General features: G+C 68.9%; 32 protein-coding genes (1 of these 32 running past the window's edge). 7 read left to right on the top strand and 25 right to left on the bottom strand.

Going from position 1 to position 57,671, the window contains the following annotated elements; translation table 11 throughout:
* The 3 genes from AAHM41_RS05465 to AAHM41_RS05455 all read right to left on the bottom strand — a co-directional run.
* Positions 1-1,119, bottom strand: partial view of a sugar ABC transporter ATP-binding protein gene (locus AAHM41_RS05465; RefSeq protein ID WP_342235507.1) — the 5' portion only. Its footprint begins 414 nt before the window's first position; 1,119 of the gene's 1,533 nt are visible here — the first part of the coding sequence; its start codon is at positions 1,117-1,119; its stop codon lies off the left edge, out of view.
* A gap of 60 nt (positions 1,120-1,179) precedes the next feature.
* Positions 1,180-2,094, bottom strand: a complete 915-nt coding sequence (locus AAHM41_RS05460; protein ID WP_342235506.1) for a sugar ABC transporter substrate-binding protein — start codon at positions 2,092-2,094, stop codon at positions 1,180-1,182.
* Positions 2,095-2,255: 161 nt separating this feature from the next.
* Complete coding sequence (locus AAHM41_RS05455; RefSeq protein ID WP_342235505.1) at positions 2,256-3,092, bottom strand: TIM barrel protein; 837 nt, start codon at positions 3,090-3,092, stop codon at positions 2,256-2,258.
* Positions 3,093-3,276: 184 nt separating this feature from the next.
* Here AAHM41_RS05455 and AAHM41_RS05450 point away from each other — a divergent pair, with 184 nt between their 5' ends.
* Positions 3,277-4,290, top strand: a complete 1,014-nt coding sequence (locus AAHM41_RS05450) for a LacI family DNA-binding transcriptional regulator (RefSeq protein WP_342235504.1) — start codon at positions 3,277-3,279, stop codon at positions 4,288-4,290.
* A gap of 165 nt (positions 4,291-4,455) precedes the next feature.
* On the opposite strand, the gene AAHM41_RS05445 is transcribed toward AAHM41_RS05450, so the two are convergent.
* Positions 4,456-5,487, bottom strand: a complete 1,032-nt coding sequence (locus AAHM41_RS05445) for a LacI family DNA-binding transcriptional regulator (RefSeq protein ID WP_342235503.1) — start codon at positions 5,485-5,487, stop codon at positions 4,456-4,458.
* A gap of 150 nt (positions 5,488-5,637) precedes the next feature.
* Between AAHM41_RS05445 and AAHM41_RS05440 the strand changes: the two genes are divergently transcribed.
* From AAHM41_RS05440 to AAHM41_RS05430, 3 genes are read left to right on the top strand one after another with little or no spacing between them, the layout of a single operon-like run.
* Positions 5,638-6,723, top strand: a complete 1,086-nt coding sequence (locus tag AAHM41_RS05440; RefSeq protein WP_342235502.1) for a fatty acid desaturase family protein — start codon at positions 5,638-5,640, stop codon at positions 6,721-6,723.
* 26 nt (positions 6,724-6,749) lie between these two features.
* Positions 6,750-7,067, top strand: a complete 318-nt coding sequence (locus AAHM41_RS05435) for a MocE family 2Fe-2S type ferredoxin (protein WP_342235501.1) — start codon at positions 6,750-6,752, stop codon at positions 7,065-7,067.
* Between the two features lie 3 nt (positions 7,068-7,070).
* The gene (locus tag AAHM41_RS05430) at positions 7,071-8,285 is read left to right on the top strand and encodes an NAD(P)/FAD-dependent oxidoreductase (protein WP_342235500.1); all 1,215 of its coding nucleotides are present in this window, start codon (positions 7,071-7,073) and stop codon (positions 8,283-8,285) included.
* Between the two features lie 26 nt (positions 8,286-8,311).
* Here the strand turns inward: AAHM41_RS05430 and AAHM41_RS05425 are convergent, their stop codons facing one another.
* Both AAHM41_RS05425 and AAHM41_RS05420 read right to left on the bottom strand, forming a co-directional pair.
* Positions 8,312-14,842: a type I polyketide synthase gene (locus tag AAHM41_RS05425; RefSeq protein WP_342235499.1), complete on the bottom strand. Its 6,531-nt coding sequence runs from the start codon at positions 14,840-14,842 to the stop codon at positions 8,312-8,314.
* Complete coding sequence (locus AAHM41_RS05420) at positions 14,839-17,016, bottom strand: type I polyketide synthase (protein ID WP_342235498.1); 2,178 nt, start codon at positions 17,014-17,016, stop codon at positions 14,839-14,841. The genes AAHM41_RS05425 and AAHM41_RS05420 overlap by 4 nt, the downstream gene beginning before the upstream one ends.
* A gap of 395 nt (positions 17,017-17,411) precedes the next feature.
* Between AAHM41_RS05420 and AAHM41_RS05415 the strand changes: the two genes are divergently transcribed.
* Genes AAHM41_RS05415 through AAHM41_RS05405 form a run of 3 tightly spaced genes read left to right on the top strand, consistent with a single transcriptional unit; the run spans position 17,412 to position 20,283 of the window.
* Positions 17,412-17,717, top strand: a complete 306-nt coding sequence (locus AAHM41_RS05415) for a hypothetical protein (RefSeq protein WP_342235497.1) — start codon at positions 17,412-17,414, stop codon at positions 17,715-17,717.
* Positions 17,708-19,339, top strand: a complete 1,632-nt coding sequence (locus AAHM41_RS05410; protein ID WP_342235496.1) for a cyclic peptide export ABC transporter — start codon at positions 17,708-17,710, stop codon at positions 19,337-19,339. The genes AAHM41_RS05415 and AAHM41_RS05410 overlap by 10 nt, the downstream gene beginning before the upstream one ends.
* Positions 19,336-20,283 (top strand): prohibitin family protein, encoded by a 948-nt coding sequence (locus AAHM41_RS05405; protein WP_342235495.1) that lies wholly within the window; start codon positions 19,336-19,338, stop codon positions 20,281-20,283. Before AAHM41_RS05410 ends, AAHM41_RS05405 begins: the two co-directional genes overlap by 4 nt.
* Positions 20,284-20,298: 15 nt before the next feature.
* On the opposite strand, the gene asnB is transcribed toward AAHM41_RS05405, so the two are convergent.
* The 19 genes from asnB to AAHM41_RS05310 all read right to left on the bottom strand — a co-directional run.
* Entirely contained in the window at positions 20,299-22,182 is a 1,884-nt protein-coding gene (gene asnB / locus AAHM41_RS05400) for an asparagine synthase (glutamine-hydrolyzing) (RefSeq protein WP_342235494.1), read from the bottom strand.
* 70 nt (positions 22,183-22,252) lie between these two features.
* On the bottom strand, positions 22,253-24,007 hold the full coding sequence (locus AAHM41_RS05395; protein ID WP_342235493.1) for a serine hydrolase domain-containing protein: 1,755 nt from the start codon (positions 24,005-24,007) through the stop codon (positions 22,253-22,255).
* 94 nt (positions 24,008-24,101) lie between these two features.
* Positions 24,102-28,469: an amino acid adenylation domain-containing protein gene (locus AAHM41_RS05390; RefSeq protein ID WP_342235492.1), complete on the bottom strand. Its 4,368-nt coding sequence runs from the start codon at positions 28,467-28,469 to the stop codon at positions 24,102-24,104.
* On the bottom strand, positions 28,459-44,148 hold the full coding sequence (locus AAHM41_RS05385; RefSeq protein WP_342235491.1) for a non-ribosomal peptide synthetase/type I polyketide synthase: 15,690 nt from the start codon (positions 44,146-44,148) through the stop codon (positions 28,459-28,461). Before AAHM41_RS05385 ends, AAHM41_RS05390 begins: the two co-directional genes overlap by 11 nt.
* Before the next feature lie 472 nt (positions 44,149-44,620).
* Positions 44,621-44,917 carry a DUF6072 family protein gene (locus tag AAHM41_RS05380; RefSeq protein WP_342235490.1) on the bottom strand — a complete coding sequence of 99 codons (297 nt, stop codon included), beginning with the start codon at positions 44,915-44,917 and terminating at the stop codon, positions 44,621-44,623.
* Between the two features lie 872 nt (positions 44,918-45,789).
* Complete coding sequence (locus tag AAHM41_RS05375; protein ID WP_342235517.1) at positions 45,790-46,176, bottom strand: class I SAM-dependent methyltransferase; 387 nt, start codon at positions 46,174-46,176, stop codon at positions 45,790-45,792.
* A 147-nt stretch (positions 46,177-46,323) separates the two neighbouring features.
* Positions 46,324-46,947 (bottom strand): UbiX family flavin prenyltransferase, encoded by a 624-nt coding sequence (locus AAHM41_RS05370; protein WP_342235489.1) that lies wholly within the window; start codon positions 46,945-46,947, stop codon positions 46,324-46,326.
* Between the two features lie 30 nt (positions 46,948-46,977).
* Entirely contained in the window at positions 46,978-47,550 is a 573-nt protein-coding gene (locus tag AAHM41_RS05365) for an anthrone oxygenase family protein (protein ID WP_342235488.1), read from the bottom strand.
* Positions 47,551-47,590: 40 nt separating this feature from the next.
* Entirely contained in the window at positions 47,591-48,229 is a 639-nt protein-coding gene (locus AAHM41_RS05360) for a hypothetical protein (protein ID WP_342235487.1), read from the bottom strand.
* 69 nt (positions 48,230-48,298) lie between these two features.
* Positions 48,299-48,970, bottom strand: coding sequence for a transglutaminase-like domain-containing protein (locus tag AAHM41_RS05355; RefSeq protein WP_342235486.1), 672 nt, complete (start codon positions 48,968-48,970; stop codon positions 48,299-48,301).
* 8 nt (positions 48,971-48,978) lie between these two features.
* A complete protein-coding gene (locus tag AAHM41_RS05350; RefSeq protein WP_342235485.1) occupies positions 48,979-50,319 on the bottom strand; it encodes a sensor histidine kinase in 1,341 nt (446 codons plus the stop codon).
* Positions 50,316-51,065 carry a response regulator transcription factor gene (locus tag AAHM41_RS05345; RefSeq protein ID WP_342235484.1) on the bottom strand — a complete coding sequence of 250 codons (750 nt, stop codon included), beginning with the start codon at positions 51,063-51,065 and terminating at the stop codon, positions 50,316-50,318. The genes AAHM41_RS05350 and AAHM41_RS05345 overlap by 4 nt, the downstream gene beginning before the upstream one ends.
* A 102-nt stretch (positions 51,066-51,167) precedes the next feature.
* Entirely contained in the window at positions 51,168-52,667 is a 1,500-nt protein-coding gene (locus AAHM41_RS05340) for a hypothetical protein (RefSeq protein ID WP_342235483.1), read from the bottom strand.
* Positions 52,668-52,673: 6 nt separating this feature from the next.
* Complete coding sequence (locus AAHM41_RS05335) at positions 52,674-53,465, bottom strand: outer membrane lipoprotein-sorting protein (RefSeq protein ID WP_342235482.1); 792 nt, start codon at positions 53,463-53,465, stop codon at positions 52,674-52,676.
* A 17-nt stretch (positions 53,466-53,482) separates the two neighbouring features.
* Positions 53,483-54,871, bottom strand: a complete 1,389-nt coding sequence (locus AAHM41_RS05330) for an ABC transporter permease (protein ID WP_342235481.1) — start codon at positions 54,869-54,871, stop codon at positions 53,483-53,485.
* On the bottom strand, positions 54,868-55,668 hold the full coding sequence (locus AAHM41_RS05325) for an ABC transporter ATP-binding protein (RefSeq protein WP_342235480.1): 801 nt from the start codon (positions 55,666-55,668) through the stop codon (positions 54,868-54,870). The genes AAHM41_RS05330 and AAHM41_RS05325 overlap by 4 nt, the downstream gene beginning before the upstream one ends.
* Positions 55,669-55,822: 154 nt before the next feature.
* Complete coding sequence (locus AAHM41_RS05320) at positions 55,823-56,968, bottom strand: acyl-CoA dehydrogenase family protein (protein WP_342235479.1); 1,146 nt, start codon at positions 56,966-56,968, stop codon at positions 55,823-55,825.
* Between the two features lie 130 nt (positions 56,969-57,098).
* Entirely contained in the window at positions 57,099-57,473 is a 375-nt protein-coding gene (locus AAHM41_RS05315) for an ectoine synthase (RefSeq protein ID WP_342235478.1), read from the bottom strand.
* Between the two features lie 18 nt (positions 57,474-57,491).
* Positions 57,492-57,671, bottom strand: a 180-nt coding sequence (locus AAHM41_RS05310; RefSeq protein ID WP_342235477.1) for a hypothetical protein, incomplete at its 5' end; no start/stop codon positions are given.

Raw genomic sequence — 57,671 nt, 5'->3', positions numbered from 1 at the left:
CAGCACCGCCATCTGCATGTTCTCGAGCACCGGCAGGGTCAGGAACAGGCCCGTTTCCTTGCGGTCCTCGGTCAGGAAGGCCATGCCCGCCGCCATCGCCTGCGCCGGCGACCCGATCCGCACCGCCTCGCCCAGGATCCGGATGGTGCCGGCGGTGGCCGGGGTGACGCCGAACAGCGCCTCCGCCACATTGGTGCGGCCGGAGCCGACCAGGCCGGCGACGCCCAGGATCTCGCCGGCGCGCAGCTCGAAGCCGACATCGGCGAAGACGCCGTCCAGGCCGAGGCCTTCGACCGCCAGCACCGGGGCGCCGATCTGGGCCTGCAGCTTCGGGTACATCTGGCCGAGCTCGCGCCCCACCATCATCCGGATGATGGCCTCGCGGTCGAGCTCGGCGGCGGGGCCGGAGCCGATGAAGCGGCCGTCGCGGAACACCGACACCTCGTCCGCCACCGCCGCCAGCTCGCTCATCTTGTGGGTGATGTAGACGATGCCTTTGCCGGCCGCCTTGAGCGTGCGGATGATGGCGAACAGGTGGTCGACCTCGCGCTCGGTCAGGGCCGAGGTCGGCTCGTCCATGATCAGGACGTCGGAGTTGTAGGACACCGCCTTGGCGATCTCGACCATCTGCCGGCTGGCGATGCTGAGGCTGCGCACCTCCGCCTCCGGGTCGATGTCGATGGCGAGGGTGGCGAACAGCTCCGTCGTGCGCCGCCGCATCGCGCCGTGGTCAATCAGGCCGAAGCGGTTGCGCGGCTCGCGCCTTATCCAGATGTTCTCCGCCACGGTCATGAACGGCATCAGGTTCAGCTCCTGATGGATCATGGCGATGCCGGCCTCCAGCGCCGCCAGCGGCGTCGGCAGCGCGACCGGCCGGCCCTTGAGGCGGATCTCGCCGGCATCCGGCGCGTAGATGCCGGCGATGATCTTCATCAGCGTCGACTTGCCGGCGCCGTTCTCGCCCATCAGCGCGTGCACGGTGCCGGGGCGCAGCCGGAACGACACATCGTCGAGGGCGACGACGCCGGGGAAGGCCTTGCGCACATTCGCCACCTCCAGGAGGCAGTCGGCGGCGGGCGAAGGGTCGGGCCGGCGCAAGGTGGCGACGGAGGCGGTCATGGCGGGCGCCTTTCCGCCCGGGGGCGCGGGCGCTCCCGGACCTTGGTCGATGATCGCGGATTACTGCGAGAACTTCTTCATGTTGTCGGGCGTCACCAGCTCGAACGGAATCCACTGCCAGCTGTCGAGCTTCTCGCCGGCCGCCAGCTTCAGCGCCGCCTCGACCGCGCCCCTGCCCTGGCCGCGGGCGTTCTGGAACACGGTGACGTCGAGAGTGCCCTGCTCCATCTCGGCCAGCGCGTCGGGCGTCGCATCGACGCCGCCGATCAGGTACGGCTTCGGGTCCTTGCCGGCCTGCCGCATCGCGAGGATGGCGCCGATCGCCATCTCGTCATTGTTGGCCGCGACGATGGTGAAGTCGGTGCCCGCGGTCAGCCAGTTGGTCATCAGGTCGATGGCCTCGTTGCGCTGGAAGTTCGCGGTCTGCTTCTCGACGATCTTCATGTCGGGATATTTGGCGACGACGTCCTCGACATCCTTGGTGCGCAGCTGCGCCGCATTGGTCGCCAGTTCGCCGACCATGACCACGACATTGCCCTTGTGGCCGGCCAGCCGCGCCAGCTCCTCCATCTCCAGCGTGCCGGACTGGCGCTCGTCCGAGCCGACGAAGACCACGCCGTCCGGCAGGGTGTCGCCGTCCGGCTTGCGGTTGACGAAGACCAGCGGGATCTTGGCCTCCACCGTCAGCTGCGACATCTGCGGCGTGGCCGAGGTGTCGACCGGGTTGACGATTATGGCGTCGACGCCGGAGGCGATGAAGTTCTGGATCTGGCTGGTCTGGTTGCCGATGTCGCCCTTGGCGTCCTCGAACTGGATCTCGGCGCCCTTCGCCTTGGCCTCCTCCGTCATCGCGTTGCGCAGGATGGTCAGGAAGTTGTCGTCGAAATGGGCCATCGAGACGCCGATCTTGGTCGCGGCCTCGGCGGGCAGCGACAGCAGAGCGGCAGCGGCGAAGGCGAGCAGGGTTCTCTTCATCAGGCGTCCTCCCATGGTTCGGCCCGGATGCCCGGGCTGTCCGGTTCGTGCCGGCTCTATGTCCCGCGACGGTAGATCGCGCCGCCGGACGGCTCAATCAACCCATGATGGAATCTCTCAGATTCCCTCACGGGCTCGCGGATCTTTCTGACGGATCTCCATCATTCGGCGGCCATCCGCACCAGCGCTGCGCCCAGATGGTCGATGCTGCCCCGCAGCGCGCCGGCGATGTCGGGATCGGCGTGGACGCTGGCGGCGAAGGGCTCGAAGGAGACGGGGCCGCGATAGCCGCCGGCGTGCAGCGCCCGGATCTGAAGTGCATTGCCGATCATGTCGGCCGGGCCGACCAACACGCGATGCGCGTCGCGCAGTTCGGCCAGCGGCACCGTGCGGTCCTCCACGCCGGACATGTGGACCAGCCCGGTGCGGTCGGGGAACAGATCCGGCTCACCCGCCAGATGATGGTGGAAGGTGTCGTGCACCAGCCGGAACCGGTCGCCGAGGCCGAGCTCGTCGATCACCGCCACGGCCTCGCGCTTGGAGCGGAGCGAGCAGATCTCGAAGCCGAGCGGCTCGACCAGGCCGAGGATGCCGGAATCGGCCAGGATCGGGGCCAGGCCGGACAGGGCCCGGCGCAGCCCGGCGCGCCGCTCCTCCGGCGGTAGCTGCCAGCCGGAATCGTTGACCGGGACCAGCACCAGCGCCCCGGCACCGCAGCGCCCGGCATAATCGGCGAGCGCCCGCGCTTCCTCGGCCCGCGCCTCGGTCCAGTCGTTGAAGCGCTGCAGCGCGTTGATCGACAGGATGGTCACGTCCCACTGCGCCGCCAGCCGCGCCACCGCCTCCGCCGCCAGGCCGCCGGCGACGGCATCGTCGCCGAGATCGTTGCGGATCTCGACGCCGCGGCAGCCGAGGCCGGCGGCGAGGTCGAAGAACCGCGGCACATCCAGGGCCGGCACCACCATGTGGTTCAGCGCCACGACGACATCGGTTTCCATCCCGTCACCGCCTGATTTATTAACAATCAATCTGCTTCATTTCGAGGCCAGTGATGGAAGCCATATGATTGAATAGCTGTCAACAGCAATTGCAAATCCCAGCCGTTCGGCGTCTCTTCGGTTCAGTTTGACCTCGAAGGCGCAAATCCGTATTGATGCTTAAGCCATCAACCGAGAGGATTGGATGCGGCGCGGCAGCTGGCAGGGCCCCACCATCGCCGAGATCGCGGCGGAGGCCGGCGTCTCGACCGCCACGGTCGACCGCGTGGTCAACGGCCGCGGCGGCGTGGCGCCGGACAAGGCGCAGGCGGTGCTGGCGGCGCTGGAGCGGCGGCAAGGCCCGACGGTCCCGGAGGCGGCGCCGTCGATCCGGCTGGGCTTCGCCTGCGATTCGGGCCAGACCTTCACCGCCACCCTGATCCAGGCGCTGGAGCGGGTCGCGGCGGAGGATCCGGGGCTGGGCCTGGAGTTCTTCACCCAGCCGACGGCCGAGGTCGACCCGCCGGACTTCGCCGAGCACATTTCGTCGATGCTGGCGCGCTGCGACGGGCTGCTGCTGGTGGCGCGCGAGCATTTCGCCATCAACCGGGCGGTCCAGGCCGGCGTAGCAACAGGCAAGCCGGTGGTCTGCCTGACCACCGACCTGCCCGGATCGGGCCGCACCGCCTATGTCGGCATGGACCAGGAGCGGGCGGGGTCGACCGCCGCCTGGCTGATGGGCCGGCTGACCGGCGGGCGCCCGGGGCGGATCGTGCTGGTCGCCAGCGCGCCCTATCGCTGCCAGGAGGAGCGCGAGATCGGCTTCCGCCGCGTGCTGCGCACCGAGTTCCCGACCCTGTCGGTGGAGGAGAGCATCCATTCCAGTGACGACCCCGACACCGCTCATGCCACCATGCACCAGATCCTGGCGGCGGGGCCGCCGCCGCTCGGGGTCTACAACACGGCCGGCGGCAATGTCGGCATTGCCCGGGCGATCGCCGAGGCCGGGATGACCGGCGCCGTGGCCTTTATCGGCCATGAGCTGAACGAGAACTCCGCCCGGCTGCTGGAGGAGGGTGGCATGGACGCCGTGCTGAGCCACGACGTGGCGGCGGAGCTGCGCAAGGCGGTCGCGATCATCCGCGGCCGGCTCGCCGGCGAACCGGTGCCGGAGGAAGCGCCGGCCCGGCCGCTGATCGTGACCAAGTACAACCGGTAGGTCGCGAGCTGGTTGCCTGCCACTTCCCTTCTGTCATGTCATCGCCGGGCTTGATCCGGCAATCCAGGGGCCACCCAGAGCGGTATCGACATTCCCTGGATGCCCGGGTCAAGCCCGAGCATGACAATGAGGGAGAGGGCGATCAGCAGCGGGCCCCGCCACCCCTCAAATATTCTCCGACACATACAGCTCGAACGGCACCAGGATCTGGCCCGGCGGTTCGGGGGCGGGCAGCTCGACCGCGCGCACCATCGCCTCAACCGCCCGCGCTGCCAGGAGCGGGGTCGGAGTCGAGATCACTGCGGTCAGGACGCCGTCGATCAGGGCGGCGCGGGTCTTGGCCGTGAGCTCGTTGCACACGATCGCCACCGGCGCATGGGCCGTCTCCTGCCGCGCCGCGTCGATCACGCCCTCGGTGCCGCCGCCGCAGATGTAGAGGCCGACCAGGTCGGGGTTCCGGGCCATCAGGTCGTGCGTCGCCTCGCGCGCGATCCGCGCATCCTCGAGGTTGATCAGCGGCTCCAGCAGCTGGAACTCCGGCGCGTGCTCGCGGAAATAGGAGCGGAAGGAGATCTCCGCCGTCTCCTGGCACAGATAGCGGTGGCTGCCGACGATGATGCCGACCTTGCCGGGCGCCCGCGCCGTCTTCGCCACCATCCAGGCCGCGGTGCGGCCCTCCTTCCGGTTGTCGCGGCCGATATAGCCGGCCCGGTCCTCGGCCATCAGGTCGGTCAGGACGGCGAAGACCGGAACGCCGGCGCGCCGCAGATCGGCGATCGCCTCCGACACGTGCGGATGGTCGACCGAGACCACGGCCAGCGCGTCCACCCGGGCCCCGACCCGGCGCAGGGCCTCGACGATGGTCGCCGGCGACAGCTCCTCCATGAACTCGACCACGGCCCGGCCCCGCACCGCGGCACAGTCGGCGGTGGCGGCCTGAAGGTCGGCGGCGAGCTGCTGGTAGAAGGGAACCTCCCGCTTCTGCAGCAGGAAGCCGAAGGTGCGGACCGGCAGCTCGCCCCGCAGCCGCTGCCGCAGCAGCGTGGTGGCGTGATAGCCGATCGCCTCGGCGGCGCGCAGCACGCGCTCCGCCGTGCCCTCGCGCACCGGATGGCGCTGGTTCAGCACCCGGTCGACCGTGGCGACGCTGACGCCCGCCGCTGTGGCGAGGTCGGCGATGGTGGGGCGCCTGCTCATTCCGTGTCCGCTGTCAGATCCGATCAGGGCAGCCTGCCACGGGATGAGTGAAAATGATAGATTCTATCATACCCGCATTGAGGCAGGCGGAGCCTCGGGTTACGCTCCCTTCACATCTGCGGACAAGCGGAGGCGGTGCAGGAGGATGCGATGCCCGGGGAGATCGGCCGGAGGGACTACAGCCTGGTCGGGGCGGAGAGCCAGCGCGCGGTCGAAGCCGGGCTGGCCGGGGCCACCTGGTACGCCAGCCCGATCCCGCGCAAGGAGATGAAGGAGCTGATGCGCCGGTCGGACGGGCCGGCGATCCGCGACACGCTGATCTGGTTCGCGGCGCTCGCGATCACCGGCGGGCTCGGCGGGTTCTTCTGGGGCAGCTGGTGGGCCGTGCCGTTCTTCGCGGCCTATGGCGTGCTGTACGGCTCGGCCTCGGACAGCCGCTGGCACGAATGCGGCCACGGCACCGCCTTCAAGACCCGCTGGATGAACGACGCCGTCTACCACATCGCCTGCTTCATGATCCTGCGCGAGCCGACGGTCTGGCGCTGGAGCCACACCCGGCACCACACCGACACCATCATCGTCGGCCGCGACCCCGAGATCGCCGCGCCGCGGCCGCCCAGCGTCCTGAAGATCGTCCTGAACCTCTTCATGCTGAAGAGCAGCGAGGTCGCGATCCGCAAGCTGTTCGTGCACGCGGCCGGCCGGCTGACGGCAGAGGAGGAGACCTTCATCCCGGAGATGGAGCGCTGGAAGGTGTTCCTGGTCGCCCGGATCTACCTCGGCATCTTCGCCGCGGTGATCGCCGCCTGCCTGGCGCTGGGCAGCATCCTGCCAGCGATGTATGTCGGGCTGCCGACCCTCTATGGCGGCGGCATGGTCCTGTTCTTCGGCCTGACCCAGCATGCCGGCCTGGCCGAGGATGTGCTGGACCACCGGCTGAACAGCCGCACTGTCTACATGAACCCGGTGTTCCGGTTCCTGTACTGGAACATGAACTACCATGTGGAGCACCACATGTTCCCGATGGTGCCCTACCACGCTCTGCCGAAGCTGCATGCGGCGATGAGGCACGACTGCCCGCCGCCCTATCCGAGCTGCTGGGCCGCCTATCGCGAGATCATCCCGACCCTGCTGCGGCAGCTGCGCGACCCGCGCCACCACGTCGTCCGGCGGCTGCCCCAGGGCGCGTCGCCCGGGCCGGCGATCGGGGCCGCCCAGGCCATGCCGGCCGAATGACGCGCATCGACGAGAGAGGACACGGCATGGACGGCTGGATCGCGGCCTGCGCGGCGGATGAGATCGACGAGGAGGACGTGATCCGCTTCGACCATGGCGGCCGGACCTTCGCCATCTACCGCACCGAGGACGACCGCTACTTCGCCACCGACGGGCTGTGCACGCATGAGCAGGTGCATCTCGCCGACGGGCTGGTGATGGGCACGATCATCGAATGCCCGAAGCACAACGGCCGCTTCGACTTCACCACCGGCGCGGCCAAGGGCGCGCCGGTCTGCGTCGCCCTCAACACCTATGCGGTGAAGATCGAGGGCGGGCAGGTCTTCCTCCGGCTGGGATCCTGACGGATGGCCGGGATGGTGATCGTCGGCGCCGGCGAGGCCGGGGCCCGGGCGGCGACGGCACTGCGCGAGGAGGGCTGGGATGGCCCGGTCACGCTGGTCGGCGGCGAGATCCATCCACCCTATGAACGCCCGCCCCTGTCCAAGGCCGCGCTGCTGGCGGAGGCGGAGCCGGTCGCGACCACCGTGCTGGACCGCGACCGCGCCGCCGCGCTCGGCATCGATCTGATCCTGGGGACCGAGGTCACGGCGATCGACCGCGCGGCCCGCGCCGTGATCCTGGCCGACGGGCGCACCCTGCCCTATTCCCGGCTGCTGCTGGCGACCGGGGCGAGGCCGCGGCGCCTGACCCTGCCGGGCCATGAACGGGCCCTGTATCTCCGCCGCTTCGACGACGCGCTGGCGCTGCGGCCGCTGCTGCGCCCCGGGGTGCGGCTGGCCATCATCGGCGGCGGCTTCATCGGGCTGGAGCTGGCGGCGGCGGCGGTCGCCCGCGGCTGTGCCGTGACCCTGGTCGAGGCCCTGCCCCGCATCCTGATGCGCGGCGTGCCGGCCGGGATCGCCGCGGTGATCGCCGACCGGCACCGCGCCGCCGGCGTCGACCTCCGCACCGGCATCGGCATCGACCGGATCGAGCCGGACGCCGTGGTGCTGGCCGATGGCAGCCGGATCGCGGCCGATGCGGTGATCGCCGGCATCGGCGCGGTGCCGGAGACGGCGTTGGCGGAAGCCGCCGGCCTGGCGGTCGACAACGGCATCGCCGTCGACGCGACGCTGGCGACCAGCGACCCTGACATCTTCGCGGCCGGGGACTGCGCCGCCTGCGCCCATCCGCTGTATGGCGGCCGCCGCATCCGGCTCGAGGCCTGGCGCAACGCCCAGGACCAGGGCGCGCTGGCCGGGCGCAACATGCTGGGCCGCGGCGAGGCGATCGGGGCGGTGCCCTGGTTCTGGTCGGACCAGTACGAGCTGACGCTGCAGATCGCCGGCTTGGCCGATGAGGGGCGGACGACGGTCGCGCGGGACCTCGGCGACGGTGCGCAGCTGCTGTTCCACCTGGCGGCGGACGGCCGGCTGGTCGCCGCCAGCGGCGTCGGGCCCCTGGGCAAGATCGCCCGCGAGATCCGCCTGGCCGAGATGCTGATCGCCCAGCGCGCGGCCCCCGACCCCGACGCGCTCGCCTCGCCGGCGGTCCGGCTGAAAACCCTGCTGGCCGCCTGAACCAGACGAAGCGGGCGGTCTGCGGCCTACCCGATCAGCCGATCGAGCTCATCCATCAGTGCCGCCGCCGAAGCCGGGGCGGGCGCCGCCTCGGCCTTGAGCTTCACCACATCCTTGAGCAGGTAGCGGGCAATCTTCTCCAGCGTCGGATAATCGAACAGCAGCGAGGCCGGCAGCGCGCAGCCGAGGCTCTTGTTCAGGCGGTTGCGCATGTCGACGGACATCAGGCTGTCGAACCCCTGCTCGACCAGGGGCTGATCCGGCGCGATCGGCTCCGCATCGCCATAGCCCAGGGTCTGGCGAGCCAGATCCTTGAGATAGGCGAGCAGGAGCCCCTCGCGCTCGATCGGCAGCGCCGCGCCCAGCTCGTCGACGATGGCGCGGACCGTGACCGCCGGCGCCGCGCCCGCCGCCGGCTGGTCGGCCTGGGCGACCAGGGCGGCGAACAGCCCGGCCTTGCCGTCGAGCCCGTGATGCGCACCGTAGGCCGCCCAATCGATGTCGGCCACGATCGGCTGCACCAGGTTTTCCTTCAGGACATGCTTCAGCACCCGCAAGCCCTGCGCCGGGGCCAGCGCCCGGATGCCTTGCGCCGCGAACCGGTCGGTGTCGAGCTCCGCCGCCATGCCCGCCTCGGCCCAGGGGCCCCAGTTGATGCTGGTCGCAGCCAACCCGCTGCGGCGGCGGTGGCGGGCCAGGCCATCCAGGAACGCGTTGGCCGCGGCGTAGTTGGCTTGGCCGAGATTGCCGATGACCGCCGCCACCGAGGAGAACAGCACGAAGAAATCCAGGTCGAGATCGAGGGTCGCCTGGTGCAGATTCCAGGCGCCCGCGACCTTGGGCGCGAAGACCCGGTCGAACTTCGCCCGATCGAGATCGGCGATCATGCCGTCGTCGAGCACGCCGGCCGCATGGATGACGCCGCGCAATGGCGGAAGATCCGCCGAGACGGTGGTTAGGATGCGATCGACATCCGCCGCCGACGCCACGTCGGCGGCCACCACCGTGACCGTCGCGCCCTGGGCCTCGAGCTCCGCCAGCGCTCGTTTCGCCGCCTCATCGGGTCCCCGGCGTCCGGTCAGGACGACATGCCGGGCGCCCTCGGCCACCAGCCAGCCGGCGACCCGCAAGCCCAGCGCGCCGAGACCGCCGGTGACCAGATAGGCGGCGTCCGGCCGCACCAGCCCATGCGCCTCGATCACCTCACGCCGGTACTCTTCCTCCCGGCTCAGCACGATCTTGCCGATATGCCTGGCCTGGGCCATGAAGCGGAACGCCTCCTCGGCCTCGGCCAGCGGGAAGACCGTGCTCGGCAGCGGCCGCAGCCGGCCGTCCTCGAACACCCGCAGCAGGTCGTCGAACATGCCGGTGATCAGTGCCGGATCTTCCACCACCACCGCGGCCAGATCGAAGGGCCGGTAGAGCCAGCTGGGATCCTGTGCCCGCACCCGAGCCTCGTCCCAGATGCCGATCTTGCCCATCTCGAGGAAGCGGCCATGGGGCGCCAGCACCGAGAAGCTGGCCGGGATGAAGTCGCCGGACAGCGAGTTCAGCACCATGTCGACCCCGCGGCCGCCGGTCAGGTCGCGGATCTCGGCCGCGAAATCGGTGGTGCGGGAGTTCATCACATGGGTGACGCCCATCGCCTCGAGATGCCTGCGCTTCTCGGGCGAGCCGACCGTGGCGAAGACCTCCGCCCCGGCCAGCAGGGCGAGCTGCACCGCGGCAAGCCCGACGCCGCCGGCCGCGGCGTGGATCAGCACGCGGTCGCCACGCCGCATCCCGCCCAGGTGATTCAGGGCGTAATGCGCGGTGAGGAAGGTGGCCGGCAGGGTCACCGCCTCGACCACGCTGAGCGACCGGGGTTTGCGCACCACCAGGTGGCGGGCGACCGTCACATGGCTGGCGATGCAGCCGGGCGCGGCCATGACGATCACGACGTCGCCCACGGCAAGATCGTCGACACCCTCGCCGAGGGCGGCGACCGTGCCCGCGGCCTCGAAGCCCAGCAGACCGGCCTCTCCCGGGTACTGGCCCAGTGCGTTCAGCACGTCGCGGAAATTGAGCCCGGCGGCGAGAATGGCGACCTCGACCTCGCCGGCCGCGGGCGACCGACGTCGGCGGGTCCGGAAGACCAGGTCGTCGAGCGTCTGACGCGGCCCCTTGTCGAGGAAATAGGCTTCGTCGTCACCGGTCTGCGGCAGCCGGCGCGCCCCGTCCTTGCCGGCAGCGCCGGCCGGCGCGCCGACGATCCGGGCGGCGAAGGCCTGGTTGCCGCGACGCAGCGCCAGCTGGTCCTCGCCGGCCGGCGCCTGGACCAGGCCCAGCACGGAAGCGACCCCGGCGGGCGACGGCCCGGCTTCGAGGTCGACCAGGCCGCCCCAGATCTCCGGCATCTCGCGCGAGATCGCCCGGCCGAAGCCCCAGAGCGCCGCATCCGACGGCGACGCCGCACCATGATCCTCGCGCGCCACCGATTGTGCCTGGCGGGTCAGGAGCCAGAGCCGGAGACGCTCGCACCCCTCGGCCGCGCCGATCGCCTGGACGATGGGCAGGAGCAGACCGCAGGCATCGTGGCAACCCGCGACGGGCTGCTCGCCCGCGCCGCGATGGGCGAAGAGCAGGTTGACGCCGCGGGAGCCATGGCTGGCGAGCCAGGGCAGAAGAACACCCAACAGCCCGTCCGGATCGCCGGGATCGAAGGCGTGGCGGCCGTCGCCGACGGGCTCCGGCGCCTTGCCGGGGATCAGCTCCAGGCAATCCGCCCCTTGCCGGCGCAGCTGCGCTGCCAGGGCCTCGCCCCAGCCGTCCGGGCCGCCGATCACGACCCAGCCGAGCCCGTCCTGCGGCACCGGCTGGTCGGCAAGCGCCATCGGCTGCCAATCCTGCAGGTGGACCACACCGCGGTCGTCCGCGCGAAGGCCCTGATAGAGCGTATCGCGGTTCGTCTGTTTCAGCAGGAAGCCGGTGATCTCCAGCAGGGGCGCACCATCGCCGTCATAGGCCGTGATCTCGCTCTTCACCAGATCACGCGTCACGGTCACGCGCGTGTGGCAGTGCAGCGGCTGGGTCAGCGGGCCAAGAATCCGGACCGTCGCCATGTGCAGCGGGATCAGCACGCTCTCGCCGGTCAGCATCCGGGCCGCCGATGTCTCGCAGGCGGGGAGCACGGTCTGCAGCAGCGAGTCGATCAGGCCGGGATGGATCGCACCCTCGTCGATCCGATACGGCGCCTCGACCCGGCAGACGGATTCATTCTCGCCTTTGCGGATCTCGCGGACGCATTGGAATGTCGGCCCGGTGCGGTAGCCGAACGTCTCGATCAGCGCATAGAACTCGGCCGCCTCCATGCTGTCGGGGCAGCGATCGCGCAGGGCCGCAAGGTCGGCCCGCGCCGGCGGCTCGGCCTCCGACGCGGCGATCCGGCCGGTGCTGTGGGTGACCCAGGGGTCGGCGGGGTCGTCCGCCGCCTGGCTCACCAGCCGGTATGTCGGCTGGGGCCCGCCGTCCACGATGAGCTGGACCGTGCGGGGCTGGTCCGGCTGGATCACCAGAGGAGCGGTGAAGGCGACATCCTCCAGCGCCCTCCCCGCCCCGGCGGCGGAGAAGGCCATCGACAGATGCGCGGCCGCCGGCGAGATGATCTCGCCGAAGATCTGGTGGTCCTTGAGGAATGCCGGCTGCTCGGCGGTGAAGATCGCCTGGTGCAGCTCCGTGCCGGCCGGCAGGACCGCCGAACGGATGCGCTGGCCGAGATAGGGATGGGCGTTGCGCGCCGGAGCGGCGGCGTCGGCCGCGGCGGCATCGACGATCGGCGGGAGGTAATAGCTCCGGCGCTGGAACGGATAGCCCGGCACCGCGACCTTCCGGGCCTCGCTGCCGATGGCGACGGCCGTCCAATCGATGTCCGCGCCCTCGACGTACAGCACCGCGAGGCTCTGCAGCAGCTGGCGCCGGTCGTCCTCTGCCGGCTTCAGCGATCCCAGGAAGTGATGGCCCTCGGCCGCCAGGGTCTGGCGGGCCAGGCCGGTGAGGATCGGGGTCGGCCCGACCTCGAGGAAGACCGTGACGCCTTCGGCCGCCAGCGTCTCGGCGGCCGCGGCGAACCGGACCGGCGCCTCGATCTGATCGGCCCAGTAGCGGGCGCTGGTGAAATCACCCGCCTCGATCTTGCGGCCGGTCACCGTCGAGACCACCGGCAACCGCGGAGCCTCGTAGGATTTCATCGCGGCGGTGCTCGCGAAGGCTGGAACCATCGGCCGCATCAGGGTCGAGTGGAAGGCGTGTGAGACGCGGAGCGGCTGCGCCATCGTCCCGGCCGCCTCGAACCGCCGGAGGACATCCGCCACGACCGCCGCCGGGCCGGAGATGACCACCTCGCGCGGCGTGTTGATCGCCGCGATCGAGACGCCGTCGCCGGCCGTCGCCAGCACGGCCGACACCGCGGCTTCGTCGGCGAAGACCGCGGCCATGGCACCGCCCGGCGGCAGCTGCTGCATCAGCCGGCCGCGCTCGGCGACCAGGGCCAGCGCGTCGGCCAGGCTGAGGATGCCGGCGACATGGGCGGCCGCATATTCGCCGATGCTGTGGCCGCAGACGATGTCGGGCTCGACGCCCCAGGACTGCCACAACCGGCAGAGCGCGAGCTCCACCGCGAAGATCGCCGGCTGGGCGAGGCCGGTCTGCTTCAGCTCCTCCTCGCTCGCCACGCCGCCATAGAGGAGCTCGATCAGCGAGCGGCCGAGCGGGGCGCGCAGCGCCGCATCGCAATCGTCGATGACCCGGCGGAATACCGGTTGGCTCTGATACAGTGCCCGGCCCATGCCGATATGCTGCGAGCCCTGGCCGGTGAAGAGGAAGGCAACCTTCGGCTTGTTGCCGGGCGCGGTGGCGACGGCGACCTGACGCCTGGCGGTGCCGGCGAGATGGCTGCGGAGCGCGGCGGCAAGGTCGTCGGCACCGGTCCCGGTCACGGCCAGGCGATGGGCGAAATGGCTGCGCCCGGCGCCGGCGGTGAAGCAGGCATCGCCGAGCGGCTGATCCGGCGACTCGAGCCACTCGGCCCAGCGCTGGGCCAGCTCGCGCAGCGCCTCCGGGGTGCGGGCCGAGAGCGGCAGCAGCTGGCTGCCGGCCGCTTCCGTGCCAGCGCCCGGGCCGGTCGGCGCCTCCTCGAGGATGACATGGGCGTTGGTGCCGCTGAAGCCGAACGAGCTGATGCCGGCCCGGCGCGGCTTGCCGGCAGCGGGCCAGGCGGTGAGCTCGGTCGCGACCTTGAAGGGGTATTGCCCCCAGGGAATGTGCGGGCTGGGGTTCTTCAGATGCAGATGCGGCGGGATCTCGCCGTGCCGCAGGCATTGGATCGCCTTGATCAGCCCGGCGATGCCGGCCGCCGCCTCGAGGTGACCGATATTCGCCTTCACCGTGCTGAGGATGACGGGATCCTCGGCCGGACGATTGTTCTGCATGACACGGCCGATCGCCTCGACCTCGATCGGGTCGCCGAGCGCGGTGCCGGTGCCGTGCACCTCGACATAGCCGATGTCGGCCGGGGCCAGCTGGGCGCTGGCGAGCGCCTGCCGGATCACCTTCTCCTGAGCCAGCCCGTTGGGCGCCGTCAGGCCATTGCTCTTGCCGTCCTGGTTCACAGCCGAGGCGCGGATCACGGCCAGGATCCGGTCGCCCTGCGCCTGGGCGTCGGCCAGGCGCTTCAGCACCACCACGCCGCAGCCCTCGCCGCGGCCATAGCCGTTGGCTGACGCGTCGAAGGTCTTGCACAGCCCGTCGGGCGAGATCGTGCCGAGCTTCGAGGAGGCGATGTGGAACACCGGCGACAGGATGAGGTTGACGCCGGCCGCCAGGGCCAGGTCGGTTTCGCCGCTGCGCAGGCTTTGGCAGGCGAGATGAACCGCCACCAGCGAGGACGAGCAGGCGGTGTCGACCGCCATGCTGGGCCCTTCGAATCCGAAGGTGTAGGACAACCGGCCCGCCGCCGGGGCGAAGCAGGTGCCGGTCAGCGCGTAGCCGTCGATCAGGTCGAGCCGGCCCGAATGGCGATGCGCCTGGGCATAGTCGTCGCTGGAGATCCCGGCATAGACGCCGGTCCGGCTGCCGCGCAGCCCTGCCGGATCGAGGCCGGCATCCTCCAGAGCCTCCCAGCTCACCTCCAGCAGCAGCCGCTGCTGCGGGTCGAGGCTGGTCGCCTCCTTGGCGGAGATGCCGAAGAACGGCGCGTCGAAGCCGTCGACCGGCAGGTCGAGAAAATTGGCGCGGCCGGCATGGGTGCGGCCCGGCGCATCCGCCGCCGGATCGTAGAAGCGATCGGTCGCCCAGCGCTCCGGCGGCACCGGCGTGCAGGTGTGCTCTCCTCGGCGCAGCAGCGCCCACAGCGCCTCGGGATCATTGGCGCCGCCCGGCAGCCGGCAGGCCATGCCCACGACCGCCACGGGCTGGCCCTGCCGGGCCTCCAATTCCTGCACCCTGGCTTGGCTTCGTTTCAGCGCGATGAAGGTCTTCTTGAGGGCTTCCGCGGGGTTCCCAGGCGTCTGGATATCGTTCATGGCAAATCGACCTCGCGTTCGATCAAGGTGGCCAGATCTTCAACGGAAAGTTCATCGAGAAAGTCGTAGTCCCCGTCCGCCGGCGGCGGAGCGGCGGCGGCCGTGGCCGGGAATGACCGGTCCGCCAGAAAGAACTCCGCCATGCGGGTGATGGTCGGGTAGTTGTAAAGGAAGGTCGTCGGCACCGGCACGGCCAGTTCGGCCTCCAGCTCCCGCCGCAATTCGAGCCCCATGAGCGACGTGAAGCCCTGCTCGACCAGCGGGAGCTCGGGGTCGAGCGGTGCCAGCGGCTGGTCGCTCAGGACCTTGCGGGCGATGTCGTCGATCCGCCGCCGCATCCCGTCCGGCCCGTCATACGTCACCGGCCGGGGGGCCGGCGGCTGCGGCGCGGCAGCGGCCGGAGCGCCGGCAGCGGCCGCGGCGCCGACCACCGGGTCGACCCAATAGTGCTGGCGCTGGAACGGATGGCCGGGCAGCGCGGTCTTGCCGGCCCCCAAAGGCCGGTAGAGCCGCGCCCAGTCGACCTCCTCGCCCGCGATCCACAGGGCCGCCAGCTCACCCAGACGCCGGCGCCAGGAATCGCCGCCGGCCGGGGTTGGGGGGACGCCCCGCAGAGCCGCGGCCAGCTCCGCCGCGGTGCTGCCGACCACGGCCAGGCGGTGGGCAAAGGCCGTGCGACCGGCGCCGAGCGTAAAGCCGACATCGGCGAGGTTGCGTGGCGCGGCTTCGAGCCAGCCGGCCATGCCGGCGGCCAGTTCTTCGAGAGCCGCCGGGCTACGGGCCGACAGCGGCAGCAGCACGGCGTCCGACCGTCGCATCTCCCGCACCTTGGACGGCGGCTCCTCCAGGATGACATGGGCGTTGGTGCCGCTGAACCCGAAGGAGCTGATCCCGGCGCGACGCGGCCCCGCCGTTCCCGGCCAGGGGGTCAGCGCGGTCGGGACGGTGAGCGCCACCTCGTCCCAGGGGTGATGCGGAGTCGGCGTTCGCAGGTGCAGATGGGCGGGAATTTCGCCGTGGCGCAGGCACAGCATGGTCTTGATCAGGCCGGCCATGCCGGCACCGGCCTCGAGATGCCCGATATTGGTCTTGACCGACCCGACCAGCAGCGGGGAGTCCGGGTCGCGGCCGGCGGCGTAGGTGCCGGCGAGCGCACTCAGCTCGATCATGTCGCCGAGCGGCGTGCCCGTGCCGTGCGCCTCGACATAGGCGATGCTGTCGGCGGGCACGCCGGCCCGCGCCAGCGCCTGACCGATCACGCGCTCCTGCGCCTTGCGGCTGGGCGCGGTGAGGCCATTGCTGCGGCCATCCTGGTTGACCGCGGAACCGCGGCAAAGCGCCAGGATCCGGTCGCCGTCACGGCGCGCCTGGCCGAGGGTCTTCAGGACGACGGCGCCGCAGCCTTCCGCCCGGACATAGCCGTTGCCCGCGGCGTCGAACGCCTTGCAGCGACCATCGGGCGAGAGCAGGCCCATCTTGGTCAGGCAGATGAAGAGGTTGGGGGTCAGCAGCGCGTTGACGCCGGCGACCAGCGCCGCCTCGCACTCCCCCTGCCGGATCGCCTGGCACGCCAGGTGCAGGGCGACGAGCGAGGACGAGCAGGCGGTGTCGACCGCGAGGCTCGGGCCGTCGAAGCCGAACGCATAGGAGAGCCGGCCCGCCGCGGCTGCGAAAGAGGCGCCCGTCGCGGTGAAGGGGTCGATCGTGGCGCTGCCGGGCTGCCACAGCTTCGCGCCGTGATAATCCGTCGTGCTGATGCCGACGAACACGCCGAACGGCCTGCCGCGATCGGGGTCGAGCGCGACCCCCGCATCCTCGAGTGCCCGCCAGCCGACCTCGAGCAGCAGCCGCTGCTGGGGGTCGAGGGCCGCGGCTTCCTTGGGCGAGATGTCGAAGAACGCCGCATCGAAGGCTCCGGGGAAGGGCTCGGGCAGGAACCCGCCCCACCGCGAGGCCGTCTTGCCGGGCCGGTCCGGGTCGGGGTCATAGAAATCGGGTGACCAGCGGGTTGCCGGGACCTCCCGCACGGCGAACCCACCGCGCCGCAGGAAATCCCAGAACGCGTCCGGATCGTCGCAACCGCCGGGATAGAGGCAGGCGGCACCGACGATGGCGATGACCTCGTCCGGCGCAATCTCACGCCCGCCAGCCGCAGGCACCGAGCGTTCTAGCATGACCGCCTCCGCCGGCGGACTATCGATCCGTCGATGTCGCATTGAAAGGCCCAGGCCGGCCGAAGACATGCGAATAGCACTCGACGACCAAGCCGCCCCTCAATGGAGCGCGCGACATCATCAATACATGACACCATCAATCCTTCCCAATCACTATAATGAAGTCTGTATTGAAGTCCGAGCTTCGAAACAGATCTCCTTATGCGATTTCCAGGGCGATAGCTCTCCAGCCCCCCCGATCTCATCGGATCGGTATCAATACGGGGCATTCCCAGACAGCTTCCGGCGAACCGGCGCCGCGATCTCAGTCTATGCCGAATTGACTAACGCACATTGCGTTTCACGACAAGTATATTTGTAAGGTACAATATCGTATCTAAATTGAAGCAATATTTATGGATTTATATTACATTCCCGATGCGGATGAACATTTATTGGTTGAAAAGACCTTGAGGATGGTGATCTTGGTCGATGTCGGGTCGGGGGCGCAGCCACTGCCGGGCGAAAGCGGATTCGAAAGGCCCGCCGCCGGAGCTTCGGCCGGAAATTTTCAGGCAATCCTCATCGGCATTACGATCGCCGGAACACGCCCGGCAGCCAGGTTCTGGAATGGCTTTCATGCAATCGATGACATCATGATGATCTCAGCCTTCCTGTCGACGTCTCCGGCGCGCGCGTGGGCTTCTGGCCGATGGCACTGATCGATCTCCTGAACCGCGAAGCGGCAGGATCGCGCCGCGACATGATCATCGCGGTCGTGGTGTCGGGCGCGGCCAACGCCATGATGCTGGCCGTGATCAATGCGGCGGCACAGACCGCTTCCTACGAGGCCCTCAATTTCCGTTACCTGGTGCTGTTCGCCATCGCGATGGCACTCTATGTGGTCGGGCTGAAATACACGTTCGATTCCGCCACCCGGATCTTCGAGCAGATGATCACGCGGATCAGAATCCGCCTGGTCGAGAAGATCGCGGGGTCGGAGTTGCTGCTGCTGCACCAGATCGGCAAGGCCCGGATCTTCCAGAGCATCACCCAGGACACGACTCTGATCTCGGAATCCCAGGGGCTGCTGGTCGCGGCGGCGCAATCCGTGGTGATGGTGCTGTGCACCGCGATCTATGTCATGACGGTTTCGCTGCCGGCCTTCCTCACCATCGTGGGTGTGGTGGCGGCCGGGATCGTGATCTACCTCTCCCGGGAGCAGCAGATGATGCGGCTGATCCAGGCCAGCGTCACCGAGGAAGTGCGCTTCTTCGGCATGACCAGCGATCTGGTCGACGGCCTGAAGGAGGTCAAGCTCAACCAGGCGCGCGGCCAAGCCGTGCTCCTGGACCTCCGCCGGGTGGCGCAGGTGATGCGCGACCTGAAGATCAGGACGACCGATCTCTACAACAAGAACGCCGTCTTCTCGCAGTGCTTCTTCTATGTGCTGATCGCGATCGTCGTCTTCTTCCTGCCACGAATCGTGCAGGGCTTCGCCCCCGCCGTGCCGCAGCTGGTGGCGGCGATCCTGTTCATCATCGGGCCGCTCTCGACCATCGTCACCGCGATGCCAGCCTTTACCAAATGCAACCAGGCGGCGGATTCGATCGCCCAGCTCGAGGCCGAGATCGACCGCATCAACGCCGAGGTCGGGCGGGTCGTCGCCAGCGAGCAGCCGCTGCCGTTCCACCGCGAACTTCGGTGCCACGCCCTCGGATTCAGCTATGCGGCAGCGGATCCCCAGGCCTTCCGCATCGGCCCGATCGATCTCGCCATACCGCAGGGCGAGATCACGATGGTCATCGGCGGCAACGGCAGCGGCAAGACCACCTTCCTGAAGGTGCTCGCCGGCCTGTACCAGCCGACCAGCGGCGGCGTCTCGATCGACGGGGTGGCGCTGGAACGCAGCAATCTGCAGGATTATCGCGAGCTCTTCAGCGCGATCTACACCGACTTCCATCTGTTCCGGAAGCTCTACGGCCTTGCCGTGGACGCCACGGCGGTCGAAGACCAGTTGCAGCGCATGGGCATTGGCGAGAAGGTCCGCTATGGCGACGACACGTTCAGCACGCTCGACCTCTCGACCGGGCAGCGCAAGCGCATCGCCATGGTCGTAGCCCTCCTGGAGGATCGACCCGTGCTGATCTTCGATGAATGGGCGGCGGACCAGGATCCCGATTTCCGGCGCTACTTCTATGAAGCGCTGCTGCCCGAGCTCAAGAGCCGCGGCAAGACCTTGGTCGTCGCCACCCATGACGACCATTATTTCCGCATCGCCGACACCGTGGTGAAGATGGAGCTCGGCAAGGTGCAGTCGATCCGGCGGAACGCCGAACCATGAGCGCCCGCCCTCTCTCGGAACTGCGCCGGTCCCTCAGCCTGTTGTGCCGCAGCCTGCGGCGGTGGCTTGGCTGGCGGCCGGTTCGCCAGGCCGCACCTGCGCACCTCCCGGCGGACCCGCCGCCCCTTCCCCCCGGCATGTCGCGCCGGGCATTGCGGGCGTGGCTGGCCGGTCTGGGAACATTGCTGATCCTGTTCTATCTGTGGCGCAGCATCTTCATCCCGATCGGGTCCGGCCAGCTGGGCATACGCTGGTCCCGGTTCGACGGCGGCACCGTCATGGACCGTGTCTACGGCGAAGGCTATCGGGCGATCTGGCCATGGGACACCATGACGGTCTACGACACCCGCCTGCAGGAGATGCACGGCACCATGGCGTTCCTCACCGCCGACGGGCTGGAGGTGTCGCTCGACGTCACCGCGCGCTTCGCGCCGCGGGCCGCCGATCTGGCCATGCTGCACCGATCGGTCGGCCCACGCTATCGGGAGACCGTGGTCTGGCCGGACGTGATCGCCGCGGTGCGTCAGGTGATCCGTCAATTCAAGCCGGACGAGCTGCGGGTCCTGGGCGAAGCCGGCCTCTCCGCGAAGGTCGACGACGCCGCGAGGAGCGCCGTCCAGTCTCATTGGGTCGACCTCGACCGGGTCCTGATCACGCGCATCGCCCTGCCCGAACGGCTCTCGGCCGAGATCCAGGAAAAGCTGGCCCAGGAGCAGAAGGCTCTCGCTTACGAGTTCATCTTGAAGCAGGCCGAGATGGAACGGCAGAAATGGTCGATCGAGGCCGACGGCATCCGCGAATTCGAGGAGCGCTCGCGCATCTCGATGCTCAAATGGCGCGGCATCCAGGCGACCGAGCGCCTCGCTGCGTCCCCCAACACCAAGATCATCGTCATGGGCGCCGGCGAGAATCAGCTGCCGGTACTGCTGAATGGAGAGAAGTGATCGGCCGGCACCGCTCTAGGCATAGCTCGGCATTTCGAACTCCTCCAGGAACAGCCCGAAGGTCAGCACCAGCATCAGCACGTCCGTGTCGAAGGTGGCGTTGATCCGCGTGTTCCCGGCCAGATGCTGCCGGCGCAGGCGCTCCACCGTCTCGGCATCGAAATAATTCTGCCGACGGATCAGCTCGGGCGACAGCAGATCGTCGATCCAGTCGACCCGCTGGGCCAGGAGATAGGGCGAACCCGGTGCCACGAAGCTGAATTTCTCGCGTCCGGCGACCGCCGGCGGCAGGTATCTCCTGGCGATCTGCCGCAGCAGCCACTTCTCGGTGTCGTCCCGGACCAACAGGTCGGGTGGAATCGAGCGGACGAACTCGACGACCTCGATGTCGAGGAACGGATAGCGCGCCTCGATCGAATTGGCGTAGGAGACGCGGTCGCCGTGATCGGCCAGGAGATGGTCGGCCAGCCGCAGCTTGAAGTCGGCATAGGAGCGCTGGTGCAGCGGGTGGCGCCCGGCAAGGCATGACCGGTCGACGGGCGGCCGCAGCGTACAGTCGAACTGCGGCAACGTCGCCGCGACGGCAGGCGAATAAAGCCCCGCCTTGGCGTCGCGGAACAGGCGGTAGTCGCGCTCGTAGAAGAAGGCCGGATCGCCCCAGAGCTCCGCCCGGACCTCGTCCTCGAGCATGGCCTCGAGCGGATCGGCGGTCCCCGGGACCCGGCCGCCGGCGACATCGAGACGGTAGCCGACATAGCCGGCGAACAGCTCGTCCGCCCCCTCCCCGGTCAGCACCACCTTGTGGCCGCTCTCGCGCACCATGGCCGACAGCGCCAGAGAGCAGGTGTTGTAGGCCTCCTTCAGCGGCGCCTCGGCCGCCGCCACCGCCTGGCGAAGCCGGCGGAGGATCTCGGCCGGCGGGAACTCGATCTCGTGGTGCCGGGAGCCCAGCCGCTCAGCCATCAGCCGCTGCGGCCGGCGCTCGTCGATATCGGCCTGCGGAAAGGTGATCGAATACGAATGGAACAGGCGGTCCGGCGCCGCCGCCTGCGCCAGGGCGCCGATCAGGCTCGAATCGAGGCCGCCGCTGAGATAGAATCCGACCGGGACGTCGGCATCGAGCCGGCGGCGCACCGACGCCAGCAGCAGCTCCTCCAGCCGCGCGACATAGAACTCGGTCTCGCGCCGTTCGGCCGGCCGGGCGGCTTCGGGATAGACTAGGTCCCAGTAGGGCCAGGCGCGGGCCGGGCCGGAGCCGACCTCCAGCACATGGCCCGGCGGCAGGGCGTGGATGCCCTGGAACATGGTGGTCGGGCTGACCATTCCCGGAAAGGTCAGGATCTGGTCGAGACCGGCGAGATCGACCCGCCGCTCGACCGCCGGATGCGCCAGCAGGGCCTTGATCTCGGAGCCGAACAGCAGCTCGCCCCCCGCCTCGGTATAGAACAGGGGGGCGATGCCGACATGGTCGCGGCCGAGCAGCAGCCGATGCCGGCGCCGGTCATAGAGGGCAAAGGCGAACTGACCGTTCAGCTTGCTGACGAAGTCGGCGCCGTAGTCCTCGTACAGGTGAACCAGGACTTCGACGTCGCAGCGGGTGCGGAAGCTGTGGCCGCGCCGTTCCAGCTCCTGCCGCAACTCACGATGATTGAAGATCTCGCCGTTGCAGACCGAGGTGATCTGGCCATCCTCGCTGTGGTGCGGCTGGTTGCCGGTCGCGAGATCGACGATCGAGAGCCTGGTGAAGCCGAGGGCCACTCCCCCGGCGGCGAAAGCACCGCCGTCGTCCGGGCCGCGATGGCGCAGCCTGCCGGTCATGGCCCGCAGATGGCCGGGGTCGATCGGACGGTCCCGGTCCGAGCTGAAGAGTCCGACGATGCCGCACATCCTGACCGCCATCCCGCCTTGTTGAACCTGCACAGCGACGCCCCCGACACCGAGGTGCCGAGGGCGGCGCTTCCTTCAGATCTTACTGGGCGGCAGCCGTGGTGAATTTCCACAGGGGCCCGTTCACCAGCGGGATCACCTGGCCTTCCGCGACCGTGTCGACCCGCCAGTAATAGGTGGTGCCCGGCTTCAGCATCACGTCGGTCTCGACCCCCGGGACGTTCCTGAATTCCACGCCGTCATGCGCGTCGGGACTCGCCCGATCGACCTGGTCGGCGTCCGTCCCCCAATAGACGTTGTAGCTCGTCCCGTAGATCCGGCCAGCCTGCCAGGCGAGGTTCGCCCCGCCGAACTTGGTGAGGTGCACCCCTTGCATGTCCTCGCTCGGCTGCGGCGTGGTCACGGCCGATGAGACCAGCGGCATGATCTGGTCGAGCATGTTGGCCTCCCACTCCTGGTCCCAGGTGTTGGAGGCCAGCACGAAGAACGTGTCCGCGTCGAAGAAGTAGTAGAGCAGGGTCTTGTAGCCCGGGAATGCCCCGCCATGGCCACGGGCGCTGCCATAGGACCGCGCCGGCTGCATCAGCCCGCCGACGCCGTAGTCCATCGGCTGCCAGCCGATATGGATGTCCGCCGAGACGAAGGTGAACCATTTCTCCTTGGTGCCCTGGTTCAGCAACTGGTCGGACTGGAACATCCCCTCCCCGAGCTTCAGCAGATCCCACGGCGTCGAGACGATGGCCCCCGCCGTCCAGGCATAGCTCGGATTCGTCGCGGTGACGTCGCACCACTCCTCGTAGACCTGCTGCGGATAGGGGATCGAACCCCATTTGGTGTAGCCGTGCATCTGCGGCAGTTGCTGATCGTTGGTCGCGAAATAGGTGTCCCGCATGCCGAGCTTATCCATCACGTAATGCTGGATCACCTGCTCCGCCTTCTGGCCGCTGACCTTCTCGGCGATCATGCCCAGCAAAATGTAGTTCGAGTTGGAATAGTACCAGAAGGGATACTGCGGCGGCTCCGGCGGCGCGCTCTGGTAGAGGGTCGCCCAATAGGGATTCGGATAGGTCGCGCCGGGTGCAAAGTCGGACGGCAGCGGCGGATTCGGGCCGTTGTTGCTCAAACCGCTCATCAATTGATCAGGGTCGAAGTGCCGTTGCGGCGTTATCTGGGGCGAGAAGCCAATATCTGTGTCGGCCAGATAGTTGGTGATGCCCGTGGTCATCTGCAGCAGCATGCCGATGGTCATCTCGTTGATATATGGGATTCCAGCGACGATGCCGTCGTCGTCCAGGTATTTCAGCACCGGATCAGTGAGCTTGAGCTTGCCCTCCTGTTCCATCTGCAGAATCGTCTGGGCGGTGAAGACCTTGGTGACACTGCCGACGCGAAACTGCATGTCGGGCGAAATCGGGGTCTTGGTCTCCAGATTGGCATAGCCGGTGGTGCCGACCCGCACCCCCCAGTCCGGCGATTTGACGAGGATCACGGCGCCGGGGATACGGCCATTGGCGGTGAAGCTGTCCAGCACCCTCTGCCAAGTCGCGGGGAACGGCCGGTGCGATTGCACATTGGATGCCGCCCTCTTCCCGATGACTGGCCCGGAGATCGGCGGCGTGGCGCATTTTGCCGGCGGTAAGCCGGGAACGATCGGGCTGACCTCCTCGGCGGAGCCTCGGGGGGCAGCCAGGGTCGCGGTCGGACCGGCGATCGCCGGCGCGGCCCTGGATGTGGTCAGAGGCAGCGCCTCGGCCCAGCTGGGCGCGGCTGGCGCGATTGCGACGGATAGAGCCAGCGGCAGAAGCCATGGCGACATCTTCGACTGCCCGCGTTTCATGCATGCCTCCTATAGTGGCAATATGGGCCGGGTCGCTCAAAATATTTATCAAACTCACAACAGTTCTTACGCTCAACTGCCCGCTAAAGCGTCTTCATCTCTCCAACCTTGACCGCTTACCTTCCGGGCTCGACCCGGCAGCGAAGCTCGCGGCGAGCCGCTGCGCCAGCGCGCGGATCGTGGCCGGCGCATGGATTCCGGGGGCGTAGCGCAGCCCGAGCCGGAGCCGTCCCGCCGCCACCCAGGCCTCCAGCTCGATCAGCCGGCGGCGTTCCATGGTGCCGATCGACGCATTCGGCAGCCGATCGCTGAGCCGGAACGCCGGGTCTAGCTCCGGGACGGCAACGCCGAGATAGTTGAGGCTCAGCTCCGCCTCGGCTCCGCCGATCGGGCTCGGCGACAGCCGCCGCAGCACGCCCCAACCCAGTCCCTTCGATGGCACCGAGGCCAGCGCCGCCTCGATTGCCTGCACCGCAGCCGCGCCGCCGGGACAATCGATCAGAAACGGAAAATCCGCGGTGAACCAGCCGACCGTGCGGCTCGGATCGATGCCGGGCATGGGCGGGTTGCGGCCATGGCTCGACAGCAGGACCCGTGCCAGTCTCCGGCCGTCCCAGCCGTGCAGCGCGTCAGCCAGGGCGGCCAACAGTCGCGCGACGATCCGGGTGTCCGGAACGCCGGACGGCATCGCGTCGAGATCCAGGGTCATGGTCTCGGTCTCGGCATAGCCGTGCTCGACCTTCGGTGCGTCGGTCGGCAGCGGCGGCACGGCGGCCCCATCGATCCTCGCCCAGTAGGGCCGTTCCGCCTCGATCGCCGCGCTACGGCTCCAGCTGTCCAACGCCGTCGCCCAGGCACGGTAGGAGGTCGTCTTGCCGGGCAAGTGGATTGCCTTGCCCGCCGTTGCCTGCCGAAGGCCGGAGAACAGATCCTCGAGAATGAAGCGCCACGACACCGCATCCACCACCAGATGGTGCGCCGTCAGCAGGAGATGGTCGCCCTCCGGCAGCCGGTAGTGCACCGCCTTGAACAGCGGTCCGCGTCCGAGATCGAAACCCGCCTGAAGCGCCGACGCCTCCGCCACCAGCGTCGGCCAGGGGTCGGCCAGATGACGCAGATCGACCTCCTGGACACCCGGCCCTGGCTCCGGGGCGGCGATCTCCTGGACCCAGACGCCGGCGTCCTGGCGGCAGCGCAGGCGCAGCGCGTCGTGGTGCCGCCAGACGGCGTCCAGGGCTGCGGCGAGCGCCTCGCGATCCAAAAGCGTCGCGGCGTGCAGCAGGACAAGATGATTCAGATGCTCGAACCCCCGGCTGTGCGCGCCGAACAGCCAGCGTTGGATCGGGGTCAGGGGCAACGCCCCCGTGACCGGCCGATCGTCCCCGCCGGCCTCTGCGGTCGCCGCCACAGCCGCGACCGCCGCGACCGTATCGGCCGCGAGCAGGTCCCGGAGATCGAGCACGAAGCCGTCCCGACGGAGCCGCGCCAGAAGCTGGATGGCGCGCAGGGAATCGCCTCCCGATTCGGCAAAAGAACCATGCCGGCCGACCGGACCACTGCCCAGCACGGCGGCAAAGGCCTCGGCCACCGCCGCTTCTGCTGGGGTCATCGGCGCCTCGTCGACGGCAGATTGCCGTTCGGGCGCCGGCAGGGCATTCCGGTCGATCTTGCCGGCGACGGTGCGCGGCAATTCGGACAGCGGGACCACCGCGGCCGGCACCATCCAGGGCGGCAGCTCCGCTGCCAGATCGTGCCGGAGCGCGACCGGATCGACCGCGCCCCGAGGAACGATGTAGGCCACGATCCGCTTCGGCTCATCGCGCACGACGGCGGTGGCCTGGGCCACGGCCGGGTGCCCGCGCAGCAGGCTCTCGATCTCGCCGAGCTCGACCCGATAGCCGTGGAACTTTACCTGGCTGTCGCGCCGGCCGAGATAGACCACCGCTCCGTCGGGCTGCACCAGCCCGGCATCGCCGGTGCGGTAGACCCTGCGGCCGTCCAGCTCGACGAAGCGCTCCGCCGAGAGATCCGGCCTGCCGAAATAGCCGCGGGCGAGCCCCGGCCCGGCCAGGCAGATCTCGCCAACCGCGCCGACCGGCATCGCCCGTCCGGCCCCGTCCAGCACCATCATGCGGGTGTTGGCGATCGGCCGGCCGATCGGGATCCCGTCCGGATACGCCGCCTCCGGATCGACCTCATGCCAGCTGGCGCAGACCGACGCCTCGCTCGGCCCATAGGCGTTGAAGTAGCGCAGCCTGCGGGCGTAGTGCCTGGCATCGCGCTCGTCCGGCGGCTCGCCCGCCGTGATCAGCACGCGCAGGCCGCCCAGATCGGCGCCGTCGAGCGCCCGCAGATAGGAAGGCGGCAGCGTCGCGACCGTCACTCGCTCCGCCGCCATCAGCGCCAGCAGCCTGGCGCCGTCGCGGATCGTCGCCTCCGGCGCCAGCACCAGCCGGGCGCCGGCCAGCAGCGCCATGAAGATCTCGGAGAGCGAGGCGTCGAAGGAGCAGGAGGCGAACTGCACGACGGCATCGCCGGGGCCGACGCCGAACCCCGCGATCTGCGCCAGGATCATGTTGACGAAGCCGCGATGCTCGACCGCTACGCCCTTCGGCCGGCCGGTCGAGCCCGAGGTGAAGATGATGTAGGCCAGGCTCTGCGGCGAGGCTCCGCCCAACCGTTCCCCGGCTGCGGCTACGCCGGCGACCGGACGGGCAACGCCGGGGCGCAGCGCCGCCAGCCGCGCGGACCCGGCCCCGTCGGTCAGCACCTGGCGGCAGCCGGTGTCGTCGAGCATGAAGCCGATGCGCCCATCGGGGAAGGCCGGGCTCAAAGGCAGGTAGACGCCACCCGCCTTGAGGATGCCCAGCAAGGCGACGATCCGGCCGATCCCGCGATCTGCCAGCACGCCCACCACCTCCTCCGCCGCGAGGCCGTCGGCCAGGAGCCGGCGGCCGACACCGTCCGCCGCCCGATCCAGCTCGCGATAGCTCAGCCGCTCATCCCCGGCCGACACGGCCACCGCGTCGGGCGTGCGATCGACCTGAGCGTGCCAGAGGTCGACCAGCGTCGCCGTCTCGGGCCAGGGCACGGCCGGTCCGGCAGCGCCGGCCTCGAGCGCCTGCCGCTCCTCGGCACCCAGCATGTCGAGGTCGTCCACGGGCCGATCGGGATCGGCCAGCACCTGCGTCACCAGCGCCCGCAGCTGCGCCTCGATCTGCCGCATCCGCGCGGGGGCGAAGACGGCCGCGTCATAGGGCAGGGTCACGTCGAGCGCGGCGCCGGCATGCACCATCACGCCAAAATCATAATTGGCCTGTTCGAGCGACTCGGCCATGGCGACCCGGAACCCGGCATCGGCCATGCGGTCCTCCGCCGCCGGATAGTTCTCGAAGACCAGCAGATGGTCGAGCAGCCCGTGCGGCAGCGCGGAGGCCGCCTGGATCTCGGCCAGGCCGGCATGGTCATGCGCAAGACCCTCGAGGGCCTGGCGCTGCAGTACCTGCAGCAGCTCGGCGAAGCTCTGCCGCCGCGACAGGCAAACCCGCACCGGCACGGTGTTGATGAAACAGCCGACCAGGCGCTCCACGCCCGGTATCGCAACCGAGCGGCCCGAGACCACGGTGCCGAAGATGACGTCCCGGCGGTCGACCCAGCGTCCGAGCAGGATGCCCCAGAGCGCCTGGAGCACGGTGCCGAGCGTGACACCGCTGCGCGCGGCGAGAGCGGTTGCGGCGGCGGTCTCGCGCTCGCCGATGCGAAAGCGATGCATCGCCGGCTGTGGCAGGGCGCGGCGGTGGGCCGGCCGCGGCAGGGTGGCGAGCTCGTCATACTCCGCCAGCAGGGTCGCCCAATGGCGGCGCGTGGCCACCGGATCGCGGTCCGCCAACGCCGCCAGATAGTCCCCGGGGTCCGGCGGCGCCGGCAGATCCGGCGACCGACCCGATCGGGCGGCGGCATAGATCCGGGCGAATTCATCGAACAGGATGGCGCCGGACCAGCCGTCGAGCAGAATATGCGGGTGGCTCCAGATCATCTCGAAGCGATCGGGGCCTAGGCGGAACAGCTGGACCCGCATCAGCCGGTCGTGCCGCAGGTCGAACCCCCTGCTCTCATCTGCCCGGCGCCATGCGAGGATCCGGGCGGCCGCATCGGCCCCTTCGAGATCCTCGAAGCCGAACTCCACGGTCTGCCGCTTCAGCACGATCTGGAGCGGCTGCGACGTGGTTTCGTAGTCGAAGGCCGAACGCAGCAACTCGTGCCGCTCCATCAGCTGGTTCCACGTCGCCTCGCAGAGCGCCGGGTCGAAGGCCCCGTCGATCGTGAACGAGACCTGCCGGAAATAGGGCGGCGCCTCCGGCGTCGACAGCTCATGGAACAGCATGCCCTGCTGCAGCGGCCGCAACGGATAGATCCACTCGACCGTCTCCCGCGACAGCCTGGGTGCCGTGTCATTCGCCACCGAGCAGCCCCTCGAACTCTTCGGCACTCAGCGAGACATGCGCCGCGAGGCCAGCCGGCCCGGGACCACGGGACGCCGGCGGTTCGGGCACCGGTGCGGCCTGCGCCGCAGCGAGCCGCGCGGACACCGTCGCCACGGTCGGGCCTTCGAGGAACTCCCGCATGTCGATCCGGTGTCCGGCCTGGCGCAGCCGGCCGACGACCTGGATCGCCTTGATCGAGTCGCCGCCGAGCTCGAAGAAGCGGTCATGCCGTCCGAAGCCGTTGCGGCCGAGCACGTCGCGCCAGGTCTGGGCGACCAGCGCCTCCAGGGGGCCATCGGCCACCTCGCCCTCATCCGCCGCGACCGCGGTGGGCGGCGGCAAGGCGGCGTGGTCGAGCTTGCCGTTCGGCAGCAGCGGCAGGGCGTCCAGCATCACCCAATGCGCCGGCATCATATAGTCGGGCAGGCTGCGGACGAGGCTTTCGCGAAGGGTCGCGACCGACGCCTGCCCCTCCGGCACCACATAGGCCACCAGATCGGGGCCGGTGCCGTTGCGGTACAGGCTGACCACCGCATGGGCGACCCGCGGGTGACGTTCGATGGCCCGTTCGATCTCCCCCAACTCGACCCGGTGGCCGCGCAGCTTGATCTGACCATCCTTGCGGCCGAGGTAGAGGATGTCGCCCGTCGCCGTCACCACGCCCTGGTCGCCGCTGCGATACAGCCGTTCGCCCGCGGCGAAGGGATGGGCGACCAGTGCGGCTTCGGTGAGGGCCGGCCGGCCGAGATACCCCCGGGTCAGGCCAAGGCCGCCGATATGGATCTCGCCCGGCACCCCGATCGGCGCGAGATTGCCGTGCGGATCCAAAACCAGGACCTGGGTGTTCGCGATCGCGCGCCCGATCGGGATCGGTCGGTCGCGGTCGAGCACCGGATCCACGCGATGCCAGGTGGCGCAGACGGTGGTCTCGGTCGGCCCGTAGGCGTTGACATAAGGAAGCCGGCCGGCAAGCCGCAACGCCTGATCGGGCCTGGGCGGCTCTCCCGCCGTGATCAGCAGCTCCAGCGGATCGAGCGCCGCGTCGTTGAGCTCGGCGAGATAGGTCGGCGGCAGGGTCGCGACGGTCACCTGGTGCCGGCGGAGATAGTCGGCGAAGGCGAGCGGATCGCGGATCCGGTCTGGCCCGGCGATTACCAGCGTGGCGCCGTTCAGCAGCGCCATCACCATTTCCCAGACCGAGGCATCGAACGAGGACGGGGCGAATTGCAGCACCCGATGCCGCGGCTCGATGCCCAGGCCCAGCCGCTGGGCGGCCGCCAGATTGACCGCGCCGCGATGCTCCAGCACCACCCCCTTGGGCTGGCCGGTCGACCCGGAGGTGTAGATCAGATACGCCGGATCGCCTGCACCCGGCGCCGCGCGCGGCGCCCGGGCGGTCGTCGTCGTGCCCAGGCTGCCGATGTCGAGCATGCGGTGCTCCCCGCCCGCGACCAGGCCTGCATGCGCCGCCTCGGTCACCACCACCGCGGCCGCTGCATCGCCCAGCATGTAGCGCAGCCGCTCCTCGGGGTAGGTCGGATCGAGCGGCAGATAGACCGCGCCGCATTTGAGGATGCCGAGGAAGGCCACCACCAGGCGCTCGGAGCGGTCGAGCAGCACCGCCACGATGTCGCCCGGGCGGACGCCCTGATCCTTGACCAGGGCCCGCGCCAGCGCGTTGGCCCGGCCCTCCAGCTCGGCATAGTTGAGGCCGACATCCTCATGGATCACCGCCAGGCTCGCGGGCTGCGCCGCGGCTACTGCCGCGAAGGCGGCAGGCACGGTCGTGTCCGGCGGCATCGCGGTCGCCGTGTCGGGTCCGAGCAGCAAGCGCCGCTCCTCCTCGCCCAGAAGGTCGAGCGCCGTCACCGGCAGCGCCGGATCGGCGACCGCGGCCGCCAGCAGGCGCTGGAAATGACCGGCCAGCCGCTCGATCCGGTCCCGATCGAACAGATCGGTGGAATATTCGAGGTTGAGGGCGACGCCCTCCGCAGTCTCGACGAACTCGAAGACCAGCGGGAACTTCGCGACCTTGCCGTCGTCGCCGAAGCGAGAGATCTCGATCCCGTCGAGGGCTAAGCTGCGCTGGAGCCTGTCCTGGAACACCACCATGACGTCGAACAGAGGCGGCCGGCGGCTGTCGCGCGGCAGGTCGAGTTCGTCGACCAGCAGATCGAACGGATGGCTGCGGTGGTCGAGCGCCCCGGTCAGGCTGTCCCTGGCCTTGGCGAAGAGCGCCTCGAACGGCTCGGCCTCGGCGAAGGCCACGCGCAGGGCCAGGGTGTTGACGTAGAAGCCCACCTGGGCCTCGAGATCGGGATTGTCGCGGCAGGCCACCGGAGTCCCGACCACGAGATCGCGCTGGCCGGTGTAGCGATGCAGTAGCGCCAGCACGCCGGTGAGAAGTCCAGTGAACAGCGTGCTGCGGCCGGCCCGGGCGAAATCGCGCAGTCGCCCCAGCATGGCCGCGTCCAGCACGGCGCTGACCCGATCGCCGTCGAAGCTCGGCAGGCTCGGCGGCGCCCGGTCGCTGGGCAGTTCGGCCCGCTCGGGCAGGTTCCGGAGCTGGCGATGCCACCAGCTCCGGGCTGCCGCGGCGGCAGGCGTGCGCAGGGCCGCGGCCTCCTGGGCGGCATAATCCTTGTAGTGGATCCGCAGCGGCGGCAGCGTCTCGCCGCGGACCAGCCGCAGCAGTTCCTCGACCATCACGGTGATCGACCAGGCGTCGCTGACGATGTGATGCACATTGACCAGCAGGACATGCCGCGCGGGCCCGAGCGTGAGCAGGCTGGCCGTCAGCAGCGGGCCGCGGGCGAGGTCGAAGCGATGGGCGGCATGGCGACCGGCGAGATCTCGCGCGGCCGCCGCCGGGTCGGGTTCGTGGGAGAGATCGATGCACTCCACCCGGAAGCCGGCATCGGCCAGGATCGTCTGGTACGGCTCGCCGTCGACCTCGACGAAGACTGTCCGCAGCGCGTCATGCCGCGCCACCAGGGCCTCGAAGGCGCCGATCAACGCCGCGGCATCCAGCGGCCCGTCCAGCAGATAGGCCGCCGGCAGGGTGTAGGCCGCCGGGTTGCCGCCGAACTGGTCCAGGACCCAGAGCCGGCGCTGGGCATGAGACAGAGGATAGACCGCGGCCGGCGCCACCGCTTGTATCCGCCCTTCTGCGGCAACGGAGACGCCGCTCAGGGCCGCAGCCATGCCGCGCACCGTCGGCTGCTCGAAGAACGCGGCGATCGACAGGTCGCCTTCGAAGGCCTGGTTGACCCGCGACAGCAGCCGGATCGCCCGCAGCGAATCGCCGCCGATCTCGAAGAATGGCGAATTGGCGCCGACGCGAGGGAGCCCCAGCACCTCGGCCCAGATTGCCGCGATCCGGGCTTCGGCGGGTCCCTCCGGCGCCTCGTAGCGGATCCGGTCGGTGATCAGCTCCTCAGGCTTGGGCAGGGCGCGACGGTCGATCTTGCCGTTGATGTTCAGCGGGAAGGCGTCCAGCCGCAGGAAGAAATGCGGCACCATCGCCTGGGGCAGCACTTGTCCCAGACGTTCGCGCAACACGCTCTCATCGAGGGGGCGCTTTTCGGTGTAGTAGCAGGCCAGCGCGCTGTCGCCATCGGCCCGCCGATGGGCGACCACCACGACCTGGTCGATCTCGTCGCTGGCCCTGGCCGCGCTCTCGATCTCGGCCGTCTCGATGCGGACGCCGTTGACCTTGACCTGGCCGTCCAGCCGGCCGCAGACCTCGATCGTGCCATCGGCCAGGACCCGGCCGAGATCCCCGGTGCGGTACATCAGACCCGCCAGCCCCAGGGCCGGCGGCGCCGCGATGAAGCTTTCCGCCGTTCGGGATTCGTCGCGGAAATAGCCGAGCGGCTGGAAGGGCAGCGCGATGTGCAGCTCGCCCAGCGCCCCCGCCGACGCCGGCCGGCCCTCCTTGAGCACCAGCACCTGGACCCCCGGCAGCGGCCTGCCGACCGGCACCGCCCGGGCGGGGTCGAATGGCGCTGTGCCGATCGTCATGCAGCATTTGGCGAGCGTCGTCTCGGAGGGGCCGTAGAGATTGCGCAAGGCGACATCAGGCCCGAGCACCCGGCGGGTCCGTTCGACGTCACTGCCCCACAGCGTCTCGCCGGCGAACAGGAGATGCCGAAGCCGCGGCAGCGGTCGCGGATTCTGCTCGAGCTCCTTCAGGGTCGAGCGGAACAAGCTCGGCACGACATGGCTGACCTCCACGGCCGCCTCGTCCAGCCAAGCGGCGAGCAGCGCCGCGTCCCGTCGCGCGGCCAGCGGTGGCACGCAGATCGTTCCGCCCGACGCCAGGGGCAGGAAGATGTCGCGCAGGCTGACATCGAAGGTGGTCAGCGCGAGATTGCTGACCCGCGTGCCGGGGCCGACGCCCAGCTCCGCCTGCTCCCAGCTAATGAAATGGTGCAGCCCCTCATGGCTGGAGAGGATGGCCTTGGGCTCTCCGGTCGAGCCCGAGGTGAACATCACATACATCGGGTCGCCGGGCCGCGGCCGGTCGGCGAGGCTCTGGTCCTCGACCCCTTCAGCGGCGTGGTGGAGCGTGCCGTCGGCCGCCCAGGCGACCAGGCCGTCAGGCAGGGCGCCCAGCGCTTCGCCGAGGCTGTCGCGCAGCCCGAGGTCGGTCACCACCGCGGCCGGCGCGACCCGTGCCATCAGCTGGACCAGGCGGCGGCTGGGCGAGTCCACGTCCAGGGGGACGAAGATGCCGCCCGCCTTCTGCACCGCCAGAATGCTGGCCACGTAGTCGATGCCGTTGCGGAGATAGAGCGCCACCGGCACGCCTCGGCCGACTCCGAGGGCCTTCAGGATTCGGGCGAGGTCGTTGGCGCGGGCATCGAGGGCTCCGTAGCTGACGCCCCTCCCCTCCTCCTCGACCGCGCTGCGCTGCGGATCGAGGGCGACCTGCCGCTCGACCAGATCGAGGACCGTCCCGGGGGCCGTCGCCGGCAGGTCCATGGCCAGAGGTTCGGCGGCGGCGAAGTCGATCCGGTCGAGCGGCTGGTCGGGATCTGCCAGCACGGCGGCGACCAAGGCGCGGATTTCCCGCTCGATCCTGGTGAACTCGGCCGCCGAAATGACGTTGCGGTTGAAGGTGAAGGTGGCCAGCAGCGCCTCGCCCGGATCGATCACCAGGCTGAAGTCGTAATGCATGTGCTCGGCGACCCGGACATCGCCGATGCGGAAGCGACCGCCGGCGTCGCCGCCGAGGGGGTAGTTCTCGAACACCAGCACGTGGTCGAACAGGGTTCGGCGCAGCCCGCCCAGGCGTTGCATCTCGGCCAGCGGCAGATGGTGGAAGGGCTCGGCCTCGGTGGCCGCCTGCTGGACCCTGCGGCACAGCGTGGCGAAGCTGTCGTCAGGTTCGAACCTGACGCGGACAGGGACCGTCTGCAGGAACAGCCCGACGATCGCTTCGACCCCCTGAAGCTCGGGCGGGCGGCCCGAGACCACCGCGCCGAAAACGACGTCGTCCGAGCCGGCGAAGCCCGAGAGCAGCACCGACCAGAGGCTTTGAACGAGCGTGTTGAGCGTGACCTCGAGGCGCGCGGCCAGCCCCCTGAGCCTCGCGGTCTCGGCCCGGTCCAGCTCGAAGCGATACTCGTCCACGGCGATGCCGGCGCGCCGTCCCGCGGGATTGATCCCGGGCAGCGTGGACGGCGGCGGGCAATCCGCCAGGACCTTCTGCCAATAGCTGCGGCCGGCCTGCGGGTCGCGCGCCGCCAGCCAGTCGAGATGGCGGGCGAATTGCGGCGCCGGGGGAAGCTTCTGCGTTCCGCCATCGGCGAGGGCTCCGTAGATCGCCATCAGCTCCTGCTGCAGGATCCCCAGCGACCAGCCGTCGACGACGATATGATGCGTGGTCCACAGCACCTCGAAATCCTGCGGGCCGAGACGCAGCACGCTCAGCCGCATCAGCGGGTCACGCGCCAGATCGAAGCCTCGGGCGCGGTCGTCGACGGTCATCGCGGTCAGCGCCACCGCCTGCTCGGCCGCCGGCAGATGGCTGATGTCCCGGACCAGGACCGGCAGGGGGCGTTGCCTCAGCACCACCTGGACCGGCCGCCCGTCGGGCAACTCCACGATCGCGGCCCGCAACGACTGATGGCGGGCGGCCAATGCCTGCCAGCTGGCGTCGAAGCAGCCGAGATCGAGGTCCCCGGTCAGGCGATAGGTGAATTGCTGGAAATAGGAGGCGCGGTCGCCGCTCAGGACATGGAACCGCATGCCCTCCTGCAAGGAGGACAGTGGTAGCACCGCCTCGACCATGCGTTCGTCGACGCCCAGAACGGCAAGCACCGAGTCCGGCAACCCGGCTCCGCCTTCATCGCCGGCCAGGGCGACGAGCGCTGCCTGCAGGGCCGCCGTCAGCCGATCGATGGTCGGCTGCGCATGGATCCGGCTGCCATAGCCGATCTCGATCGTGAGCCGGCCGCCGACCACGGCCGCCTCGATCTCGATCAGCGCCTGGCGGGGCACCGACGGCCCCATATTCGGACCCGTCTTCTCGTCGGACAGGCTGAAGCCGCCGCCGGACTCGGCATCGAACTGGCCGAGATAATTGACGCTGATCTCCGGCGCCCCGCCGAACCCGTGCAAGGCTTTGGCCCCGTCGGCGGTGAGATAGCGCAGGATGCCGTAGCCGATGCCCTTGTTCGGCACCCGGTCCAGGGCCACGGCCACGCGCTGCAGCTCGGCCGCGAGGTCCGCGGCGCCGGTGATGTCCAGGACCACCGGAAACATCGAGGTGAACCAGCCGATCGTCCGGCTGAGGTCGATGCCCGGAACGATCTCTTCCCGGCCATGGCCTTCGAGCCTGACCCGGATCCGCTCGACGCCGAAGCACTCGCGGCAGGCATGCGCCACGGCGGTCAGCAGGATCGCATTGATCTGGGCGCCGTGGCGACGCGGCGCTTCGGTCAGAAGTGCATGGGTCTGCCGCTCGCCGAGGGTGAACCGGACCCGGCGGGCATCGCCCGTCTCATTGATGGGGTCCTCGAAATCCTGAGGCCATGCGGGCAGCGGCGTCGCGTCGACCGCGGTCCAATAGGGCAGTTCCGACAGGAGCTCGGGGCTGCCGGCGTGGGCCTCGAGAATCCCGACCCAGTCGAGCCAGGGCCGGCTGGTCGGCGGCAGCGCAATCGCGCGACCGTCGCGCGCCGCCGCATAGGCCTCGGTCAGATCCTCCAGCAGGATGCGCCAGGACAGCCCGTCGACCACCAAGTGATGGCACAGCACCAGCACCCGGTCGCCGTCCGGCAGCCGGTAGACCATAACCCGCAGCAGCGGCGGCCGCGTGACATCGAAGCTGCGATGCAGTGTCGTCGCATGGGCGGTCAGCTCTGCGACGTTGCCGAACGCGACGACCTCGACCGTCACCGTGACGGACGCCGCCACGATCTGGCGCGGCGGCGTCGCCTTAAGGTCGAGCCCAAGGCGCAGGGCATCATGGTGCGCCACCACCGCGTCGACCGCACGCTGCAGGGCCTCCACGTCGACCGGGTCGGCGCTGGCCAGCAGGGCGGTGTTGTTGAAATGACCGACGTCGCGCCGGAGATCGCTCACCAGCCAGTGCTGGATCGGCGTCAGCCCGGCCCGATCGCGTCGCGCGGCCGGCTCGGCAACGGGCGCCGCGGGAGCCACCAGGGCGGCCAGGCGGGCGACGGTCCTGGCCGAGAAGATCTGGCCCGCCGTGAGGCGCACCCCGGCCCGATGCAGCCGGCTGACGATCTGCAGGGCCTTGATCGAATCGCCGCCCAGCGCGAAGAAATTGTCGTCGACGCCGACCTGGTCCAGGCCCAGGACCTCCTGCCAGATTCGGGCGATCGTGATCGCCACGAGATCCTGCGGTGCCACGAAGCTGCTGCCCAGCGCCAGCCGCGTCTGCTCCGGCGGCGGCAGCGCCGCCCGATCGACCTTGCCGTTCGCGGTCAGCGGCAGCGCGTCCAGGGCCACGAAGTGGTTCGGGATCATGTAGTCGGGCAACGCCTCGGCCAGATGCTGGCGCAGGCCGACGGCTGTCAGCTCGGCCGTGCCGATCACATATGCCACCAGTTCACGGGTGCCCTGGGGTCCGTCGCGGTCGATCACCAGCGCCTTGGCGACCCCGGGATGGCTCAGAAGCTGCTGCTCCACGGCGCCGATCTCGACCCGATGGCCGCGGACCTGCACCTGATGATCGTTGCGGCCGAGATATTCGAGCACGCCGTCGGCGCGCAGCCGGCCGAGGTCGCCGGTCTTGTACAGCCGCCGGCCGAGATGCTCGACGAAGCGTTCGGCGGTGAGCTCGGGACGGTTGAGGTAGCCGCCGCACACGCCGCTGCCGCCGACCCAGAGCTCGCCCGACACCCCGAGGGGCTGGGGCTCCATCAGCGGGCTCAGCACCGCGATCGTGGTCTCCGGCAGCGGCCGGCCGATCAGGCTGCGCTGCGGCGGCCCGTCGATGTCGGCGGCGGTCAGCCGATAGTAGCTGACATGCACGGTGGTCTCGGTGATGCCGTACATGTTGACCAGCGCCACCTGGTGCGGCGGGTAGAATGCCGCCCAGGGCTGGAGATAGGTGGGCTCCAGCCGGTCGCCGCCGAAGATGACGGTGTGGAGATGGTCGGCGAGATCATGCGCCGGCTGCCGACCTTCCGCCTCGATCAGGCCGTAGAAGGCGCCCGGCGTCTGGTTGAGGACGGTCACCCGATGGCGGCGGATGAGGTCCAGGACGGCGTTCGGATCGCGCGCCTCGTCCTGTCGCGCGACCACGACCCGGCCGCCATAGGCCAATGCCCCCCACAGCTCCCAGACCGAGAAGTCGAACGAGAAGGAATGGGCGCAGAGCCACACATCGTCGGCGCTGAACCGGAAGTCGTGCCGGTCGTTGACCAGCAGACGCACCACGTTGCGATGGCTGACGAGGCAGCCCTTGGGCCGGCCCGTCGAGCCTGAGGTGTAGATGACATAGGCGACGCCCTCGGGCCGCGCCCCCGCCAGCCGCACCGGCTGCGCCTCGCCCGGGGCGGCGATGTCGAGGGCGAGGCCGCGTCGTGCCGCCGGCAACCGCTCCGCCAGCGCCGCGGTGGTCAGCACCGCCCGGCAACCCGCATCGGTCAGCATGTGGTCGACGAGGTCGGGTGGATAGGCCACGTCGAGCGGCACATAGGCGCAACCGGCCTTGAGGATGGCGAGAATGGCGACCGCCACCGCCTCGGATCGCTCGAGGAAGATGCCGACGAAGCCGCCCGGCCCGACCCGTCCGGCCAAGGCCGCGGCCAGTCGCTCGGCCCGCCGGTCGAGCTCGGCGTAGGACAGCTCGAACGCATCGAAGACCACGGCCGGGCGATCGGGATGCTGCGCCACCGAAGCCGCGAAGAGGTCGAGCAGGGTCGCCGCCTCGGGATAGGCGGCGGCGGTGTCGTTGAACCGGGCGATGATCTCGCGCTCGGCGGGTGCCAGGATGTCGAGACGGCCGAGCGGCCGGTCGGGGTCGTTCAGCACCCCTGTCACGATCCGCTCGAAGGCGGCCGCCCAGCGCTCGACCGTGCTGCGGTCGAACAGCGCCGTCGCATACCCGAAGCGCAGCGTCAGAACCTCATGCTCCTCGATCGCTTCGAGGAAGAGATCGAACATCGCGGCCGGCACCGCGATCTCATGCGGGCTGAAGGCAAGCTCCGCGATCCGGAACGTCCGATCGCTGGCATTCTCATAGGACAGCATGGTGTCGAAGACCGGGTTGCGGTCTTTCGGCCGGCTGCGGTCGATGGCCGCGATCGCCTCGAACGGATAGTCCTGGTGATCGTAGACGGCCAGGCAGGTCGCGGCGACGGCCTGGAGATGCCGGCGGAACGGCTGGTCCGAAGCGGGCCGCGTGCGGAACACCACGGTGTTGACGAACATGCCGACCGCCTGGGCGAGCTCGCGCTGCTGCCGGCCGGAGGCCGCGCCGCCCACCAGGATGTCGCCCTGTCCGGTCAGGCGATGCAGCAGGGTGCTCCATGCCGCCAGCAGGACGATGTAGAGCGAGGCGCCGGATTGGCGGCCGAGGTCCCTCAGCCCCCGGGTGGTCTCTGCCGGCAGCGTCAGCACCACCGTGTCGCCCTGGAAGTCCGGCTCGGCCATGCGCGGCCGGTCGGCCGGCAGTTCCAGCAGCGGCAGCTCACCCGCGAGCTGGTCCTGCCAGAAGGCCGCGTTCGCCTGACCGCGCTCGCCCTCCGCGCCGGCATCGGCCAAGCTGAGGCAGCGGCGCAGGTCGTAGGTGACGGGCGCCATCGGGCGTCCCTCATAGAGCGCCATCAGGTCGGCGGCGATGACATTGGAGGACAGGCCGTCGGCGGCGATGTGGTGCCCATCGGTGAGCAGCAGGTGGCGATCGGGCCGGACCGACACCGTCGCCACCCGCATGAGCGGCGCCTCGGCCAGATCGAACGGCCGCAAGAAGGCAGCGACCGTCCGGTCGATCGTGGCCTCGTCCGCCGTGAGCCGTTCGATCTCGAAGCGTGGCTCGGCCCAGCGCTTGACGACGAGCTCGCCATCCAGCACCACGAAGCTCGTCCGCAGGCTCTCGTGACGCTGGATGATGGTGCGGAAGGCATCGTCGAGCCGGTCGAGATCGAGCGGTCCATCGATCCAGAAGGCCTGCGGCAGGTGATAGGCCATCTGGACGCCCGGACGCTGGTCCAGGGCGTAGAGCCGCCGCTGCGCCGAGGACGGGGCGGCGAATTGCGGGTCCGGGTATTCGTCGATCGACCAGGCGAAACCGCCGGTGCGGATGTCCTGGACGCTGCGGGTGACGACGTCGAACACATGGTCGATCTCCGCCGCGCCATGCGCCTCTGAGAAGAAGGAGATCCGGCGCTCCCAGGTATAGACGCCACGATCGAGCATCAGGAGATAGAGGAGCTCGAGCTCGATCGGCTGCAGGTCCTTGTCGCCCAGCGGCACCAGCCGCCATTGCGATGAGAAATGCTTGGCGCGCAGCGGCACCCGCTGCTGCTCGAACCAGTAATTGAGGCGGTCGCAGAAGGCCGTCGTCCGCGCCGTCACCGCCTGCTGCAGCGCCGGCCCGGTGGCCTTCATATGGGCCAGGGCCGCATGGGTGGTCGCCATGGTCGCGGGATTGCGGCAGAAGGTGCCGCCGAAATAGATCATCGCCGATTGCGGCCCGGACCGGTCGCCATAGGCCCAGGCGCCGCCGTCGATGTAGTCGAGATATTTGGCCTTGCCGGCGATCACGCCGATCGGCATGCCGCCGCCGACGATCTTGCCGTACACCGCGATGTCGGCGTCGATGCCGAACCACGCCTGGGCGCCGCCTGGCAGGATGCGGAAGCCGTTGATCATCTCGTCGAAGATCAGCGCCGTGCCGGCCGACCGCGCGATCCGGCGCAGTCGCTTCAGGAAGCTCTGCGGCTGCAGATCCGGATTGCGGCTCTGCACCGGCTCGACCAGGACGGCGGCAAGCTCATGGGCATGGGCCTGGATCAGCTCCAGCGCGCGCGCCGATCCGTATTCGAGAACCATCACATCCGCGATCATGGCCTGCGGCGTGCCGAGCCCGATGGGCACGATGGCGCCGTCGTCCTCGACCGCGAGCACGCCGTCGAAGATGCCGTGGTAGGAATTCTTGAAGATCACGATCTTGGGCCGCCCGGTCACGGCGCGGGCGAGGCGGATCGCCACCATGACGGCTTCCGAGCCGGTGTTGCTGAAGGCCACCCGCTCGTTGCCGGTCAGCTCGTGGAACAGCTGGGCGGCGGCACCGGTCAGCCGCGACTGGGTGCCGAGCTCCAGGCCCGCCGACATCTGCCGCTCGAGGGCGTCCTGGATGAACCCCGGCTTGTGGCCGAAGAAATGGACGCCCATGCCCATGGCGACGTCGACATATTCGTTGCCGTCGAGATCCCAGAACCGCGGCCCTTCGGAGCGGGCGGAGACGATCGGATACTTCGCCTCCTTGAGCTGCCCCCAGAACGACAGCGTGTGCTTCCAGTCGGCCAGGACCGCGCGCGACTCCTGGGTCAGCGCCTTGGAGCTACCGGTGCGCGCCACATGGTCGCGGACCACGACCTCGACAAAGGCCTGCTGTTCCGGCGTCAGCCTGGCGCCGGCCAGGTTTATCCCACGGATCGCGGCCACCGGAGCCGGCTTCGGTGCCTTGGCGGCCTCGGGCGCGGGCGGAGTCAACTTCAGGATCTTGGCGGTCTCGGGCGCGGCGGGCGCGGACACCGGGACGACGGCGATCGGAGCCGCGAGGTGAGGCGTCGGGACGGCCATCCCGGCGCCCGCGGCGAAGGCGTGCGAGGCGACAGCGGCCGGCTGAGCGACCGCCCCCGTCAGGCCGAGCTGCTGGCGGGTGAGCTCGGTCATGCTCTGGAGATTCTGCGCCGCCATCTGCGCCAGATAGTGCAGCTGCTGCTGCAGCAGCGGTATCTCCGCACCCGGGACCATGGGCGACGGGGCGGGCGCCAGGGCGGCCGGGGCGATCGTCGGCACATGCGGGGCCGGTGCAGCCTCCGTGACCGCAGCCGCAGGCCGGGACGCCGCGGCCGCCGGCGCTTCGGCCGCGGCGACGGTGCCATGGCGCAGGACATAGGCCGCCAGATCGTCGAGCGTTCCCAGCTCTTCGAACAGCTGGCTCATCTTCAGCTCGACGCCATAGGCGCGCTCGACGGTCTGCCCGAGCTTCAGCAGCATCAGGGAATCGAGGCCCATGTTCATCAGGCGCTCGGCAGGACTGATCTCGGCGGGGCTGAAGCCGCTCACCTCGGCCAGTGCAGCCACGAGGTCGGAAGTCACTTGCGGACGCCTGTCCATCGCTCTCACCTCAACTCGTATCGGTGCGGCCTCGGCCGCCGGGGTGATCGTGTCCACCGCGGGCCGGGCCGCCTCTGCGGGACTCATGGCCGGTCGCAGCGGACCGACCTCCAGCCAAAAGGGCTGGCGCTGGAAGGGATAGGACGGCGCTGCCGTCTTGCGCCGCGGCCAGGGCGTGTCGAACCCGGCCCAGTCGATCTCGGTGCCGCTCATCCAGAGCCTGGCCGCCGTTGCCGCGATCTGCCGCCAATCGTCGACGCCGCGACGCAGCGAGCTCAGCGCCAGCACCGGGGTCTCGCCCCGACCGCCGCGCGCCAGGGCGGCGAGCGTGTCGCCGGGGCCGATCTCCAGGAAGGTGTCGTAGCCGTCACGGCGAAGCGCCGTGATCGCCGCATGGAATTGGACCGGCGCGAGGATCTGCTCGGCCCAGTATCCGGCGGTCAGCCGTTCGCGCGCCGGCCAGACGTCACCCGAAACCGTCGAATAGAAGGGCAATCGTGCCGGGCGGAACGGTTCGTCGGCCAGGGCCGCCTCGAACCCCGCCATCATCGGCGCCATAAGCGGCGAGTGAAAGGCGTGGGACACGTCGAGCGGCCGGGCCTCGATCCCCCGCCCGGCGAGATCGGCCAGGACCGCCTGCAGCGCCGGCGCCTCGCCGGACAGGGTGACGACATCGGCCTCGTTGATCGCCGCCACGACGACCCGGCCGCCGGCCTTGCCCAGGGCCGGGGCGACCGCGTCGACAGAGGCGAAGACCGCAGCCATGGCGCCGCCGGCCGGGAGCTGCTGCATCCTCCGGCCCCGTTCGGCGGCCAGCCGCAGGCCCGCCTCGGGGTCAAGGATCCCCGCAGCCGCCGCGGCGGCGTATTCGCCGATGCTGTGGCCGAGGACCGCGGCCGGCCTGACGCCCCAGCTCGCCCACAATTCGGTCAGCGCCCATTGCAGGGCATAGAGCGCGGGCTGGGCAACCGCTGTCGCGGCCAGCGCCGCCGCCGTCGTCTCGGGCGCCATGACGATATCGACGAGCGGTCGGCCGAGGGTGTCGCCCAGCGCGGCCGCACAGCGGTCGAAGGCGGCCCGGAACACCGGGTGCGAGCGATAGAGCGCCCGGCCCATGCCGACATTCTGGGAGCCCTGGCCGGTGAAGAGGAACACCGGCCCCTTGCCCCCCTGCCGGCGGCGGCCCGGTGCGTCGACGTCGGTCGGCACCGTGGCGAGGGCTGCCGCGAGCTCCGCCGCGGTGGCGCCCGTCACCGCCAGCCGCTCGCGCAGCGTCGGCCTCGTCCCGGCCGTGAAGCAAAGATCGGCGACCGTCGACGGGTCGGCAGTCTCGAGATGTCGGTGCCAGTGATCGGCCAGGTCGCGCAGAGCCGGGGCTGTGGCTGCCGACAGCGGCAGGATGTGGATCGGCCGCGGCTCCTCCACCGATGCGGGTTGCCCGACCGGCGGCGATTCGACGACGACGACATGGGCGTTGGTGCCGCTCAGCCCGAAGGAGCTGACCCCTGCCGCGCGCGGCTGGTCGCGACCGGGCCAGTCGACCGCATCGCGGGTCACCCGGATCGGCGCCGCCGCCCAATCGATGTGCCGATTCGGCGTGGCGAAATGCAGGCTCGCCGGCAGCCGCCGATGCTGCAGCGCCAGGATGACCTTGATCACGCCGGCGATGCCGGCGGCGGCCTCGGTATGGCCGATGTTGGACTTGACCGAGCCCAGCAGCAGCTCTTGCCCGTGAGCGCGCGGGCCAAACACCTGCCGCAACGCCTCGAACTCGATCGGGTCGCCCAGCGGTGTGCCGGTGCCGTGGGCCTCGATGTAGTCGATCGCTTCGGGTTCCAGACCCGCATCGGCCAGGGCGGTTCGGATCACCGCCTGCTGGGCGACGCCGTTGGGAGCGGTCAGGCCGTTGCTGCGGCCGTCGTGATTGACCGCGGATCCCGCCAGCACCGCCTGGATCCGGTCGCTGTCGTGCTCGGCATCCTCCAGCCGCTTGAGAACCACGAGCCCGCAGCCTTCACCCCGGCCATAGCCCGAGGCGGCGTCGTCGAAGGCCCGGCTGCGGCCGTCGGCCGCCAGCGCCTTCACCTTGCACAGCGCGACGGTGCTGTCCGGCGACAGCAGCAGGCTGACGCCGCCGACGAGCGCCACATCGCATTCGCCGTTGCGCAGGCTCTTCATCGCGGCATCGAGCGCCACCAGCGAGGATGAGCAGGCGGTGTCGAGCGTCAGGCAAGGCCCATGGAAATCGTAGAAGTAGGACAGCCGGCCGGCGGCGGTGCTGAACATCACGCCGCTGCCCGAATAGGCCGTGATCCGCGCAGCATCTCCCGAATGAATATGGGCCTGAATATAGTCATAGTTCGACAGGCCGATGAACACCCCGACCCGGCCGCCGGCCAGCCGCCGGGGATCGAGCCCCGCATCCTCGAATGCCTCCCAGCTGACTTCGAGCAGCAGCCGCTGCTGCGGATCGAGTGCCTCGGCCTCCTTGGGGGTGATGCTGAAGAAGACGGGGTCGAAGCCCTTCACGTCGTCGAGAAAGGCCCCGCTGCGCACATACATCCGGCCCGGAGCCTCCGGATCGGGATCCCACCAGCGCTCCAGATCCCACCGCGCCGACGGGATGTCGGCCACGGCGTCCCGGCCCTCGGCCAGGAGGTCCCAGAACTGGTCCGGGGTCCCGGTCCCGCCGGGAAAGCGGCAGGCGAGGCCGATGACGGCGATCGGGCCGCGCCGTTTCAGGGACGCGTTCTCGCGCAGCAGATCCTTGATCTTGGTCGACGCCCGTCTCAGCGTCTCGGCGTAGCGCTGGTCGAGCGCATCGGCCATGCCCTCGGCGCCACCGGGCGGCTTCCCGTCCTCTCGCATCCGGTCTGAGGCGGGGGCCCTGCCATCATCGTCTAGCTGAGATTCAGCAGTCTGCTTGCGAGATATCACTGCAGCTTCCACAAATTCGGGCAGTATTCGGAAATTCGGGCAGTATTCGCCTATCGTCGGAAATCCTGGTCGCTCCAGGACAATCCGAGTTCCGACATGCCGCAGAGCGACCCCGCGGATGCTTCAGAGCAAGGCTAAAGCAACGGCAATCCGAGCGCTGGACAGCACCGGGAGCCGGAAACTATTCGGTTGCACGACTCCGCGGGGGAGATCGCAGGATTGGGGTCACCGGGCCCGTCGCATATCACGGCGATCGGCAATGACGATCCGGCGGAATTGCCGGGCAGGCACTCCTGCCGGATCGTTGCCCTTCAGGCGGAAACGCGACGTATCACGGCGCAGGCGAGGTCCAACTCGATCCTGCTTACCTCTTCCAGAGGGCCGCCCCTCTGGTGCTCATGCTGTACGAATTCGCCCGGATGCCGATCACGGCCAGCGCAGCCAGCACAGGCATCGTCGGGGCGAGCACCGCGAGCGCGACGCCGTTGGCCAGGAAATGCCCGACGCCGCTGGCGACGTTGCCGGCGATCAACTGGCTTGCGCCCGGGACGAGGATCTCGCCGGCGACTCTCGCCGTGTTCAGCAACTCATTCTGCGGCGGCGCCTCTTCGAGGATCGAAGCAGCCGGCGCGGCGGTCTTTTCAGTCGCAGTCGGGGACATTCTCAATCTCCTTGTGAAAAATGCAAAAAGCGGACGATCTCGAATTACCGGTATCCCTGACCATCTGGCGGATCCCGCGGCGGCGACCCCGCAGCCGAGCCGTGCAGACGGCAGGACATGTGTCTTGGCGCAGGATGCTTTCGAGCCGCGCATGGGTCAATAGAAATCGGCAAAACTCTTATCGAGGATTTACATTTATTTGTATGGATCAGGCTGTCACGTAGTCGAAAGAATGGACGCCTCGATCCAGATCTCCATTGTTGGCGGCCGCACTCAAAGGCTGCGACAGAAATTTGATATATCCTTTCGATTTTCCACAAATCTCTGTCAGACTAACAGATCTTAGAAGGGAGTATTCTAATATTGGAAGAAAGCATAAAGCCGTATTTCGTGGAAATATTATATCACAAACACAGATGCCACGAATCCAATATAGGATATTTATCCTCTTATTTCTGCTATCGCCCAGATTGTCGCAAGATGATTCGTAAAAACCCCACAGGGTAGTTGCGAGAGATGGAAAATCCGCCGGGCGATAGCTGAATCCGGTGGATTTCGAGATTGGCGGTTCCGCGCTTCAGTTGCATCGCGATGCCCTTCCCTCCCCGTCCTCGGTCCCCGGTCTTTCGCCGGGTCGGCGAGGACAACCACATCGTCAGGGTCCAGCAGCAATCCGGATCTATTCGACGTCTGGCGCCATCCGCGCCATGGCGGTGCCGCGCGGTTCCAACGCGAAGTCCGAGACCGCCAGCGCGATGGCGCCGGTGCCGATGAAGCCGAACGCCTGGTTGCCATGCCGGTGGTCAGGTCGACCGTTGCCGCGACGCCGGCCCCGAAATAGGTGACGAGGTCGGTGCCGATGCCGCCGTCGATCACATCCGCGCCAGCGCCGCCACGGAGGATGCCGTTACCTTCGAAGCTACACCCGGGCGCTGGATGACGCCTTCCTGTTGGAACACGATCTGGGTCTCGATCGGCTCGATGACCGGAGCGCGGAGGCCGGCCGCGCGGCACAGCGTCAGCAGCCCGGACCGGGTGCAGAAGGGAAACCGGCGGCTTTTATCCAGGGCGGCGGCGCGCGGGTCGATGTCGGCGGCCGCCTTCCAGAAGGCGTCGATGAAGCCGATCCCACCGCCGGGATAGTCCCAGACATAGAAGCCCAGCAGCCCGCCCGGCCGCAGCACCCGCTGCATCTCGGCCAGCACCGCCGGCCGGTCGGTGATGAAGTTGAGGACAAGCGCCGAGGTGACGACGTCAATGGTGTCGCCCCCCAGTCCGCCAGAATCGCAATCCAGCAGCCCCGCAGCGGGCTGAACTGTTCGATCAGCTCCGGTCCGGGTACATCCGGGCAGCCCCCTCCCAGGTCAGCTGCATCAGGTTCTGCCGCGCGGTCACGCTGGCGGGGATCACCCTCGTCCGGTCGAGGCGACGATGCCCATCTGCCGTTTTCGCTCTGCGACCTCGAGACCCGTCCAGCGGTTCACGAGTCCGGCATCGAGATCGAACAGGTCGAGAAGCCTGCCGACGGTATGATCGACGATGTCGTCGATCGAGAGCGGCCTGGCATAGAAGGCAGGCACGGGCGGGAAGATGATCCCGCCTGCCTCGGTGACGGCCGTCATCGCCCGCAGATGGCCCAGATGCAGCGGCGTCTCGCGGGCCATCAGGACCAGCCGGCGCCGCTCCTTCAGGCAGACGTCGGCCGCGCGGGTGAGCAGGTTGGAGGTGTTGCCGAAGGCGATCTCCGCCAGCGACTTCATCGAGCATGGCGCCACGATCATGCCCATGGTCCGGAACGAGCCCGACGCTATGGCGGCTCCGACATCGTTGACGGCATACGACATGCTCGCCAGGGCGCGGATGTCCCTGACCGGCAGCACGCTCTCATGGACCGCGGTCATCTCTCCGGCGCGGGAGATCACCAGATGCGTCTCGACCGCAAGCTCGCGCAGGATCTCCAGCAGCCGGACGGCGTAGACCACGCCGCTGGCGCCGGAGATGCCAAGGACAAGGCGTCGGGGTGACTGCATCGCATCCATCCTCCGGTTGATGGCCCGCCCTCATCGACCGCTGGCCCGGCCGCCCCGCCCTGTCGCCGCGGCCACCAGGGCGGCCGAGAACAGGATGAAGGCGGCGAGGCTGGCCAAGGTGCGGACATGGTTCCAGCGCGTCCAGTCCTCGAGATAGCCCAGCATCACCGGCGCATTCTCCGCCAGGCGCGGATCGAGGGGTTCGAGCATGCGGTTGAGCGGGACGTTGAAGCCGACGGTCGTGCCGGCCGCTCCGGCGACGTAGACCGCGGCGCCGGCAAGGGCGAGCCAGGACCAGGCGCCGCGACGGTGGATCGCGGCCAGGACAAGGACCGCCAGGCAGCTCACGATCGCCCCGGCGAAGACCAGGCCGAAGACCGCATTGCGCACGGCGGCATTGATGGCCTGCATCGCCGCCATCGCGTCCAGCGGGTCCAGCGCGGCCAGCCCCGGCATCACCACGATGGAGAACGACCAGAAGAAGCCGGCCATGGTCCCGGCCAGCAGCGTGGCCGCGAACACCAGCCAGACGCCCGCACCGGCCCGAACGCCCGCTGCACTGCCATCCGTCGCGGACCGTTCCGCCGATCTCACGCCGATCATCGCCGACCTCCCTGCATCGCCTCCGCCCCGCGCGATCCGGTCACCCCGGCCCTGCGGCGCCCGGCCGAAGGCGGCCCGCGCCGCGCGAGGCGGCCAGCCATCCGGCGAACCGCCGCGTGACCCATGGGACGATGAACCAGACCATGAGGGGCACCATCACCACCGACAGGATCAAGGTCCGCATCGGCAGGGGATAGGATTCGACGAGCGGCGACAGCAGCCAGAGCAGCAGCGTGATGGTGGGATAGACGCTGACCATCATCACGACCGCCATCTTGTGCCGGGGTGGCGGCGCCGGCCGGCGCTGCGGCAGCACGAGCTCGACATCGTCGTCGCTCCCGACGATCTCCGGCGCCGCCGGCGCATCCTCCAGACCGGCCCGGGCGTTCAGCCAGCACCGCCACGCCTCCGACCGGCACCACAGCCGATAGGCGCTCCGGCTGTCGAACCGGATCACGGCACAGCCGGCCCAGGCCGGGCCGGCCGATTGCCAGACCGGCATCGCCAGCCGGCACCCGGCAGCGGCCCGGGCGGCCGCGAGCATCGCCGCCAGCGCCTGGCGGCACTCCGCGAGGCGCTCCGGCCGCGGATGGACCACGATCCGAAGGCTGATCGGGGTGCCCGGCTCGGGCATGGTGTCGGCGGCCCTCGCGCCCTCGATCGACGATACGCCCGCCATGTCGCCCTCCTTCTCCCCCGGCCCGGTCAGCCAATCGCGTCCCGGGGCCGATGCGTGCGATGAGTCGGCTCAGTGCTCGGCCAGATCGGCCGCCAGCGAGCCCGTCCGGAACCGGTGACCGCCCGCGAACAGGTTGGGATGCGCCTGCCGCAGGCCCGCGATCACCTGGTCGTAGGGCAGATCGTCGAACTCCCCGTGTTCGCGCACGAACTCCATGTATTTCCGGCCCTGCGCGTCGAAGGGGTGGTGCAGGCTGTCGCTCCGGCCGTCGAACTCCAGCGCCCGGATGCCGTAGAGCTGGCACAGCCTCTGGTTGAACACCGGCGTGGCCCGAAGCCACCTGCCCTCGAGCTGGATCGAGACGAAGCAGTGGTAGTGGAAGACATCGCCGCCGACGAACAGGCGCAGCCGGTCCGAGGTCACATGATTTCTGGCATCCGTGAGGACCAGACGGCTGGGAATGCCGATCGATCGCACCGCGGCGGCATAGACGATGGATTTGTGGATGCACAGGCCGCTGCCGGACCGGATCACCGCGCTGGCCCGCAGGCCCTGACGCGACAGATCCGCGTTGTAGATCTCGTAGAAGATGCCGTCGCGAACGGCGTAGTAGAGCTTGACGGCCCTGTCCCGCTGCGACCCGTCGCCCTCGCCCAGCACCCGGCCGACGAAGCCCTGCACCTCGGGCGAATGGTAGTCCAGGAAATCCGTTGGGCCGGTCGACGGTCCTGCGAGCGCCATGGTCGCCTCTACTTCTGCTCGGAGATGAGGGCCCCGGGGAGGGTCACCATCACGGTCGTCCCTTCCCCGGGTCGGCTGAGGATCTTCAGATTCCCTTCATGCCCTTTGACGATGGTGTCGCAGAGATAGAGGCCGAGGCCGTAGCCGCCGGAGTCGCGCTGGCGCGATTCATCCAGCCTCCAGAACGGCTCGGTGATGAAGGGGATCTTTTCGGCAGGGATGCCGGTGCCCTGATCGGCCACCGAGATGACGAGCGAATTCGTCGGCTCCTCGCCATCCGCCACCACCACGCGGATCGGCTGATTCAGGCCATACCGGACGGCGTTGGACACCAGGTTCTTGATCACCAGGGTCATGCCGAAGGCGTCGGCATAGAACTTCGTGTGCGCCGTCCGCATGTCGAGCTGCAGCCGCCGCTCCACCTGCAGACCCCGATGCTGGCGATAGCATTCCGAGATCGCGTTGCGGAAGAAGGGCTTGAGGGCGATCTCGGACCTGACGATCTTGCCTTCCTTGTTCTGGTGCCGCTCGGTCTCCAGGATCGCGTCCAGCAGATCGCCGACATTGTCGATGTCGCGGGAGATCTCGTTGCGGAGCTTGTCGTCCTCGATCAGGTCCTTGCGCACCTTAAGCCGCGCCAGCGGCGTCCGGACCTCATGCGGGATCGCCAGCAGCATGTGCTTGCGGGCGGTGTTGACGTGGTCCAGCCGTTCGAGCATCCCGTTGAAGCTGTTGGCCAGGTCGCGGAACTCGCCATAGGTCTTGGCGATCGGCACCCGGAACGACAGGTTCCCCGAATCGACGTTGCGGACGACGCGCTTGAACACCTGGAACGGCGCGGTCAGGTACCGGATCGCGAAGTAGTTCACGATGAGCACGCAGATGATGGTCAGCAGCACGATCGCTACCAGGGTCATCGCCTGCTGCGACAGCGGCTCGCCGAACTGGGGCAGGACGACGATCTTGTCGTCCTTCAGCGCCGCGGCGATATAGCGGTTCTTGTAGGTCGTGATCGCGATCCCGTCGTGATCGTTGCGGATCATCGCCAGGAGCTCGTCGAACGGGATGCCCGAATCCTTCGGCAGGTTGTCGAGCGGGTAGACCTCGAAGATGTTGCCGTCGATATGGCTGTTGCGCAGCGTCGCAACGTCCTGGGTGTTGATGAAGTAGTTGAACAGCGCCTTGGACAGGTAGCGCCGCGGATGCTCGTCGGCGACGCGCTGCAGGCATGCGATCGCGACCACGGCCACGATCAGCGTCGAGATCAGCGTGTTCGCCAGAAGCGACATGAACACCGACCGGGAGGCCAGCCGGGAGATCAGGCCGCCGCTTGTTGCCGCGATCGTCATGCGCCGGCCATATCGTTGACCACCCGCTGCCCGATCAGGCTGTAGCCGCGGCCCCGCACGGTGCGGATGAAATCCACATCGGAGTTGACGGATCGCAGCTTGTGGCGAAGGCGGTAGATCATGGCGTCGATGCTGCGCGAGTAGATCCGGTTCACGCCCTGCAGGGCGAAGATCAGGTCGTCCCGGTTTAGGATCCGCCCGGCCTCCTTGCACAGCAGGACCAGCAGGTCGAATTCCATCGATGTCAGCGGCACATTCGCCCGCCCGACATAGACCCGGGCGTTCACCCGATCGACCACCAGATGGGTGCCGTCGATCTGGAAGCAGAACGACGCCTCCCGGCGCTCGTGCTCGCCGCCCGGCTCGTTCTCCGGCACGCCGAAGCGGCGCCGGACGGCATGGATCCGGGCCACCAGTTCCCGCGGCTCGAACGGCTTGGTGACATAGTCGTCGGCGCCGGTCTCGAGCCCCACGACCAGGTCGGTCAGGTCGGTCCGCGCCGTCAGCATGATGATCGGGATGTGCTTGTAGACGCCCGCCGACGCCCGGACGTGGCGGCAGACGTCGAAGCCGTTGATCTTCGGCAGCATGATGTCCAGCAGCAGCAGGTCATAGGAATTTTTCTTCAGCTTCTGGAGCCCGTCCTCGGGCCGCTGCGCGGCATCGAGGTCGATGCTGTAGGTCTTCAGGACGGGCTGCATTGCACGCGCGAGCTCGAGATCATCGTCGATCAGCAGAACCTTCATGGCCGGCTCCTCTTGTCGCGATTGCAGCCGAAATCATAGCCGAAACAGGGCCGAAGGTTATCAACCGTGTGGCGTGCCCGGGATGATCGCGCATCGCCCGCCTCAGAACACATAGGTAAGCGACAGCTTGGCACCGAACTGGGACGGCTGGCTGCCGAACACGCTCTCGTTCCCGCCCGTCGCGACATAGGTCGAAACTCCCAGCTGCAGTGCGTCCAGAACGTCGACGTCGAGGTCGGCCTGGATCAGCGCGCTGCCATCCTGTGGCGAGACGAAGGCGATCGCGCTGAGATCCGCGTCATCCCACAGGTCCGTCCAGGCGAAGCGGAAGAACAGCTGGTGCTCCGTCAGCGGCTCCTGCCGCCGGGAGGCGTTGCTGCGCACCGCCCACAGCGCCGATGGGCTGGCCGCGCCCGAGCGTCCCGCATCGAACCATTCCGCCAGCTCGCCGGCGGACAGGCCCGCCTGGTTGAAATGGTATTCGGCCGTCAGCGTCACGTCCTCGTTGCCGACCCAGTCGAAGGGCAGCGACCAGGTGGCGCCGACCGCCAGCTGGTTCTGCAGGCTGCGATGCCCGCTGCCCCCCAGCGCGCGGCGCACCCCGTCCGGCAGCGGCGTCCACCGGCTGCTCTCGTCGACCAGGTTGTAGCGGTACTGGGCGGACCACTCGCCGAACAGCACCACCGTCTCCGACACCGCCATGCTGAGCTCGACGCCGGCGCCCGGCTGGTCCGGCTCGTAGAACAGATGGAAGGTCGTCGACAGGTTGGTCGAGCCGAGCGGAGTCAGCTTGGCGAAGACGGCGGTGTCGGCATTGGTGCGGTCGAGGCCAAGCCCCATGACCTTGCCGTCCGTCAGCCAATGGTCCGGCTCGGTGTCGAATTCGGGCCGGTAGCCCAGCGCCAGGACCAGGTCGTCATTGTGCCAGATGCCCTGGGCGACCACGGTGCCCAGCCGGTCCTCGCGCCGATCCATCGTGTCGAAGGTGTCGGCCACGACCAGGCTGTCGACCTTGAACCAGTCGGTCGGGTTGAAGCCGGTGGCGACGCCGCTGCGGATGTTGATCCGGCCGGCTTCGAGGTTGAGCCAGTCCGTGGCCTTCACGTCGAAGGCGAGCTCCTGGACGTCGAGATGGCTGTCCTCGTCGAGCTCGTAGTCCTCGCCGTCGGCGAAGCGCGTGCGCAGCCGGAGATTGGCCAGGAGCCCGACGCGGTCACTGAGAGACGGATGCCCGTACATTCTGAGATCCAATCGATCTGCCCATTCCGGCCCCGGCGGCCCCACCGGTACCACCGGATCGCGGTACGAGGTGAAGAAGCCGGTCGAGGCGACCTTGAACTGGAACGGCCCGCCGCGGCCCGCCCCGCCCTCGGAGTCGTCGCCCTCCGGCCCCTCGGCGCCGGCCGGAAATTCCTGTAGGTCCGGCAGGATCGGTGGGCCGGCCTGGCCCGTGGGCGGCGACGCCGTGCCCTCTCCCGTATCCGCCCCGGCCGGAATCTCCGGCACCTCCGGCAGGACCGGTGGCTCTACCTGGCCTGCGGCCGGCGCTGCCGTCCCGGCGCCGAGGATCGCGGCCAGGCAGAGGGTACGGAGAGGGGCCATGGCGGGTCACGGCTTCCGGAAGCTCGGCAGCCAGCTGTTGCTGAACCAGGATTGCGGCAGGTCCTGCGTCCGGAAGTTGGACATCCGCATCAGCGTGACGTTCTGCGGATCGAAGCCGTCGGCGATCACCACCTCGGTCGGCCGCGTCTCCCCGAGCACCGGCCGCCAGCCGCGATACCAGGCCGCCTTCAGCAGCCGCCCGCTCTGGGTGAAGAACTCCCCCTTCACCGGCCGGGAGGTCGTCTTGTCGACCCACAGATCGATGGCGTTGTAGGGCGTGATGTCGCTCTCCGACGTCAGGTGCAGCCGGTAGGCCGGCGTCATCCGGCGGTCGCCGTCCATGACCTCCTCCTCGCCGATCAGCTCGACCTGATAGTCGAGGGCGAAGTTGGCGGTCACGACGTCGCCGTTGGAGGCGTTGCCGACCAGGCGTTGCCGCGGCGACAGCCGGACGCTGGCCTTCGACGCCGGGTCGAAGAACCACAGCAGGTTGCCGTTGCGCAGGATGATCTTGCCTTCGTCCCGGTTCGGCTGCTCGATGTAGACGAGGCTCAGGAATTGGCCGTTGTTCGAGTCCTTGCGGGAATGCGTCGTCACCGTCGTGCTGTCGGTCTTGCGCCCCTTCTCATAGGCCACCAGATCGACATCGACGATGAAGGATGTCTGCGGGTTGCGGATCGCGTCGGCGCGCGACAGCAGCGCGACCGCGTCCGCCCCGGCCTCTGCCGGTCCGGCGGCGAGCAGGGCGGCGAAGACCGCCAGGCCCGCAAGGGCTGTCCACTTCGATCGAGCGTTCATCTGCTGTTCTCCTTTCCTCAGGCGTGATGCAGGGCCCGGACGATCGGGATGCGCACGGCGTTGGACGCGGGCAGGATCGAGGCCGCGACCGTCACCAGCGCCAGGAAGGCCACCGTCCCGGCCATCAGGATCGGGTTCTCTGTCACCATCAGGTGGATCGTCATCGGCGTGGCGTTGCTGGGCGGCGTCCACTGGATGCCGGCCTGGTTCAGCAGCGCGGCCACGGCGACGCCCAGCAACAGCGACAGCAGCGCCCCGACCAGGCCGAGGAGGAAGCTCTCGGTCAGGAACTGGCGGAACACGCTGCCCCGGCGCAGGCCAAGCGCCCGGATCGTCCCGACCTCGTTGATCCGCTCCATCACCGTCATCGTGACGGTGTTGATGATGGTGAAGACGATGACGATGGTCAGGACAAGCGCGACCGCGCCGAAGATCACCGAGAACATGCCGAAGATCCGCGGGAAGGTCGGATCGACCTCGTCGAAGGTCAGGACCTCGAGATCGAAGCCGGCGTCCTTGAGATGGGTCTGCAGCTGGGACCGCAGGGCGCCGACCGTCTCCGGATCGAAGGCTTGGATGACCAGCGAGGTCGCCTTCCTGTCGCTGCCGTAGAGCAGGGTGCGGGCCTGGTCGAAATGCAGCATGACCATGGCGTTGTCGACCGCGCGGATCGGCTGCGCCATGGCGCTGTTGACGAAGACGCTGACGATGTTGGGCGCGCCGGCGGAGGTCGCGGCCAGCAGGTCGAGGCGCGGCCGGGTCTCGCCGGCGGCCCCGGCGGCGTTCGCCGCGTCGGCGACCGGCTGGACCAGCTCCGAGAAATCCGCGGTCTCCCCGCCCCCGGCCGCCGGATGGGCCGGCGGATCCTGGCAGGCCGCCACCTTCAGCTCGTCGCAGAGCCCGATCATGCGGGCCATGCCGACACCAACGATCGCGCCGTCGACATCGGCGGCGGCCAGATCGACGGCGGGTTGCCGCAGCCCCAGCTGCCAGCTGTCCCAGGTCCGCATCTGGTTGAAGTCGGACGGGATCACCCCCTTGCCGATGAAGGTCTTGCTGTTGTCCTCGCGACTGTTGCCGGCGATGCCGCCCAGCGCGATCTGCGGCGTGATCACCGCGATCTGCCGGCTGAGCCCGGGATTGTCGCGGATGGCGTGCTGCACCGCCTCGTAGTCGTCGATGGTGTAGGCGTCCGGATCGGCGGCCCCGTATTCCATGTAGCCGCGCTTGAAGATCTGGATATGGCCCTGCTCCTGCACGATCGAGGTCTGCAGGCCGAACCAGATCGAGGTGACGAAGCCGCCGAACAGCAGCATCGCCATGCCGCTGATGGCGATGGCCAGGACGGTCATCAGCGACCGCCGGCGGTTGCGGAACAGGTTCCGCGTCGCGACTTGCCAGATCATGGCGATTTCTCCGAATGCTCGATCTGCCCGTCGACGATGTGGAGCAGGTTGCCGTGCCCCCGGATCAGCTCCATGTCGTGGGTGCAGAAGACGAAGGTCGTGTTGCAGTCCTGCTGGATGCGGGCCATCAGCTCGACGATCTCGCGCGAGGTCCGCGAGTCCAGGTTCGCCGTCGGCTCGTCGGCGATGATCATGGCGGGCTCGCCGGCCAGGGCGCGGGCGATCGCGACGCGTTGCTGCTGGCCACCGCTGAGCGCGCCGGGCCGGCGGTCGAGCATGTCCTGCAGCCCGACGGCGCGGAGATACTTCTCCGCCCGGTCCTCGCGCTCCATCCGCGGCAGGCGGCGCCGCAGCAGCGTGTATTCGACGTTCTCCTTGGCGGAGAGAACGGGGATCAGGCTGAAATGCTGGAAGATGTAGCCGATGCTGCGGGACCGGAAATCCGCGGCGGCGCCGTCCGACAGGCCGCCGACATCGGTGCCCATGATCGTGATCGACCCGGTGTCGGGCTTGTCGATCACGCCCAGCAGGTTCAGGAAGGTCGTCTTGCCGCTGCCCGAAGGCCCGACGACATAGGTCGTCTCGCCGATCGGGATGCGGCAGGAGATGCCGCGCAGCGCCGGGACGATCACGCTTCCCGACCGGTAGGATTTGGCGACGTTGACGAAGTCCGCGATGTATTCCTGCGGCAGCCCCCGCTGAAGTTCACTGGGCTGGCGTTGGGTATTCAGCGCACGACCGGCCCTGGTCTTTACTCCCAAGGCCGATCCCTGTTCGGCTGCCAGTCGGTACGACATGAGATCTCCATTGGTTGGAGTGCAATGCATGGGTGGATTAGAGCAGATTGGCGTGTAACAAAGTGTTATTTCCGGTAACAATTCGGCTTCGTTGAAGAACTCTGTTCCGGCTGATGTTTGCGAATGCCGGTATCGATGCGTGAACGGCAATCGATCAGAGGCCGAGCATCTTGGCGATGCGGTCGCGCTGGATTTCCGATGTGCCGGAATAGATCGTGCCGGCGACGGCGTTCCTGAGGTCTTTCTCCAGCCCGAACTCGGTCATGTAGCCGTTGCCGCCGAAGATCTGGACCGCGTCCATCGCCGACGCGACATTGCCTTCGCTGGCCAGCAGCTTGGCGATCGAAATGTCGGTCGTGACGTTCTCGTCGTTCAGAAACCGGCGGGCGGTCTGGTACAGCCAGATCCGCGATGTCTCCAGCCGCATCAGCATGTCGACGATCTTGTTGGCGACGGATTGGAACGACCCGATCGGCCGGTCGAACTGGCGGCGCGTCTTGGCATAGTCGACGCAGCGCTCGAACCGGTATCGCATCTCGCCGACATTGACGATGAAGGAGCAGAGGATCTCCCACTTCATCACATGATCGAGGATGGAGAAGCCCAGCCCGGGGCCGCCGAGGACGCTGAATTTCGGGACCCGGCAATCGTCGAAGAACAGCTCGCACAGCGGCGAGGTCCTGAGCCCCATCTTCTCGATCGGCCGGCCGATGCTGAAGCCCGGGGTGCCGCGCTCGATGACGAAGGCGGTGACGCCCAGCGCCCCATGCTTCGGCTCGGTGCGCACATAGACGACGAACAGGTCGGCCACCGGGCCGTTGCTGACGAAGGTCTTGCTGCCGTTGATGACGTAGCCGTCGCCATCGGCCGAAAGCCGCGCGGTGGTGCGCATGCTCAGCGCATCCGAACCGCTGCCCGGCTCGGTGATCGCGTGCGCGCCGATCGTGGCCCCGTCGCACAGACCCGCCATGTAGCGGTCCTTCAGCGCCGTGGACCCGAAGCGCTGGATCGGCACGCCGGTGCTGCACAGATGGGTGCAGATCGAGAAGATCAGCCCGCCGTTCCGGCAGCCATGGCCGAGATCCTCCAGCAGGGACATGGTGGTCAGGAGGTCCTGGCCCAGCCCGCCCCACCGCTCGTCGAAAGGCACCCGCAGCAGGCCGCTCTCGCAGACCAGCCGCCAGAGCGCGTCCGGAAACACGGCGCGCCGGTCGAGCTCGATGTGATCGGCGCTCAGGCGCTCATGCCAGCGCCGCAACGCGTCGCGCAGCCTGAGCTGGTCCTCGGTCCAAGCGATCATGCTCCCTCTCCCCCCGAAGCACCGGCCCGGCCGGCGCTGGACGTCCGGGACCGAGCCCCCCACGGTCCCGGACGCCCGTGCCGCTGCGCGCCCTCCCCCGAAGACCGGCGCGCAGACGGATGCCCCGGCGCTAGTAGTGCGACGAGACTTCCCCCGCCAAGCTGTGGCGCTCATCCCCCTGCAGCGCCGGCGAGAACACACAGACCAGGCGCAGATCCTCGTTCGGATCCGCGATCAGGTAGTGCGCATCGTGCCGGTCGAGCGCGTACATCACGCCGGGCTCGATCGGATGGAGGGTGCCGTCGAGATCCTCGACCATGCCCCGTCCCTCGATGCAGTAGCAGGCCTCGAGATGGTTGCGGTATTCGAGCAGCGACCGCGTTCCGGCCCGCACCACGGTGTCCGTGAGCGAGTATCCCATCCCGTCGGCATTCAGCAGAAACCGGCGGCTGAGGCCATTGCCCCATTCCACGGTCTTCACGTCGGACAGTCGACGAATGATCATGTCACTCTCCCCTGTGTCCTAGAGTTCGACGACATCGCAAAAGAATTGACCCACCGAGTGATCGTGATTGAGCAGGGTTGCGGTTCTCCTTTTGGCCAGTGGATGACGTGTGAGCGGGCTGCTGACCGCGCCGGGCCGGAACTCGATGGTCAGTTCCTCTTCGTCCGGGATCGGCCGCGGCAGCCGCGCGCCGAGCAG

The sequence above is a fragment of the Inquilinus sp. OTU3971 genome (assembly GCF_038440215.1).
Note: the sequence above shows the minus strand (reverse complement) of the source record. Positions and strands in the feature narration are given on the sequence as shown.

Excerpts from the sequence above, each read along its gene's own strand:
- AAHM41_RS05460 (WP_342235506.1), bottom strand. The coding sequence starts at position 2,094 with ATGAAGAGAACCCTGCTCGCCTTCGCCGCTGCCGCTCTGCTGTCGCTG.
- AAHM41_RS05455 (WP_342235505.1), bottom strand. The coding sequence starts at position 3,092 with ATGGAAACCGATGTCGTCGTGGCGCTGAACCACATGGTGGTGCCGGCC.
- AAHM41_RS05450 (WP_342235504.1), top strand. The coding sequence starts at position 3,277 with ATGCGGCGCGGCAGCTGGCAGGGCCCCACCATCGCCGAGATCGCGGCG.
- AAHM41_RS05445 (WP_342235503.1), bottom strand. The coding sequence starts at position 5,487 with ATGAGCAGGCGCCCCACCATCGCCGACCTCGCCACAGCGGCGGGCGTC.
- AAHM41_RS05440 (WP_342235502.1), top strand. The coding sequence starts at position 5,638 with ATGCCCGGGGAGATCGGCCGGAGGGACTACAGCCTGGTCGGGGCGGAG.
- AAHM41_RS05435 (WP_342235501.1), top strand. The coding sequence starts at position 6,750 with ATGGACGGCTGGATCGCGGCCTGCGCGGCGGATGAGATCGACGAGGAG.
- AAHM41_RS05430 (WP_342235500.1), top strand. The coding sequence starts at position 7,071 with ATGGCCGGGATGGTGATCGTCGGCGCCGGCGAGGCCGGGGCCCGGGCG.
- AAHM41_RS05425 (WP_342235499.1), bottom strand. The coding sequence starts at position 14,842 with ATGAACGATATCCAGACGCCTGGGAACCCCGCGGAAGCCCTCAAGAAG.
- AAHM41_RS05420 (WP_342235498.1), bottom strand. The coding sequence starts at position 17,016 with ATGCTAGAACGCTCGGTGCCTGCGGCTGGCGGGCGTGAGATTGCGCCG.
- AAHM41_RS05415 (WP_342235497.1), top strand. The coding sequence starts at position 17,412 with ATGGATTTATATTACATTCCCGATGCGGATGAACATTTATTGGTTGAA.
- AAHM41_RS05410 (WP_342235496.1), top strand. The coding sequence starts at position 17,708 with ATGGCACTGATCGATCTCCTGAACCGCGAAGCGGCAGGATCGCGCCGC.
- AAHM41_RS05405 (WP_342235495.1), top strand. The coding sequence starts at position 19,336 with ATGAGCGCCCGCCCTCTCTCGGAACTGCGCCGGTCCCTCAGCCTGTTG.
- asnB (WP_342235494.1), bottom strand. The coding sequence starts at position 22,182 with ATGGCGGTCAGGATGTGCGGCATCGTCGGACTCTTCAGCTCGGACCGG.
- AAHM41_RS05395 (WP_342235493.1), bottom strand. The coding sequence starts at position 24,007 with ATGAAACGCGGGCAGTCGAAGATGTCGCCATGGCTTCTGCCGCTGGCT.
- AAHM41_RS05385 (WP_342235491.1), bottom strand. The coding sequence starts at position 44,148 with ATGGCCGATGCGCTCGACCAGCGCTACGCCGAGACGCTGAGACGGGCG.
- AAHM41_RS05380 (WP_342235490.1), bottom strand. The coding sequence starts at position 44,917 with ATGTCCCCGACTGCGACTGAAAAGACCGCCGCGCCGGCTGCTTCGATC.
- AAHM41_RS05370 (WP_342235489.1), bottom strand. The coding sequence starts at position 46,947 with ATGCAGTCACCCCGACGCCTTGTCCTTGGCATCTCCGGCGCCAGCGGC.
- AAHM41_RS05365 (WP_342235488.1), bottom strand. The coding sequence starts at position 47,550 with ATGATCGGCGTGAGATCGGCGGAACGGTCCGCGACGGATGGCAGTGCA.
- AAHM41_RS05360 (WP_342235487.1), bottom strand. The coding sequence starts at position 48,229 with ATGGCGGGCGTATCGTCGATCGAGGGCGCGAGGGCCGCCGACACCATG.
- AAHM41_RS05355 (WP_342235486.1), bottom strand. The coding sequence starts at position 48,970 with ATGGCGCTCGCAGGACCGTCGACCGGCCCAACGGATTTCCTGGACTAC.
- AAHM41_RS05350 (WP_342235485.1), bottom strand. The coding sequence starts at position 50,319 with ATGACGATCGCGGCAACAAGCGGCGGCCTGATCTCCCGGCTGGCCTCC.
- AAHM41_RS05345 (WP_342235484.1), bottom strand. The coding sequence starts at position 51,065 with ATGAAGGTTCTGCTGATCGACGATGATCTCGAGCTCGCGCGTGCAATG.
- AAHM41_RS05340 (WP_342235483.1), bottom strand. The coding sequence starts at position 52,667 with ATGGCCCCTCTCCGTACCCTCTGCCTGGCCGCGATCCTCGGCGCCGGG.
- AAHM41_RS05335 (WP_342235482.1), bottom strand. The coding sequence starts at position 53,465 with ATGAACGCTCGATCGAAGTGGACAGCCCTTGCGGGCCTGGCGGTCTTC.
- AAHM41_RS05330 (WP_342235481.1), bottom strand. The coding sequence starts at position 54,871 with ATGATCTGGCAAGTCGCGACGCGGAACCTGTTCCGCAACCGCCGGCGG.
- AAHM41_RS05325 (WP_342235480.1), bottom strand. The coding sequence starts at position 55,668 with ATGTCGTACCGACTGGCAGCCGAACAGGGATCGGCCTTGGGAGTAAAG.
- AAHM41_RS05320 (WP_342235479.1), bottom strand. The coding sequence starts at position 56,968 with ATGATCGCTTGGACCGAGGACCAGCTCAGGCTGCGCGACGCGTTGCGG.
- AAHM41_RS05315 (WP_342235478.1), bottom strand. The coding sequence starts at position 57,473 with ATGATCATTCGTCGACTGTCCGACGTGAAGACCGTGGAATGGGGCAAT.